The organism is Lentzea sp. NPDC020367 (genome assembly GCF_044387305.1).
Lineage (GTDB): Bacteria > Actinomycetota > Actinomycetes > Mycobacteriales > Pseudonocardiaceae > Lentzea.
Window position 1 is genome coordinate 1 of the sequence record NZ_JBIRVV010000006.1, and the last position, 57671, is coordinate 57671.

The window sequence follows — 57671 nt, forward strand, 5'->3', positions numbered from 1 at the left end:
CTGAGACGTGATGCGTAGCCGATTGAGGCGAAGTAGAGTGATCCCATGCTGCCGAGAAAAGCCTCTAGCGAGCTTTCACGCGGCCCGTACCCCAAACCGACACAGGTGGTCAGGTAGAGAATACCAAGGCGATCGGGCGAACTGTGGTTAAGGAACTCGGCAAAATGCCCCCGTAACTTCGGGAGAAGGGGGGCCGTAGCGCTTGAAGCCTCTTGCAGGCTAGGGCGAGACGGCCGCAGAGACCAGCGAGAAGCGACTGTTTACTAAAAACACAGGTCCATGCGAAGTCGCAAGACGATGTATATGGACTGACGCCTGCCCGGTGCTGGAACGTTAAGGGGACCGGTTAGTCCGCAAGGGCGAAGCTGAGAACTTAAGCGCCAGTAAACGGCGGTGGTAACTATAACCATCCTAAGGTAGCGAAATTCCTTGTCGGGTAAGTTCCGACCTGCACGAATGGCGTAACGACTTCTCGACTGTCTCAACCGCAGGCCCGGCGAAATTGCATTACGAGTAAAGATGCTCGTTACGCGCGGCAGGACGGAAAGACCCCGGGACCTTTACTATAGCTTGGTATTGGTGTTCGATTCGGCTTGTGTAGGATAGGTGGGAGACTGTGAAGCGGCCACGCCAGTGGTTGTGGAGTCATCGTTGAAATACCACTCTGGTCGTATTGGATGTCTAACCTCGGTCCGTGATCCGGATCAGGGACAGTGCCTGGTGGGTAGTTTAACTGGGGCGGTTGCCTCCCAAAGAGTAACGGAGGCGCTCAAAGGTTCCCTCAGCCTGGTTGGCAATCAGGTGTTGAGTGCAAGTGCACAAGGGAGCTTGACTGTGAGACTGACGGGTCGAGCAGGGACGAAAGTCGGAACTAGTGATCCGGCCATGGCTTGTGGAAGCGTGGTCGCTCAACGGATAAAAGGTACCCCGGGGATAACAGGCTGATCTTCCCCAAGAGTCCATATCGACGGGATGGTTTGGCACCTCGATGTCGGCTCGTCGCATCCTGGGGCTGGAGTAGGTCCCAAGGGTTGGGCTGTTCGCCCATTAAAGCGGTACGCGAGCTGGGTTTAGAACGTCGTGAGACAGTTCGGTCCCTATCCGCCGCGCGCGTAGGATACTTGAGGAAGGCTGTCCCTAGTACGAGAGGACCGGGACGGACGGACCGCTGGTGTGCCAGTTGTTCTGCCAAGAGCATTGCTGGTTGGCTACGTTCGGAAGGGATAACCGCTGAAGGCATCTAAGCGGGAAGCTCGTTCCAAGATGAGGTATCCCACCCTTTGTGGGTTAAGGCCCCCAGCTAGACCACTGGGTTGATAGGCCAGAGGTGGAAGACCGGTAACGGTTGGAGCTGACTGGTACTAATAGGCCGAGGACTTGTTACAAAGACGCTACGCATCCACTGTGCGGTTCTGGAAGAACAACCAGAAACCGATCGCGACCCCGCGGGGTTGCTGGTTGTAATTTCATAGTGTTTCGGTGGTTATAGCGTTGGGGAAACACCCGGTCCCATTCCGAACCCGGTAGTTAAGCCCTTCTGCGCCGATGGTACTGCACTGGTTACGGTGTGGGAGAGTAGGTCGCCGCCGAACTTTACTTCCCTGAAGGGGCTTGTGATCGCGGGGCACAATTACAGTGCTTCGCTCACAGGCCCCTTTCAGCGTGTCCATAGTAGGAGGATTTGGTGTCCAGGTTCGGGGATCGTCCCGGCGACCGTCAGCGTGGCCAGGGAGACCGACCGCGCCATTCCGACGGTGGCCGTCCATCAGGCGACCGCAAGTTCAGCAGCAGCAACAACTCCAGCAACAGCTCCAAGCGCGGTGAAGGCTCCGGCGACCGCACCAGCGGCGGCGACCGTCGAGACAACCGCGCCGGCTCCAGTGACCGCGGCGGTTACCGCGGTCAGGGTTCCAGCGACCGCGGCAGCTACCGCAAGGACGACTCCGGCGACCGCGGTGGCTACCGCGGTGACCGTTCGAGCGACCGCGGCGGCTCCAGCGACCGCGGTGGCTACCGCAAGAGCGACTCGAACGACCGCGGCGGCTATCGCGGGCAGGGTTCCGGTTCCGGCGAGCGCAGCGGTTTCCGCAGCGACCGGCCCGGTTTCCGCAAGGACGATTCAGGCGACCGCGGTGGTTACCGCGGCCAGGGTTCCAGCGATCGCGGTGGGTACCGCAAGAGCGAGTCCAGCGACCGCGGTGGCTATCGCGGGCAGGGTTCGAGCGACCGGCCCGGCTACCACAAGGACGACTCGGGCGATCGCGGTGGCTACCGCGGCCAGGGTTCGAGTGACCGTGGCGGTTACCGCAAGAGTGAGTCCAGCGACCGTCCCGGCTACCGCAAGGACGAGTCCGGCGGCTACCGCAAGAGCGAGTCGGGCGACCGTGGCGGCTTCCGCTCCGGCGACCGGGCCGGCTCGGGCGAGCGCGGCGGATTCCGCAAGAGCGACTCCGGTGACCGTGGCGGCTACCGGGGTTCCAGCGACCGTGGCGGTTACCGCAAGAGCGAGTCCAGCGATCGACCCAGCTTCCGCAGGGACGACTCCGGCGATCGCGGTGGCTACCGCAAGAGCGAGTCCGGTGACCGTCCCGGCTACCGCAAGAGCGACTCGAACGATCGCGGTGGCTACCGCGGCCAGGGTTCGAGTGACCGCGGCGGCGATCGTGGTGGCTACCGGGGCGAGCGCTCTGGCGACCGTCCTGGCTTCCGCAAGGACGACTCCGGTGACCGCGGTGGCTACCGCAAGAGCGAGTCGGGCGAGCGCGGCGGGTTCCGCAAGAGCGACTCCGGTGACCGCGGCGGGTTCCGCAAGAGCGAGTCCAGTGACCGCGGTGGCTACCGCAAGAGCGACTCCGGCGACCGTCCTGGCTTCCGCAGGGACGACTCCGGTGACCGTGGCGGTTACCGCAAGAGCGAGTCCGGCGACCGCCCCAGCTTCCGCAAGAGCGACTCGGGCGACCGTGGCGGCTACCGGAAGAGCGAGTCCAGCGATCGTGGCGGCTCGCGTTCGAGCGACCGTCCCGGCTTCCGCAAGGACGACTCCGGTGACCGCGGTGGTTACCGCGGCCAGGGCTCCAGCGACCGTGGCGGCTTCCGCAAGGACGACCGGGGTTCCAGCGACCGTGGCGGGTACCGCAAGAGCGACTCGAACGACCGTGGCGGCTACCGGGGTTCCAATGACCGGGGTGGCTACCGCAAGGACGACTCGAACGACCGCGGCGGCTACCGGAAGAGCGATTCCGGCGACCGTCGCAACGACGAGCGTTCCGCCCCGCCGCGCGACGACCGTCGTGACGAGCGCAGCCGTGAGCGTGCGGCGCGCTTCCAGGAGCGTCAGTCGGAGCCGGAGACCACGGACAAGGCCTCTGCCGAGGTGACTCCGGCCGCCGAGCGCGCCGGGTACCGCCTGGGCGACGGCGCCGCGGCCACCCGTGCCGCCGCCGGTCGTGAGCCGGCCGCCGAGGCCGAGGTCGCCGCTGAGGGCGACGCGGCCGAGGTCGTCGAGACCAAGACCGAGACCAGGACGGACAGCGAGGCCGGCGTCGACGCGGACAAGCGTGACGACGAGCCGAAGGCCGAGTCGGACGACGCCGACAGCGCGGAGCAGAGCGACGAGGCGCCCGCGCCCCGTGGCGGACGGCCCGAACTGCCGGAGGAAGCCGACCTGTCGCTGCTCGACCCGGAGATCAAGGCCGAGCTGCGCAGCCTGCCCAAGGGCCTCGCGGAGATCATCGGACGGCACCTGGCCGCGGCCGGGCTGCTGATCGACGAGGACCCTGAGCTGGCCCTGGAGCACGCGCGGTACGCGCGGAGCAAGGCTGCTCGCGTCGGTGTCGTGCGGGAAGCGGCGGGTCTCACCGCCTACTTCGCGGACGAGTGGGCCGAGGCTCTCAGCGAGCTGCGGGCCGCGCGCAGGATGATGACCGGACCGGGCCACCTGGCGATCATGGCCGACTGCGAGCGGGCCCTGGGCCGGCCGGAGCGGGCGATCGACCTCGCCAAGGACCCGGCGGTCAAGGACCTCAGCCAGGAGGACGAGATCGAGCTGCGCATCGTCGCGGCCGGTGCTCGTCGCGACATGGGTCAGCTCGACGCGGCCGTCGTCGCCCTGCAGGGTCCGGACCTCGATCCGGGGCAGCGCAATCCCTACTCCGCGCGGCTCTTCTACGCTTACGCCGACAACCTGGCCGCGGCCGGTCGCATCGAGGAGTCCGTCAAGTGGTTCCTCAACGCCGCCGAGGCTGACGACGAGGGGGAGACGGACGCCGCCGAGCGCGCGTTCGAGCTGACCCAGGAGGAGACCCCGCAGCAGTGAGCGAGACGTTGGTCGACAGGTACGACGCGTTGCTGATCGATCTCGACGGCACCGTCTACCGGGGATCCGAGGCCGTGCCGGGTGCCGCCGAAGCAATCGCGGCGGCCAGAAGCAAGGGCGTCGGGATCCGTTATGTCACCAACAACGCCTCCCGCTCACCGCAGATGGTGGCCGATCACCTCGTCGAGCTCGGGTTCGAGACGAACGTCGACGAGGTGAGCACCTCCTCGCAGGCAGGCGCGGCCATGCTGGCCGAACGACTGCCGAAGCGATCCACTGTGCTCGTGCTCGGCACCAAGGCCCTGGAGGCCGAGGTGTTCAAGCGCGGACTCATCCCGACCGACACCGCGGAAGGCGCGGTGGCGGTCCTGCAAGGGCTGTCCATGGACCTCGGCTGGCGTGAGCTGGCCGAGGCCGCGGTGGCCATCCGCAACGGCGCGCTGTGGGTGGCGTGCAACGTCGACGCCACCCTGCCCACCGAACGCGGCCTCCTGCCCGGCAACGGCAGCCTCGTCGCGGCGCTGAAGACCGCGACCGACCAGGAACCGCTCGTCGCCGGCAAGCCCGCCACCCCGCTGCTCCAGCAGGCCGCGAAGGACCTCGGCGCGAACCGCCCGCTGGTGATCGGCGACCGGCTCGACACGGACATCCTCGGCGCGGTCAACGCGGGCATGGACTCGCTGCTCGTGCTCACAGGTGTGTCGACGGAGCAAGAGGCGCAAGCGCTTCCGGCTGAGCAAAGGCCCACGTATGTCGGCGCGGACCTGTCGATACTCCATCGGCTACCGTAAGACCGTGAGCTACCCCCTGCCCGGACCTCCGCCCAACCCGGCTGACGCCATCGACGGCGCGCTGGAGAGGCTCGACGGGCTCGAGAACGTTCCCCTCGACGAGCACGTGGCTCGGTTCGACGCCGTGCACTCGACGCTCACCGACGCACTGTCGAGCATCGACAAGGTGTGATGCACAGTGCCTCGCAGAGTGCGGCTCGACGCCGAACTCGTGCGCAGGGGGCTCGCCAGGTCCCGTGAGCACGCCAGCCAACTCGTCGCCGACGGACGCGTGAAGGTCCGCGGCACCGTCGCGACGAAACCCGCGACCGCCGTGGAGACCTCCGACCCGGTCGTCGTCAAGGACATCGGCAACGACCCGAACTGGGCCTCCAGAGGCGCGCACAAGCTCATCGGCGCGCTCGACGGCTTCAAGATCGATCCCACCGGCAGGCGTTGTCTCGACGCCGGCGCGTCCACTGGCGGTTTCACCGACGTGCTGCTGCGCAAAGGCGCGCGTCAGGTGGTCGCGGCCGACGTCGGCAGGGGTCTGCTCGACTGGAAGCTGCAGACCGACGACCGGGTCGTGGTGAAGGACAAGACCAACGTCCGCACCCTCACGCCCGAGGACATCGGCGGCAAAGTTGAACTCGTGGTGGCCGATCTTTCGTTTATCTCGTTGAGGCTTGTGCTTCCCGCACTGGCCGCGTGCCTCGACGAGGAGGGCGACCTGCTGCCCATGGTCAAGCCGCAGTTCGAGGTGGGCAAGGAACGCCTCGGCTCCGGTGGTGTCGTGCGCGAGCCCGAGCTTCGTGCCGAAGCCGTGCTCGACGTGACCAGGGCGGCAGCAGAACTCGGTCTGGCCGTGCACGGGGTCGTCGCGAGCCCGTTGCCCGGCCCGTCCGGGAATGTCGAGTACTTCCTCTGGCTTCGCAAGGGTGAACCCGTCCCTGCGGAGGAGATGGTGCGCACCGCCGTCGAAGAAGGGCCCCAATGAGGGAAGTCCTGCTGGTCGTCCACACCGGTCACCAGAGCAACATCGATCTCGCCCGTCAGGTGGCAGGCCGTCTCGCGGTCGGGGGCGTCACGACGAGGGTGCTCGACGACGAGGCGCGTGACCTCGGCCCGTCGTGCTGCACCAAGGTCGTGCCCGCCGACGACCACGCGGCCGAGGGCACCGAACTGGTGCTCGTTCTCGGCGGTGACGGCACGCTGCTGCGCGGCGCCGAGCTCGCCCGCCCGGCGCGGGTGCCGGTGCTGGGTGTCAACCTGGGCCGGGTCGGGTTCCTCGCGGAGGCCGACTCGGACGCGTTGCACGAGGCCGTCGGTCACGTGCTGGAGCGCGACTACTTCGTGGAAGAGCGCATGACGCTCGACCTCGTCGCGAAGGTCAACGGCGACGTGGTCGCGCAGACCTGGGCGCTCAACGAGATCACCGTCGAGAAGCTGATCCGCGAACGCATCCTCGACGTCGTCGTCGAGGTCGACGGCCGGCCGGTGTCGGCGTTCGGCTGCGACGGCGTGATCTGTGCGACGCCGACGGGCTCGACCGCCTACGCGTTCTCGGCGGGCGGACCGGTCGTGTGGCCGGACGTGCAGGCGATCCTGGTGGTGCCGAGCAACGCACACGCGCTGTTCTCACGGCCGCTGGTCGTCTCGCCGAAGTCGCACGTGGCGTTCGAGATCGACTCGTCGGGCCACCCGGCGGCGCTGTCCGCGGACGGGCGGCGCACGTTCGAGCTGCCCGCGGGCGCGCGGATCGAGATCGTGGAAGGCGCAGTGCCGCTCAAGGTCGTGCGGTTGCGCCAGGCACCGTTCACGGACCGGCTGGTCGAGAAGTTCGCCCTGCCGGTGAAGGGATGGCGGGGACCATCGGCAGGCTGACCGCGCCGCTCGGCGCGTCGGCACTCGCTGGCTATGGTGCCCCCAGAGCAAGGACCCATCCGGAAATGTCGGACCCGACAAGTAAGGTTCGCCCTGTGCTGGCCGAGATGCGCATCAATGGCCTTGGCGTGATCGACGAGGCCACCCTTGAACTGGACCCCGGATTCACCGTAGTGACTGGTGAGACGGGTGCGGGCAAGACCATGGTCGTGACCGGGTTGCACCTGCTCGGCGGTGGCCGTGCGGAGGCGTCGCGGGTGCGTACCGGGGCCGACAAAGCGGTGGTCGAAGGCCGCTTCCAGGCTCCGGCGGGCAGCCCTGCCGCGAAGGTGGCGGAGGAGGTCGGCGGCGAGGCCGACGAGGACGGGTCGCTGATCGCGATCCGCACGGTCGGAGCCGACGGCCGCTCGCGAGCCCACGTCGGTGGCCGCTCCGTGCCGGTCGGCGTCCTGTCCGAACTGGCGGAGCAGCTCATCGCCGTCCACGGCCAGAACGACCAGCTGCGGCTCATGCGTCCCACTGAGCAGCGTGCCGTGCTGGACCGCTTCGCGAGCGACGACGTGAGCGAGCCGCTGCGCGCGTACCAGGCCGTCCGCGAGGAGTGGCTGCGCGTCTCCACCGAACTGAAGGAGCGCACCGAGCGCTCGCGTGAGCTCGCCCGTGAGGCCGACCTGCTGCGGCACGGCCTGGGCGAGATCGACGCCGTCGACCCGAAGCCGGGCGAGGACGTCGAGCTGCACGACGAGGCCCGGCGGCTCGCCGACGCGGACCAGCTTCGTGAGGCCGCTCAGGGCGCGCAGTTCGCGGTGTCCGGGTCTCTCGAGGGAGATCCCGACAACCCCGGCGCGCTCGGGTTGATCTCCGAGGCCGCTCGCCGGTTGTCGGCTTCCGAGGACCCGAAGCTGCGGGAGATGGAGCCGCGGCTCGTCGAGGCGGCGACGTTGCTGGCCGACGTCGGTGCCGAGATCTCCGGCTACCTGGACCACCTCGAGGCCGACCCCGGCCGGCTCGAGTCGGTGCTGCAGCGGCAGGCCGAGCTGAAGGCGCTGACGCGGAAGTACGCGGCCGACATCGACGGCGTGATCGCGTGGGCCGCTGACGCCAGGGCTCGGCTGGGCGGGCTGGACACGTCCGAAGAGGCCCTGAGCTCACTGGCCACTCGGCGGGACGAACTCGCCGTCGAGCTGGCCGCGCTGGCCGAGCGGGTCACCGCCGCTCGGGTCGAGGCCGCGCTGGAGCTCGGGAAGGCCGTCAGCGAGGAGCTCGACGGGCTCGCCATGCCGCACGCGACGGTGGAACTGGCCGTCCGGCCCCGGCACGCCGAGGCCGGAGATGCCCAGGCGCTGGCCGTGGGGCGGTCGATCCTGCACGCCGGGTCGTCCGGAGTGGACGACGTCGAGCTGCGGTTGATCTCGCATCCGGGGGCCCCGGCGTTGCCCGTGCACAAGGGCGCTTCCGGTGGTGAGCTGTCCCGGGTGATGCTGGCGCTGGAGGTCGTGCTGTCGCACTCCGATCCGGTGCCCACCCTGGTCTTCGACGAGGTCGACGCCGGCGTCGGCGGGCGGGCCGCCGTCGAGGTCGGGCGGCGACTGGCTCGGCTCGCGCGGTCCCACCAGGTGATCGTCGTGACCCACCTGCCCCAGGTCGCCGCGTTCGCTGATCGGCACCTCGTGGTGGACAAGTCCGCCGACGGGACGTTCACGCGGTCCGCCGTGCGGAAGCTGGACGAGACGCAGCGGGTCGTCGAGCTGGCGCGAATGCTGGCCGGCATGGACTCGACCGACACGGGCCGGGCCCACGCCGAGGAGTTGCTGGCCGCGGCGAAGGCGGACAAGTCCTCCGCGGCCGTGGTGCGGCGGCGGAAGAAGAAGGGCTGACCTCGGGTTCGCCCTCGTCATCGCGGTTGAGCTGGGCGGTCGCGTCGTGGCCTTGTTCGGCATGATGGGGGTGTGACCGTTACCGGATCTTTGACCACGCGCCGGGTGTTCGGGGCCGTGCTGGTGGTCGTGGCCGCTGGGCTGGCTGTGGCGGCCACCTTCTTGACCACCTACACGGTGGAGGTCGCGGCCAACGGTCGCACCCTGCGGTTCGAGGCCACCTCCTGGGCGGTCGAGCGCGACGACTTCCACGAGGTGCTGATTCTGGAGCCCCTCGAGTTCGGGGAGCCCGCTCTGGGCGCCGCGCTGGTCATGGCCCTGGCCGCGGTGCTGGCCTTCCGGGTTCCCGCCGCCAGGGTCGGGTCGTTGCTCGGCGCCGGACTGCTGGTCGGCGTGGCCTGGTCCGCTGTCACCCGGCTGCAGGGGCTGGTCGACAGACTGTCCGACCTCGAGTCGCCGTTCACCATCGAGGTGGCGCAGGGAGACGGGGTCACCACGCTGATCGTCGCGGCCGGGGTGGGCGTGGTGGCGGCCGTGTTGCACCAGGAGCTGCCTCGGGCGGTTCGGGCCGAGGGCGCTGAAGAAGGGGTGGTCATCCACCAGATCGACGAGGCGGACGACACCGACACGCCGCCGTACGGATACCCGGTGATCGTGGAGCCCAAGAGTGATTGACCGTCGCAAGATCTCGTGGGTGCTGCTGGCGCTCGGTGCCGTGCTGGCGGTGATCGGGTCGCTCCAGGACGTCTTCAGCACCGTCTACAAGGGCTTCGGGACCGATCTGCGCTCCACCTCGACCCTGTGGATCACCACGTCGAACCCGCAGGACGGGGCTGTCGAACAGCCGGCGCTCTTCGCCGCCGGGTGGCCCGTGGTGGTCTCGGCGATCATGATGGCGGTCGCCGTGGTGCTGCTGGCGCGTCAGGAGACCGCTTTCGCCGGGCGGCCGCTGGCCATGGGTGGGGCCGGCGCGCTGGCCGGAGTGCTGTTCCTCTACACGTTCCAGTTGCGGGAGCTGAAGGAGCTCATCGACTCCGAGCCGCAGCGCGGATCGAGCAAGGACGAGCTGCTATACCACGACGGCTTCTACCTCCTGATGATCGCGGCCGCCCTCGGGCTCGTGGGTGCGGTGCTCGCCCAGCGCAGGAGTTCCGAGCCGGTGGTGGAGGACGAGGACGAAGGGGACGGTGTGGTCGTGCATCAGCTCGACAACGACGACGACACGCCTCCCTTCGGGATTGCGATTCCTGACGACGACGAGCGGGAGACCCGGTGATCGGGAGACCTACGGCGATCGCGTTGATCGCGGCCGGAGTGGTGCTGAGCGCCACGGCGATGGTGTTGCCGTGGTACTCGACGGCGTACGCCGGTGGCGTTGAGGTCGTCGTTCGCGCTTGGGGGACCGAGGTTCTCAACAAGCCCGGCGACTGGCCCGCGGGAGAACTCTCGCCCTGGTACGGGGTTCCCGTCGTGGTGACGGTCCTGTTGCTCGTGGCCGGGATCTGGATCAACCGCGCGGCGTTGGCCGGGGCTGCCGGGCAGCTCGGCGCGGTGGGGATCGTCTCGGCGCTCGTCGTGTCGGAACGCGGGCACGCGATCGAGCAGCAGGGCGACTTCGCGGTCGGGTTCGGACTGGTGTTCCTCGTCGTGGGAACGGTGGTCGGGCTCGTCGGAGCTGTTGCCGCGCAACGGGAGGCGGCGTGAGGAAGATCCTCGGCGTCGTGCTGCTCGGGCTCGCCGCGGTGGCCGCGGTCGGGGCCACGTTCCTGCCGTTCTCGGAGTTGCTGATCAGGCTTGCTCCCGGGCAGCCGCAGACCGCCTACGTCACCAGTGGGTGGAGCACGCACTTCGGTGGTGCCCAAGATGAACACGGACCGTTGTTCGGCATCCCGATCGTGGTGATGGCCGCAGTGGTGCTGATGGGCGTTCGGTGGCGGAAAGTCGCCTTTGCCGGGGCGGCCGGGTTGGCGGGCGTCACCGGAATGTTGTTCGTGTATTTGCTGAACGCCATCAGCTTTCACCAGGAGGGCAACATCGCCATCGATCCGGCGCTGCAAGCCGGGTTCGGCAACGGTATTTGGGTGCTCATAAGTGCAGTGGTTCTCGCGTTTGGAGCCGTAGTAGTTCACCCCGACGACTGACCAGCGAGAAATGCCCGGCGTGCCTCACCTGTCGCGTGCGCACCGTGAGTCACTATCGGCTCATGAAGCTTTCCGGGCTGCTGAGCCGCACCAACCACGAACTTCCCGGTGTCACGGGCGTCGCGCGGGTTGATCGGCGCGCGAGCGACCTGGTGCGGCGCGTCAGTGCCGGTGACATCGCTGTGATGGACCTCGTCGACCTCGATCGGCGGACCGTCGAAGCGCTCGTCTCGGCCGAGGTCGTCGGTGTCGTGAACGCGTCACCGTCGATTTCCGGGCGGTTTCCCAACCTCGGGCCGGAACTGCTGATCGAGGCCGGCATTCCGCTGATCGACAACGTCGGCGCCGTCGCGCTGCGGGAGATCAAGGAAGGCACGAAGATCCGGCTGCACGAAGGTGTCGTGTACGCCGGGGAACGTGAGCTCGCCAAGGGGATCGAGCAGAACGCCGAAAGCATCGCCGACGCGATGATCGAGGCGAAGGCCGGCATGTCGGCTCAGCTGGAAGCGTTCTCCGCCAACACCATCGAGTTCCTCCGCCGCGAACGCGCGCTGGTGCTCGACGGCGTCGGCGTGCCCGAGGTGTACGTGCCGATGCGCGACCGGCAGGTGCTCGTCGTCGCGGGCGGCCCGTCGCACGCCGAGGAACTGCGCAAGCTTCGCAAGTACATCCGCGAGTACCGGCCGGTGCTGATCGGCGTCGACACCGGCGCGGACACGCTGCACGACGCCGGACTCAAGCCGGACATCATCGTCGGCGACCCCGACGGCATCGGCACCGCGTCGTTGCGCGCGGCGTCCGAGGTGGTCGTGCCCGCGCAGACCGACGGCCACGCGCCCGGCCTGCAACGGATCCAGGACCTCGGCATCGGCGCGGTGACGTTCCCGGCGTCGGGCAACGCGGAGGACCTCGCGTTGCTGCTCGCCGAGGCGCACGGGGCGTCCCTCGTGGTGACGGTGGGGCTGCGCGCGACGTTGCGCGAGTTCCTCGACCGCGGGCACTCCGGTTCCAACCCCTCCACGTTCCTCACCAGGCTCAAGCTCGGCAGCAAGCTCGTCGACGGGGAGGCCGTCGCGACGTTGCACCGCAGCAGGGTCTCGCTGGGCGTGATCGTCCTGCTGGTGACCGCCGCGATCGTCGCCATGGCGGCGGCCCTCGCGGTGTCCGGCGTCGGTCACGTCTACGTCGACATCGTGGTCGACGGCTGGCAATCCGTCGTCAACTGGTTCAAGGGGTTCTTCTCGTGATCACGCTGCGCTACCACATAGTTTCGATCACCGCGGTGTTCCTCGCGCTGGCGGTCGGTGTCGTGCTGGGGTCGACCGCGATCAGCGGGCGGCTGCTCTCCGGGCTGAGCGACGAGAAGAACTCGTTGGCACAGCAGGTGAACGACCTGCAGAACGACCGCAACGCGTTGAACGCCAAGCTGACCGAGGCGGACAAGTTCGCCGCGTCCGTCGGCCCGCTGGCGGTCAAGGACCGGCTCACCGAACGCACGGTCGTCATCGTGACCACGTCGGACGCCCGTCCGTCCGATCGGGACGCTCTCGCCGGGCTGCTGAAGTCCGCGAGCGCCACCGTGACCGGCGAGATCCAGCTGACCGACGCGTTCGCCGACCCGTCGCGCGGCGACCAGTTGCGCGATCTCGTGGCACGGCTGCAGCCCGCCGGCTCCCAGCTGCCCACGGCCGCGGACCCCGGTACCCGCGCCGGCGGTCTGTTCGGGACGTTGCTGCTGCTCAACCCGTCCAACAACGAGCCGCAGGCCACGGCCGACGAGACGGCGTCCGCGCTCGCCGGGCTGACCAACGCGGGCTTCGTGAAGGCGACCTCGGGCGTGAAGCCCGCGCAGCTCGCGATCGTGCTGGCCGGTGGTGCCGCGATCGGTGACTCGGCCGCGGACAGGGCCTCGACCGTCGCGCGCTTCGCCACCCAGCTCGACCGGTCCGGCGCGGGCGTCGTGCTGGCCGGTGCGAACGGTTCCGCGAACGGCACGGGTGCGATCGGCGTCGTCCGCGCGGACACCGCCGCGACCTCGATCCTGTCCACGGTGGACAACTCCGACACCCCGGCGGGTCAGGTCGTCGTGGTGATGGCGTTGCGCGAACAGCTGGAGGGCCGCTCCGGCCGTTACGGCGTCGCGGGCAACGCAGAGGCCTCGTCGCCGGGCACGGCCGGCTAGTGCTCGGTCGTCCACTCGCCGGGTAGGGCCTTCAGGAGCTGGTCCAGCGCGTCCGGCGTGCGGGCGCGGGCCCACAGCCACTGGCGGTCGTCCTCGCGGACGATCAGGTCGTCCGCGGCGAACCAGCGGGTGCCGGGACTGTGCAGCGGCAGCAGTGCGAAGTGATCTTCGAGCAGGGAGACGTCCGCCTCGGACGTCTCCCTGTCCGCTGTCTCGGCCCCGTCGCGGTACAGCGCCTCGGACAGCACCATCTCCACGCACGCCAGGGAGAACCGGGGCAGCCACGCGTCCCAGCGCTCCTCGGTCCTGTCCACGAGGTCGAGCTTGATCCGGACCTCCGGGTCGTCGCCGTCCAGCGCGGTGCCCCAGGCCGCGACCCACTGGTTCTCGTCGCGGAACACCAGGACGTCGTCGACCACGCGCAGTTCGGACGGCGTCAGCAGGCGGTCCTGGTTGCTGGTCAGGTCGGGACGCTTGCCGAACAGGGCCAGCGCCTCCTTCACCGCCTCGGGCAGCCGGACGAGCAGCTGCTCCTCGGTGGCGGCGAGATCCGCCCGGTTCCAGCCGTCCTGCGGTTCCAGCGGCTCGGCCCACGCGGCCGCGAAACCCTCGATGAAACGCCACGCCGCCGAGCGGTCGTGCATGGCTCGTGCGGCGCTCCCTGCCACGTCGAAGGTCACGTGACAACGATTCCTGATCCCGGCGCGTGCCGTGGGAGTTCGGGAAAACCCCTCGCTGCGCCGATCGGGTGATGTGATCTGCCGGGTCGTGGTGCGCTGAGTGACCGGCGGCGTGTTAGCGTTATGGCCCGTGGATAGGGGGATTCGGCCCCCACGATTTTCACGGGAGCCCCGTTGGTGCAGCAGGCACGTACGACCAAGCACGTCTTCGTCACAGGGGGCGTCGCCTCCTCCCTGGGCAAGGGGCTCACGGCCTCCAGTCTCGGCCAGTTGCTCACCTCGCGCGGCCTGCGGGTAACGATGCAGAAGCTCGACCCGTACCTGAACGTGGACCCCGGCACGATGAACCCGTTCCAGCACGGCGAGGTCTTCGTGACCGACGACGGTGCGGAGACGGACCTCGACATCGGCCACTACGAGCGGTTCCTGTCGCGCGATCTGAGCGGCGAGGCCAACGTCACCACCGGTCAGGTGTACTCCGAGGTGATCGCCAAGGAGCGGCGGGGTGAGTACCTGGGCGACACGGTCCAGGTGATCCCGCACATCACCGACGAGATCAAGCGCCGCATCCGGGCGATGGCCGAGCCGGACGCCGACGGCGTCACTCCGGACGTGGTCATCACCGAGGTCGGCGGCACGGTCGGCGACATCGAGTCGCTGCCGTTCCTCGAGGCGGCCCGTCAGGTCCGCCACGACGTCGGCCGCGACAACGTCTTCTTCCTACACGTCAGCCTGGTGCCGTACCTGGCGCCCAGCGGCGAGCTGAAGACCAAGCCGACGCAGCACTCCGTCGCGGCGCTGCGGAACATCGGCATCCAGCCCGACGCGATCGTGTGCCGGGCGGACCGGGAGATCCCGGACGCGCTGAAGCGCAAGATCGGCCTGATGTGCGACGTCGACACCGACGCCGTCGTCGCGGCCGTGGACGCGCCGTCGATCTACGACATCCCCAAGGTGCTGCACTCCGAGGGCCTCGACGCCTACGTCGTGCGCCGCCTCGGCCTGCCGTTCCGCGACGTCGACTGGACGGTGTGGGGCGACCTGCTGGAGCGGGTGCACAACCCGTCCGAGACGGTGAAGATCGCGCTCGTCGGCAAGTACGTCGACCTGCCCGACGCCTACCTCTCGGTCACCGAGGCGCTGCGGGCCGGCGGTTTCGCGCACCACGCCAAGGTCGAGATCAAGTGGGTGCCGTCGGACGAGTGCCAGACGCCCGAGGGCGCGGCACGGGCGTTGTCCGGCATGGACGCGGTGCTGATCCCCGGCGGGTTCGGCGTGCGCGGCATCGAGGGCAAGGTCGGCGCGCTGAAGTACACCCGCACGCGCGGTGTGCCGACGCTGGGCCTGTGCCTCGGCCTGCAGTGCATGGTGATCGAGGCCGCGCGGAACCTCGCGGGCATCGAGGACGCGAACTCCAGCGAGTTCGAAGAGGGCGGCACGCCGGTCATCTCCACGATGGCCGACCAGCAGGACGTCGTGGCCGGTCAGCGCGACATGGGCGGCACGATGCGCCTCGGCGCGTACGTCGCCAAGCTCACGCCGGGTTCGGTCGTCGCTCAGGCGTACGGCGCGACCGAGGTGTCCGAGCGGCACCGTCACCGCTACGAGGTCAACAACGCGTACCGGGGCAAGCTCGCCGACGCCGGCCTGGTGTTCTCCGGTGTCTCGCCGGACGGCCGCCTGGTCGAGTTCGTCGAACTGCCGACGGACGTGCACCCGTTCTACGCCGCCACCCAGGCGCACCCGGAGCTCAAGTCGCGTCCCACGAAGCCGCACCCGCTGTTCGCGGCGTTCGTGAAGGCCGCGATCGACTACCGGGTCGCCGACCGGTTGCCGCTGAAGGCCGGGGCTTCCAAGTGACGCGTCACGACTTCCGGACGGTCTCCAGCGAGGACCTGCACGTCGGACGTGTGGTCGCGCTGCGGGTCGACGACGTCGAGATGCCCGGTGGCGGCACGGCCAAGCGCGAGGTCGTCGAGCACATGGGCGCCGTCGCGGTCGTGGCCGTGGACGACGCGGGCCAGGTCGTGCTGATCCACCAGTACCGCCACCCGCTGGGCAGGCACCTCTGGGAACTGCCTGCCGGGCTGCTCGACCACGACGGCGAGGAGCCGGTCGTCGGCGCCCGCCGCGAGCTGGCCGAAGAGGTCGGGCTCGACGGCGGACGCTGGGACACGCTGGTCGACACGGCCGCGTCTCCCGGGTTCACCGACGAGGTCGTGCGGGTGTTCCTGGCGCGCGAGCTGTCCGAAGTGGAGCGCGAGGTGCAGGGCGAGGAGGAGGCGGATCTGGAGATCCACCGCTTCCCGCTCGACGAGGCCGTGCGGATGGTGCTCTCGGGCGAGATCGTGAACTCGTCCGCGGTCGCCGGGCTGCTCGCGGCGCGTGAGGTGCTGGCGGGACGGGCGGAGCCGCGTCCCGCCGACGCACCGTTTCGCGACAAGCCGACCCGGTTCGCGGCGCGCAAGAAGTAAGTTGGGCTGATGCAGACGCTGAAGGGTTCTCTCTCTCGGATGAGGGGACCCCTCAGCGTGCTCGCGGCCGGCGCCGCGGGTTCCGTGCTTTTGCTGTTCGTCGACCCGAACCAGCCGGGCAACCTGTTGCCCAAGTGCCCCTTCAAGGCGCTCACCGGGCTCGACTGCCCGGGCTGCGGGATCACGCGCATGGTGCACGCACTGCTGCACGGCGACGTGGTGGCCGCATGGCATTTCAACGCCGTGCTGCTCGTGCTCGGTGTACCGCTGATGGCCTGGCTCTTCACGCGCTGGACGCTGAGCCGATGGAAGGGAGAACGGCGACCGGTGCCGCCATCGGTCGGGTTCGCCGCTCTCGCCGTCATGCTCGTGTGGGGCGTGGGCCGCAACATCGCCGGCGTCTAGCCCGTGTCCTGCAAGTTCATTGGGCGGCACCGCCTCCGAGTCTCTCGCCCGCGCCTCTCACCGAACGAACTTGCAGGACACGACCTAACCCTTCAGCGGGCGTCCTTCCGCGTCGGTGCCGCCGTTGATCAGGATGAGCACGCCGTCGATCAGCGACCAGATGCCGCAGCCACCGCACGTCAGCAGCTGGGCGACCGCGATTCCGGTGTCCCCCATGTAGAACCGGCCGATGCCGAAGTTGCCGAGGAACAGCTGGAGCAGGCCCGCGGCGATCTTCGACTTGTCCGAGTACGGCACGCCCGTGTACGGGTCGCGGCCCCACGGAGCGCCGGGGTCGTAACCCACGCCGTGGGGAACCATGCCGGGCGGCGGGACCGCGTACTGCGGGCCGGTGGGCGGCGGAACCGCGTACTGCGGCTGCGGGCCGGTGGGCGGCGGGTAGTACGGCTGGGTGGGCTGCGGCGCGTAGCCGGGCGGCGGCGGGGGCACGGCGGTGAACGGCACCGAGGGCGGCGCGAGGAACGGCGGGTGGGGCTGCGGCAGGTCGCGGAACAGCTCCGCGAGCTCGACGTAGCTCTGCGCGCCGGACGCGCGGTTCACGCGTTCCTGGTACTCGCCGATGTCGAGCCGCGCCATCGCGAAGTGGTCGTTGAGCGCGGTGATCGCCTCTTCGCGCTGCTGGTTGCCGATGCGCTGCTGCTCAGGCCCGAATGCTTCTGACACGGCTGGCCACGTTATCCGATGCAGCAGATCGATATCGGGAATACGCTGCGACGATGCTGGTCGGTGTCCCAAAGGAGATCAAGAACCACGAGTACCGCGTCGCGATGACACCGGCAGGAGTGGTCGAGCTGGTGCGTCGCGGGCACTCCGTCGTCGTCGAGCGCGACGCCGGTGCGGGCTCGTCGTTCCCCGACCAGGAGTACGTGGCCGCCGGTGCGCGGATCGTCGCCACGGCGGACGAGGTGTGGGGGTCCGCGGACCTGGTCCTGAAGGTCAAGGAACCGATCGAGCCCGAGTACCACCGCATGCGCCGCGATCAGGTGCTGTTCACCTACCTGCACCTGGCGGCGTCGCCGTCGTGCACTGACGCGATCGCTTCGTCCGGGATCACGGCCATCGCCTACGAGACCGTGCAGCTGGCGGACGGGTCGCTGCCGTTGCTGGCGCCGATGAGCGAGATCGCCGGGCGGATGGCCGCCCAGGTGGGCGCGCACTGCCTGGAACGGGCCCAGGGCGGCCGTGGCGTGCTGCTGGGCGGTGCTCCCGGCGTCGCGGCGGGCAAGGTCGCGGTGATCGGCGCGGGTGTGGCGGGGATGAACGCGGCGACGATGGCCGTCGGCATGCAGGCCGAGGTGATCGTGCTGGACAACAACGTCAACCGGTTGCGGCAGATCGACTTCACCTACCGCGGGCACCTCCAGACGATCGCGTCGAACGCCTACGAGGTCGAGAAGGCCTGCCGCTGGGCGGATCTCGTCGTCGGGGCCGTGCTGGTGCCCGGTGCGAAGGCGCCGAAGCTCGTCAGCAACGACCTGGTGTCGCGGATGCGGTCCGGCAGCGTGCTCGTGGACATCGCGGTCGACCAGGGCGGGTGTTTCGAGGACACGCGGCCGACCACTCACGACGCACCGACGTACCGTGTGCACGATTCCGTGTTCTACTGCGTCGCGAACATGCCCGGTGCCGTGCCGAACACGTCGACGTACGCGCTCACGAACGTGACGCTGCCGTACGTCATCGCGTTGGCGGACAAGGGTTTTGAGGCTGCGGTGGCGTCGGATCCGGCTTTGGCCAAGGGCGTCAACGCGCGTGACGGGAAGATCCTGTTGGAAGGGCTCGCGTGATTGCAGAGTTGGTGGCGACCTATCTCGACCACCTCGCCGTGGAACGCGGCACCGCCCGCAACACGCTCGACTCCTACACCCGCGACCTGCGCCGCTACTCCGAACACCTGGAGTCCTTGGGTGTCACGGATTTGGGTGCGGTGACGGAGCTTCAGGTGAGTGAGTTCCTGGCCGTGTTGCGCGAGAGCGGGCTTGCGGCGTCTTCTGCCGCACGGACGTTGGTCGCCGTGCGCGGGTTGCACCGCTTTGCGCACCGTGAAGGCGTTGTGCCGCAAGACGTCGCACGTGCCGTGCATCCGCCTTCGCCGCCGAAGAGGCTGCCGAAGGCCTTACCGATCAATGAGGTTCTCACCCTCCTGGAAACTGTGGGAAACCTCAGGGACAAAGCGCTGCTGGAGTTGCTGTACTCGACGGGAGCGCGAATTTCCGAGGTGGTCGGGCTGGACGTGGATGACATCGACGCTTCCGAGCGGACGGTGTTGCTGGACGGGAAAGGAGGGAAGCAACGGCTGGTTCCGGTCGGGCGGCCGGCGTTGGCGGCGGTCGACGCCTATCTGGTGCGGACGCGTCCCGCGTTGGCGGCGAAGGGGCGTGGCACACCTGCATTGTTCTTGAATACAAGGGGTGGAAGGCTCTCCCGGCAGAGCGCGTGGACCGTTCTGAAGACCGCCGCGGAGCAGGCTGGAATCACCGCGGTCGTGTCTCCTCACACGTTGCGGCATTCGTTTGCCACCCATCTGCTGGAAGGGGGTGCTGACGTTCGGGTGGTGCAAGAACTCCTCGGGCACGCATCCGTTACGACCACTCAGGTGTACACACTGGTAACCGTTACGACTTTGAGGGAGGTCTACGCAACTGCTCACCCTCGAGCCACTGGAACATGAGGCTTCCACGGGTACGGTGGGCAGGTGCCGAACTTGGACGAGCCGTCCCCACAGGCCATTGATCTAGCCGCTGTGCTGCACGCGCTGAGTGACCCGACAAGGCTCGCGGTCGTGCGCCAGATCCAGTTGAGCGGTGAGAGGCTGTGCGGGGCTTTCGAGGTCGACGTCGCGAAGTCGACCCTTTCCCAGCATCTGCGGGTATTACGCGAAGCGGGCATCACACGAACACGCTGCCGAGGCAATCAACGGTGGGTGTCACTGCGCCGCGATGACCTGGACCACCTCTTTCCGGGCCTGCTGGACGTGGTGCTTTCCGCCGCCGATCGGCGAACACGAACGGATGTCGCTGTCTGAGCAACTCTTGACAAGCCCGGCGAGGCGCGTTGCCGCTCGCACGGGTGCGGCCTAGGCTGCGCCCGGAGAGACGACTACGACCAGTGAGGGAACGCCAGCCATGTCGACACCGGAGCACGCTTTCGCGCCCCGTGCCGATCTGAGCCTGGCTCCGCACGCCGCGCCGGTGGACGACGTCGCCACGGAGCAGGTCGACGGCATCGGCCCGACGGGCAGACCGCGTCGTCACATCCCAGACCCGCCGCCGTTGCTGCACCACGGCCCGGCGAAGATCCTGGCTGTCTGCAACCAGAAGGGTGGCGTCGGCAAGACCACGACGACCATCAACCTGGGCGCGGCGCTGGCCGAGTACGGCCGCCGCGTGCTGCTCGTCGACTTCGACCCGCAGGGCGCGTTGTCGGTGGGCCTCGGCGTGCACCCGCACCAGCTGGAAACCACGATCTACAACGTCATCATGGAGAACGACACCGCCGTTCCCGACGTCATCCGCAAGACCATGGTCGAGGACATGGACCTGCTGCCGAGCAACATCGACCTGTCGGCAGCAGAGATCCAGCTCGTGTCGGAGGTGGGCCGCGAGCACACGCTCGTGCGCACCCTTCGCCCCGTCATCGACCACTACGACTACGTGCTGGTCGACTGCCAGCCCTCGCTCGGCCTGCTCACGGTGAACGCCCTCGCGGCCGCGGACGGTGTGCTGATCCCGCTGGAGTGCGAGTTCTTCTCGCTGCGCGGGGTGGCGCTGCTCATCGACACCATCGAGAAGGTCAAGGAACGCTTGAACCCGAAGCTCAACATCACCGGCATCCTCGCCACGATGTACGACCCGCGCACGCTGCACTCGCGTGAGGTCATGGCACGCGTCGTGGAGGCGTTCGGCGAGATCGTGTTCGACTCGGTCATCAACCGCACGGTGCGCTTCCCGGAGACCACCGTGGCCGGTGAGCCGATCACCCGCTGGGCACCGCGCTCGGCCGGCGCCAACGCGTACCGCGGCCTGGCTCGCGAGGTGATCGCCCGGTGAACCGTCGCCCTTCACTGCCTGGGGCGGCGGAACTGTTCCGGCTGACCTCTGCCGCGCCCGCGCCCGAGGTCTCCTCGGACGAGGTCACCCCGCAGCAGCGCCGTGGTTCCGGCCGCACCAAGCACACCACGAAGATCACGGTCTACGTGTCCGACGAGGAACTGCTGGCCCTGGAGCAGGCGCGGCTCGTGCTGCGCGGCTCGCACTCGCTCGCCGTCGACCGAGGTCGTGTCGTGCGTGAGGCGATCGCCATCGTGCTGGACGACCTCGAGACGCACGGTGACGCGTCGTTGCTGGTACGCAGGTTGCGCGAGCAGTGACCGAGGAAGCCCCTGCTGAGGTTGCTGCTCCGGACGATGGCAAGTTCAAGGTCAGGCTCACGAACTTCGAGGGTCCGTTCGACCTGCTGCTGCAGTTGATCTCCCAGCACACGCTCGACGTGACCGAGGTGGCCCTGCACACGGTCACCGACGACTTCATCGCGCACCTGCGCGGCATGGGCGACAAGTGGGACCTCGACGAGACCACCGAGTTCCTGGTCATCGCGGCCACGCTGCTGGACCTGAAGGCCGCCCGGCTGCTGCCCACCGGTGACGTCGAGGACGAGGACGACCTGGCCCTGCTGGAAGCGCGCGACCTGCTGTTCGCCCGCCTTCTGCAGTACCGGGCCTACAAGCAGGTGGCGGCCCTCTTCGCCGAGCTGGAACAGGGCGCGTTCCGGCGCTACCCGCGCTCGGTGTCGCTGGAACCGCGCTTCGAGGGCCTGCTGCCCGAGGTGATGCTCGGCGTCACGCCCGGCAAGTTCGCCCTGATCGCGGCCGCCGCCTTCCGTCCGAAGCAGAAGCGCACGCTGTCGGTCGACCACATCCACCAGCACCGCGTGTCGATCCGCGAGACCGCGGACGTGCTGCGCGCGATGCTGATCGAGAAGGGCACCGCGTCGTTCTCGGAGATCGTCGCCGACTGCACCGAGACCATGGAGGTCGTGGCGCGGTTCCTCGCGCTGCTGGAGCTGTACCGGGAGAAGTCGCTGGCCTTCGAGCAGGAGGACGCGCTCGGGCCGCTGCAGGTGACGTGGGTGGGCGGGACGTTGCAGGACGCGCAGGCGCAGGTGCACGCCGGCGACGAGGATGAGGACTACGGCGGATGAGCGAGCCACTGGTGGGACCGGACGCGGCGGAGATCGAGAAGCCGGGGCCGGCGTTCGACGGGGGCGAGCCCGAGGCCACGGAGGCCGCCGAGCCGGACGCCGCTCTCGACGACGCCGCTCCCGCCCCCGTCGTGCTGGAAGAGCCCGCCGAACCCGAGCCTGAACCCGAGCCTGAACCCGAGCCTGAAGCCGACCCGGCCGACGCCGAAGACGCCGCCGACCTCGAAGCCCAGCTCCTCGCCGCCGCCCCCGAGGAGGCGATCGAGGACAGCGGCCTCCCGGACCTCACCGACGACGCGGTCTTCGAGGCCGCGCTCGAGTCGGTGCTGCTCGTGGTGGACAGCCCGATCCCGGAAGACCAGCTCAGCAGCGCCCTTGAGCAGCCGGTTAAGCGAATCAAGGCGGCACTCCGTAGACTGGCTGCTCGGTACACCGAGTCCGGCAGTGGCATCGACCTGCGCAGGGCGGGGGACGGCTGGCGGTTCTACACGCGGGACCGGTTCGCCCCGTTCGTGGAGAAGCTGCTGCTCGACGGTCAGCGCGCGAAACTCACCCGCGCGGCCCTCGAGACGCTCGCGGTGATCGCCTACCGGCAGCCTGTCACGCGGGCGCGGATCGCGGCGGTTCGCGGCGTCAACGTGGACGGCGTGATCCGGACCCTGGTCGCACGGGGGCTCATCGAGGAGACGGGCACCGACAGCGACACGGGTGGGATCCTGTACCGCACGACCGAACTGTTCCTGGAGCGGTTGGGGCTGTCGTCGCTTGCCGACCTGCCGCCAATCGCCCCGCTCCTGCCCGAAGTGGATGCGATCGACGATGTCTGACAACGAGGGCGTGCGCCTGCAGAAGGTGCTCGCGCAGGCGGGTATCGCCTCGCGCCGCGCTTCCGAAGAGCTGATCGAGCAGGGACGGGTGCAGGTCGACGGCCAGGTCGTGCGCGAGCAGGGCCGCCGGATCGACCCCGAGACGGCCGTGGTGCACGTGGACGGGCTGCGGGTGCAGATCCGCGAGGACGTCGTCACGATCGCGCTCAACAAGCCGTACGGGATGCTCTCCACGATGGAGGACGACCTGGGCCGCCCGTGCGTCGGCGACCTGGTGCGCAACCGCAAGGAGCGGTTGTTCCACGTCGGCCGCCTCGACGCCGAGACCGAGGGCCTGCTGCTGCTCACGAATGACGGCGAGCTCGCGCACCGGCTGATGCACCCGAGCTACAACGTCAAGAAGACCTACCTCGCCGAGGTCCCCGGCCCGGTCGAGAAGGGTCTCAACAAGAAGCTCAAGGCGGGCATCGAGCTGGAGGACGGGCCGGCCAAGGTCGACTCCTTCAAGCTCATCAGCGCCGTGCCCGGCAAGGCGCTGGTCGAGATCGTGCTGCACGAGGGCCGCAAGCACATCGTCCGCCGCCTCATGGAGACCGCCGGTTACCCGGTGCAGTCGCTGGTCCGCGTCGCCGTCGGTGAGGTGTCGCTCGGCAACCAGCGTCCCGGTTCGATGCGGGTGCTGAACCGCCAGGAAGTCGGCGGCCTCTACAAGCTCGTCGGGCTCTGACCAGACCCTGAAATCCCGCTCGTCCCTCCGGCCCCAGAGCCGGGGGGACGAACCGCGGTGAGCCCGGTCCACCGGGCCGATCTGCCAGGGCGGTTCACCGGCACCTCGCGCGGGACTTCTGCGAGGACTGCGCGGAACTGCGTGAGCCGTGGGTGGCTCGTGCGCGGGCCACCCACGGCCACTCCGGCGCCGGTTCGGGGCGCGAGCACCGGGTCTTCCCCGTGGTAGTTCGTCTACCTCGACACTAGGGCGAACGGGTTGTTCACGGTCATGTGTTCGCCGCTGAACAAAGTTCTCTGAACAATGACGGGATGCCGAGACGGGAACGCCCTCTCGAGGAGGGCGAGAGCGGTGTCCTGCGGTTCGCGGCGGAACTGCGCCGGCTGCGGGAGCGGGCGGGCAGCCCCACCTACCGGGAGCTGAGCCGGCGGGCGCACTACTCGGCCGCGGCGTTGTCGGAGGCGGCGGGCGGGCGGAAGTTGCCGAGTCTCGCGGTGACCAAGGCGTACGCCAAGGCCTGCGACGCCGATCCGGAGGAATGGGCGCGGCGGTGGCGGGCCGTGGTCGAGTCCGAACCGCATGCGGCGCACGACAGTCCGTACGTCGGGCTCGCGATGTTCCAGCCAGACGACGCGCCGAAGTTCTTCGGGCGGGAGCGGTTGACGGCCGAGCTGCTCGCCACCAGGAAGCGGTTCACCGGCGTGTTCGGGCCGTCCGGGGTGGGGAAGTCGTCGTTGCTGCGGGCCGGTCTCATCGCCCGCACCCGTGAACCCGTCCTGCTCTTCACACCTGGCGCGAATCCCGTGGAGGAGTGCGCGCTCGCGCTCGCCCGGCTCACCGGCGGGGAGGCGGTCGAACTCGCCGACGAACTCGAAGACCCTCGGCAACTCCAGCACCGCCACGGGCACCTCGTGGTCGTCGACCAGTTCGAAGAGCTGTTCACGTTGTGCCGCAACGAAGAGCTCCGCCAGTGGCTGATCACGGCGCTCACCGGCTGCCGGAAAGTGGTGATCGGCATCCGGGCCGACTACTACGGCCACTGCGCGCAGTACCCCGAGCTGGTCGAGGCGCTCGAAGGCTCCCAGCTCCTGCTCGGCCCGATGACGCCGGACGAGCTCCGCCTCGCGATCACCGAACCCGCCGCGGTCGTGGGAGCCAAGGTCGAAACGGCGTTGCTGGCGAGGCTCATGGCCGATGCGGTCGGGCAGGCGGCCGTGCTGCCGTTGTTGTCGCACGCGCTCGCGCAAACCTGGCAGCACCGGCGCGGCATGACGCTGACGCTCGCCGGTTACGAGGAGGTCGGCGGCCTCGAGCACGCCGTCGCCCGCACCGCGCAGGAGGTCTTCGACGAGCTCTCCCCGGCGGGGCGGGAGCAGGCGAAACGGATCCTGCTGCGGCTCGTCACCGCGGAGAACACGAAACGCCGCGCGCACCAGGCCGAGCTCGAAGCCGACGACGAGGTGCTCTTCGCGCTGGCGGCGGCGCGGCTCGTGGTGATCGACCGCGACGGCGTCGAACTGGCGCACGAGGCGTTGATCCGCGGCTGGCCCACGTTCCAGGGCTGGGTGGAGGAAGATCGCGAGAACATCAAGGCACAGCGCGAACTCACGCTCGCCACGCAGACCTGGGAGTCGCTCGACCGCGACGCGGGCGCGCTGTTGCGGGGACGACGCCTGGCGAACGTTCCCGAGGGACTTTCCCTCAACGCCGGGGAACGCGCCTTCCTCGCCGCGAGCCTGGCCGCGGAACAGGAGGTCTCGGCGAGTGCCCGAAGACGCACCCGCCGCCAACGCCAGCTGCTCGCCGCGCTCGCGGCACTCGTGGTCGTCGCCGCCAGTTCGACCGTTTTCGCCCTGCAGGCAGGCAAAGCCGCCGACGAACAACGTGCCAACGCCGCCGTGCTGAGAGCGGTGGGCGAGGCCGCCGCGCTGCGCTCCACGAACCCCGCCCTGGCCCAGCAGGTCGCGCTCGCCGCCTATCAGCTCGTGCCGTTACCCCAGGCGCGCAACGGTTTGCGGCAGGAGGACGTGCCCTCCCAGGTGCTGCGCGAGGCCCAGTCCGAGGTCACCGCGCTCGTGGTCGGGCCGACCCTGCAGCAGATCGCGACCGGGCACCGCGACGGCACGGTCGTGCTGACGGGCCTGGCCGACCTGCCGGCACCGCGTGCCTCCTATGACGCCACCAGGCATTCCGGTGCCGTCACCGCTCTCGCGATGGACTCGACCGGCGGCCTGGTCGCCTCCGCCGGCGACGACGGCACCGTGCACGTCGTCGACGTCTCGCTCGGCAAACCACGCGAACTGGCCGTGCTTCCCGTGCGCGCCATCGCGATCGCCTGGCAGGGCACCACTCTCGTCACCACCGACGACGCCGGCACCTTGAGCTTCTGGACGGACCTGCGCGGCGAACGCCCGAGGCTCCTGACCACCGCCCAGCTCGGCCTGGGGCCGCTGGCGGGGCTGTCGTTCCGCCCGGACGGCCAGGTCCTGGCCGCCGTCACCACCGGCCGCGCCGTGCACCTGGTCGACGTCACCGACCCGCGCGACGTCAAGCTCCTGTCGCTGACCAGGGAGTTCGCCGGCACCGCCCAGTTCGCCGGTGCCGGGGACCTGATGACCGCCGCCCGCACGGCCGTGCACCTCTGGGACACCACCGACCCGCGCGCCCCGGTCCTGCGCGCCAGGATCCCCTCCGGCGGCGGCGAGGTCACCTCGGCCTGGCTCGGCGCGGGTCACGTCGCGATCGCCACCGACGACGGGCTGGTGCGGCTCTGGCGGCTCGGTGCCGGCGAACCCGTGGAGCAGGCCCTGCTGCGCGGGCACGCCGGACCGGTCACCGCGGTCGGCCTGACGCCCCAGGGCGACGAGGTCGTGACGGGCGGTGCGGACCGGGCGGTGCGGCTGTGGAACGCGGACCCGCGTGACCCGGCGGTCAGGATCTGCGAGCAGGCCATTCCGCGGATGAGCCGCGAGGAGTGGCGGCAGTACTTCGGCGATCTCGACTTCACCCCGCCGTGCCGCGACTGAAAGTCCCAGCACCGGGCGGGTGGAACGATCACGAAGCGCACGTCAGGACGATGAGCGGTTAGCAGGCCGTTAGACGGAGGACGAACCTCTGGTGGACAATCCCGCCAGGAGGCGGCATGCCAAGAGGGGAACGTCCGCTGGGGCCGGAGGACACCGCGTTGCTGCGGTTCGCCGGTGACCTGCGCAGACTGCGTGACCAGGCAGGCAAACCGAGCTACCGCGAGCTGGCCCGGCGAGCGAACTACTCGCCGACCGCGTTGTCCGACGCGGCCGGTGGGCGCAAGCTGCCGTCGCTCGCGCTGACGCTCGCGTTCGTGCGTGCCTGTGAGGCCGATCCCGCCTCCTGGACCAGGCGCTGGCGTGAGCTGGCCGCCGAGCACACGCAGCCGTTGCACCCGAACACGCCGTACCCCGGCCTCGCCCCGTTCACCGAGGACGACGCGAAGCGGTACTTCGGGCGTGAGTGCCTCGTGGAGCAGGTCGTCGAGTCGGTCAAGGCCAAGCCCCTCACCGTCGTCTTCGGCGCCTCCGGATCCGGCAGGACGTCGCTGCTGCGGGCCGGTCTGCACCCCGCTCTGGACGACGCCGTGGTGATCACGCCGGGACAGGACCCGATCCAGGACCTGGCCGCCGCCCTCGCCGACGTCTTCGAGAACACCACCGCGGACCGCCTGGCCGAGGAGTTCCGGGAGGACCCCGACCACCTGCGGCTGCGGATCCGCCAGCACCGCCCCGGCCTCGTGCTGCTCGTCGACGACTTCGAGAAGGCACTGGACGCCGAGGACTTCGTCGCCGCCGTCACCCGCTGCCCCCACGTCGTGCTCTCCGTGCGCGCCGACCACGAGCAGCGCTGGCGCGAGAAGGGCATCAGCGGCACCGAGATCGTCATCGAGCCGATGAGCGCGGACCAGTTGCGCCGAGCCATCACCGAACCCGCCGCCAAGATCGGCGCCACCGTCGAGACCGCGGTCATCGCACGGCTGGTGGCCGACGCCGCGAACCAGCACGCGCTGCCGCTGGTGCAGCAGGCGTTGCTCGAGACGTGGCGGCGCAAGCGCGGCATGACGTTGTCGCTCGCGGGCTTCGAGGAGTCCGGCGGCATCGAACACGTCGCCGCGCAGGCCGCCGAGACGTTCTTCACCGGCCTCGCCGAGGACGACCAGCGAGCGGCCAGGCAGATCTTCCTGAGACTCGTCTCCGTGCAGCGCAACGGGGTCGCGCACCGCCGCGCCCGCAGGCTGGACATCGGCACGCGCCTGCTGGACCTCCTCGCGAAGGCCAGGCTCGTGACGCTCACCGAGGACGGCGTCGAGCTGACCCACGACGCCGTGCTGCGCTGGCCCAGGCTCGCCGGGTGGATCGACGAGGACCGCGAGAACCTCAGGACGCACCAGCAGCTCGTCACCGCGATCGAGCTGTGGGAGGCGAGCGACCGCGATCCACTGGCGCTCTACCGAGGTCCGCGGCTGCGCAAGGCCAAGGAGCTCGGCGAGTTCTTGACGGTGCAGGAGCGCCAGTTCGTCGACAGGAGCATCAAGCGGGAAACACGCCGTTCGACGGCGTTGATCGCGGTCGTGGCGGTGCTGCTCGCGCTGGTGCCCGGCACCGTCGTCTACGCGCTCGCGAACGAACGCAAGATCACCGAGATGAACGACCGCGAACTCGGCGGCAAGGCGCTGTCGCAGTCCGAGGCGTTGCTGGAGCAGCGTCGGCCGTACGCGGACAAGTTCGCGCTGGTCGGCTACGAGGTCAGCCCGTCGGCCGAGGCCGAGAAGGTGCTGCGGCTCGCGAGCGCCGTCGCGCGCGGCATCCCGTTCACCGGCACGCCCAAGGACGACGCGGACGTGGTCGTCGCCCCGCGCGGGGAGATGGCCGCGGTGACCGACGAGGACGGCACCGACCGGATGTGGAGCATCGACGAGGACAAGGCGGTGCCGGGCAAGAAGTTCGCCGACCGCCACCGGGTCGTCAAGCTCGCCGAACGCCGTGCCGTCACGAAGGACTTCACCGGCCAGGAACACCTGTGGGCCGTCAACGACGCGGGCGAGATCACCTATCTCACGGCGCTGCCCAGGCGGTTCCGCACGCTCGACCTGAGCCCGGACGGCTCGCGGATCGTCGGCAAGGTCGGCGACGCGGTCGAGGTCGGGCTCCCGACACCGGACGAGTCCGAGCACGCGGAGCTCTACGACCTGAGCGACCCGCGCAACCCCCGCAAGCTGCCGATGCCGGTGCGCGATCCCGAGACCGTGGCGCTGAGCCAGGACGGCCGTGAGCTCGCGACCGGCCTCTGGGACCCGGCCACCGGCACCACGACCATCGAGTTCTGGAGCATCGGCGGCACCGTCGAGTCCGCGGGACCGCCGTTGTCCCAGCACGTCTACGTCCGCGGCATCACCTACAGCGGCGACGGGCGCTGGCTCGCCGTCGAGCACTCGTCACCCGAGTCGGTCGTCGAGGTGTGGCAGCGCGTGCCGAGCGGAACGCCCGTGCTGCGCGCACGGCTCGACACCGCGTTGCGTGCCGGAGCCCGTGTCACGTTCTCCGATGACGGTCGCGTGGCCGTCGTGCGCGACAACATCTTCGAGGTGCACCAGCTCTACCCGAACGACCGTGCGGCGGACCGGCTCGCCTACGTCGTCGGGCACGGCAGCTCGACGCGCGCGGTGTACCGGCCGCAGAACCGCGACTTCCTCGTCCGCAGCGGAGGTCAGGATCCCGAGCTGCTGCCGTACGACCTCGACACCGGTTCGATCATCAAGCGGATGTGTGAAAAAGACGGCGCACGGCTCACGGACTCCGAATGGGTTAAGAGCTTCGGCGAAGTGGAGCGCGTAGAGGTCTGCTGAACCGCCGCGATGTGTGGGAAACAACCCGGAGTTGAGCAACCACGCATTGTGAAGCAGAGATCCACTCTCTAGGGTGACCGAGTGCGTGCGTTCACAAGGGGACTACTCGGCATTGCCGGGTTCCTCGCGCTCTGGGAGCTCTTAGGACGCTCTCCCCTTCTACCTGCGGACGCGCTTCCGCCACCGTCCGTCGTGTTCGGTGAGCTCGTCACGCAGTTGACCTCGCCTGCGTTCATCAGTCATGTCGTGGCAACGGTCTTGGCGGTGCTGATCGCGATCGTGATCGCCATCGCCATCGCGGTGCCGAGTGGACTGGTGCTCGGCAGCGTCCCCGCGGTGCGTCACGCGACTCGGGCGATCATCGAGTTCCTGCGCCCGATCCCTTCTGTGGCACTGATTCCGCTCGCTCTGGTGATGCTGGGGTTCGGCCCGGAAACGAAGATCACGCTCGCGGTCTACGCCGCGCTGTGGCCGATCTTGTTCAACACCATCTACGCGCTCGACGAACTGGACCCGTTGCTCGTTGAGACGTCACGGGTTTTCGGCACCGGACGTGTCGGCGTGCTGTTCCGCGTGGCTTTGCCGAGCGCGCTGCCCTTCGTCCTCACCGGAATCAGGCTCGCGGCCACCACGGCACTGATCGTGATGGTGAGCGTCGAGCTCATGGCAGGCAGCCAGGTCGGCCTGGGCTACTTCATCATGGAGGCCCGCAGCGGACCCGGCCGAATGGACCAGGTGCTGGTCGGCACCGTGGTCGCGGGCACGATCGGTGTCCTGCTGAACAGCGGTCTCGAGCGCGTCCGCCGGCGTTGGGTGGCCTGGTGAACAAGTTTCTTCAACGGTGGACCGTTTTCGCCGGTCTCATCGTCGTGTGGCAGTTGCTCGGCATGCTCGCCGAGGACCCGTTCTTCCCCCCGCCCTCCGACATCGTGACGGCGGCGTGGGAGTGGTGGGTGCTGGAGCCGCAGAACGTCACCGAGCACGTCCTGCCGTCGATCGGCAGGCTGCTGTCGGGCTGGGCGATCGCCTCGGTGATCGGTGTGGCGCTGGGGCTGCTGCTCGGCCGTTCCGACCGGGCGATGGAGTACGCGGGACCGCTGCTGGTGTTCCTGCGCTCGATCCCGCCGCCCGCGCTGGTGCCGGTGTTCCTGCTGCTGTTCCGCGGCGACACGACGATGCAGCTCGCGACGATCGTGTTCGGCGTCATCTGGCCGGTGCTGCTCAACAGCGTCGACGGTGCCCGTTCCGTCGACGTGACCAAAGTGGACACTTCCGCGGTTTTCCAGATCCCGCGCCATCAATGGATTCTGGGCGTCGTGCTGCCCGCCGCCTCCCCGAAGATCTTCGCGGGGCTGCGGGTGTCGCTCTCCTTGTCACTGGTGCTGATGGTCATCTCCGAGCTCGTGGGCACGGACAACGGCATCGGTTCGCAACTCATGCAGGCACAGCGCGAGTTCGACTACACGCGCATGTGGGCCGGCATCGTCCTGTTGGGCGTGCTGGGCTACGGACTCAACACCGCACTTTTGGCGGTAGAACGCAGGGCTTTGGCGTGGCAACCGAGGAGTCGGGATGAGCAACATGCTTGAGGTGGCGGACCTAGGCCACACCTACGGCGACTACGAGGCCATCGGCGGCCTTACGTTCACCGTGCGCGCCGGCGAACTGGTGTGCGTGGTCGGGCCATCCGGCTGCGGCAAGTCCACACTGCTGCGCACGATCTCGGGACTCATCACACCCTCCCGCGGTGACGTGTCCCTGAAGGGTTCCCACCTCGCGGTGGTGTTCCAGGACTACCAGCGCTCGCTGTTCCCCTGGCTTTCGGTGCAGGGCAACGTCGAGTTCCCGCTGCGCTCCCTGCCGCGTGCCGAGCGCCGCAAACGAGCGGCGGAAGCCCTGGAGTGGGTGGGTCTCGGCGCGGCCGCGAAGAAGCGGCCGTGGCAGCTTTCCGGTGGTATGCAACAACGTGTGGCGATCGCGCGCGCTCTGGCGTACCGGCCGGCGTTGTTGTTGATGGACGAGCCGTTCGCCTCGGTGGACGCGCAGACCCGGTTCGAACTGGAGGACCTGTTGCTTCGAGTGCGCCGTGAGCACGACACGACCGTTCTCGTGGTCACGCACGACATCGACGAGTCGGTGTACCTGGGAGACCGCATCCTGGTGCTGTCCGGCTCGCCCGCGAAGCTGGTGGCCGACCTGGAGGTGCCGCTTCCCGCGGAGCGCGACCAGGTGACCACGCGCACCGACGAGGCCTTCGTGGCGTTGCGCTCCAAGGTGGCGCGGCTGCTGAACGTCGGTGGCAAGCAGACCCTGGACGTCGAGAAGTGGGCTGCGGCGGAACGGGAATCGCTGAGCGAGACCGTGTCTTCCTGACAGACGTTCCAAAACAGCTTCAAGACAGCAGAGCCCCGGACCACCGCGGTCCGGGGCTCTGCTGCGTTCTCAGTGCCCACTGGAGGCTGTGAGCACTGTTGTGGCGAGACGGACGCCCGCGCTCGGGGGCAGAGCGCTGAGCGCCCGTCGTGAGGTTCCCCTTGCCCCGCAGGGCCAATCAGAAGACCTGAAGATCAGAAGTGGATGTCGAGGTCGGCGCCGTTGCCGATGCCGCCGTCGAGCACGTTGATGTCGCCGACGTGCACGTCACCGACGACCTGGCCGAGGTCGCTGTGGAGGTCGCCGACCTGGGCGACGTCCTGCACCACGTTGCCGGTGACGTCGCCGCTGATGTGGTCGGTCACGTCCAGGACGTCCTTGACGTCGACGTCCACCGCGCCGACGGTGTTCTTGACCAGCACGTCGGTGTCCACGACGTCCTTCACGAGCACGTCGGCGTCGAGGTCCTTGACGACCACGTCGGTCACACCGTGCACGGCGGAGACGTCGGCGACGTCGGTCACCGTGGTGACGACCTCGTTGGCGTGCACCAGGTCCAGCGTGTTCGTCACGTCGCTGACGCCACCGAAGTCGGTGACCAGCGCGGTGATCGCGGAGGGGGCGGCCACGTCGGCGATGCCCGTGACGCCCTCGAGGTTGCCGGTGATCAGCTTGAGGCTGTCCACGGCGGTCAGGTCGCCCGCCTCGACCAGGACCTTGTCGATCGCGTCGACCTGCACGACGGACGCGCTGTCGAGCACCAGCGGGAGGATCTCGTGGACGTCGACCGGGGAGATGTCGCCCAGACCCGCGGCCTCGAGGGTGCCTTCCGGGTCGAGCTGGAACGCCTCACGGGCGTCCAGGTCGCCGAGGAGGGTGAGGGTGAAGTCGTGCAGCGTGGTCTGGGTGGCCATGGAACTCGAGCTCCCTGTGGGGTGGATCGGGGGATGTCGTGTTGAACCGTATGGATGAACGACATCCCCCGGCATCGGGAGTTGGCCCCAGATTGTGACGTACTGAGATCCCTAGGGGGAGGGTGTCACCCGTTAGGGGGCCGGGGATTTCACCCTTGAGGGTCGACTTTTCGCCATCAGGGTCCGACGTAGTTCTCCGCGAAGGTGGCGCGGTAGGCGGGGGACTCGGCCAGGTGCTCCAGCCGTGCCTGCGCCAACCGTCCGAAGAACGGGGAGCTGACGTCGGTGTGGATCATGTTGACCATCCACTGTGAAAATTCCTGTGCCCGCCAGACGCGGCGCAGGCAGTCCTCCGAGTAGGTCTTGAGACCGGTCTCGGATCCGGTGCCGTAGAAGTCGATAAGCGCACGTCCGAGCGTTGCGGCGTCGTTCATGGCGAGGTTCATGCCCTTGGCGCCGACCGGGGTGATGATGTGTGCTGCGTCACCCAGCAGGAAGAGCCGGCCGTACGACATCGGCTCCACCACGTGGCTGCGCATGTCGAGAACGCGCTTCTCGATGATCTTTCCCTCGGTCAGTCCCCACGACGAGTCGTGCAGTGCGAAACGTTTGTGCAACGCTTCCCAGACCTGTTCGTCGGACCAATCAGAGGCCTTTGTTCCGACCGGCACCTGCAAATAGAATCGGGATATCGACGGCGACCGCAACATATGCCCGGCGAATCCATCTTCGTGCAGCGCGTAAATGATGGCTTTAGTCGACGGAGGGGCTTCCGCGAGAATGGCCAGCCACTCGATCCCGTGCTGATGCGTGAACTCCGTCAGCACCCCTTCGGGAATGGACGGCCGGCTCACGCCATGAAATCCGTCACAGCCTGCCACAAAATCGCTCGTGATGGTCTCGCGGGTGCCGTCTTCGCTGGTGAAGGCCACTGAGGGGGACGAGGACGTCAGGTCGTGCAACTCCACGTCGCTGACCGAGAACCGGATGTCCCCACCCGTGTCCAGAAATCCCCCGATGAGGTCCTTGACGACTTCCTGCTGGGGGTAGACGTAGTGTTCGCGGCCACCGTAGAGGTCGCTGTAGGACACCTGGAACGCCTGGCCGCTCACGCGGAATTCACACGTACCGTGACGGTCTGCTTCCATCAGCAAACGATCTGCCAGTCCGAGTGACTCCAACATGGTTACAGAGCGGTGCTCCAAGACTCCCGCGCGTGCCCGGGTTTCCACATGGGTTCGACTAGCTTTTTCGAGCACCACGCAGTCGATACCTGACTGCTGGATCAAGTTTGCCAAGGTCAGACCGGCCGGCCCTGCGCCGACAACGGTCACGGAGCGCTTCAACTGGGGTTCTCCTAGCCCTAGACCTGCTGTGCTTAGATGCTCACCGCAGGTAGTTGACTGGAACCTGCTCGTGTCGGTCAACTGGGGTCTTTTGGAGCAGCGTCATTACTCTGAGTGGTTGACCGTCGCGATCCTTCCCCGCAACGACGACACCGCTCCGACAGGAGAGTGCTCCCGATGACTCGAAGAGTCCGCCGTATGGCCGTCCGTGGCATCGCCCTTGCCACGCTGCTCGCCACCGTGGCGAGCTGTGGACTGCTCGGCGGCAAAGAGCAGGCGCCCGCGTCCAGTGCGAACAGCAGTGGTCCGGTCGAGAAGCCCAAGATCACCCTGGGGTTGATCCCGGTTCTCGACGTGGCGTCTGTCCACGTAGCGATCAAGAAGGGCTACTTCAAGGCTGAAGGCCTCGAGGTCGAGGTCAAGACCATCCAGGGTGGTGCTCAGGCGATCCCCGGCCTGATCAACAAAGAGCTCGACATGACGTTCGGCAACTGGGTCTCGTTCTTCGCCGCCCAGTCGAAGGACGCGGCCAAGGCGGTCGACGGCATCAAGCTCATCGCCGACGGCTACCAGGCGAAACCCGACATGTTCCTGATCTTGGCGGCCGGTGACTCGGCCATCAAGACTCCGGCCGACCTCGCGGGCAAGACCATCGCGATCAACACGTTCAAGAACATCGCGGAGCTCACCGCGAAGGCCACGCTCGAGGCCGCGAACGTGGACGTGAACTCGGTCAAGTTCAAGGAGATGCCGTTCCCGGACATGCAGGCGGCTGTCCAGAACAAGACCGTCGACGCGGCCTTCATGGTCGAGCCGTTCATCACCCGCGCTCAGCGCGCCGCCGGTCAGATCAAGGTGCTGGACGCCGCGTCCGGCCCGACGGACAACATCCCGATCGCGGGCTACGCGACCAGTGGTGAGTTCGCCAAGAACAACCCCAAGACCATCGCCGCCTTCCAGCGCGCCATGGCCAAGGGTCAGGCCGACGCGACCGACCGTCCCACGGTCGAGCCGCTGCTGGTCGAGTACGCCAAGGTCGACAAGGAAACCGCGGGTCTCGTGCACTTCGGCGCCTTCCCGACCACGCTCGACGCGACGCGCCTGCAGCGGGTCGTCCAGCTGATGCAGCGGTACCAGATGCTGGACAAGGAGCTCGACGTCAAGCCGATGCTCATCCAGCCCTCCGGTAGTTGACGAACAGCGCGGGTGGCTGTGATCAGGCCGTGATCACGGTCACCCGCGCGAACGTTTCCACCAGATGAATTATCGCTTAGGGGCCGTTTAGTCGCCCAGTTCAAGTTGTTGATTCTCGAACCAGCTGTTTTGTCGTCCGAACGGCGGTATGAGAACAGCGTGTTTTACTCCAAGATCCACCAGGTTTGCTGCTATTAAACGGGGCGGGGAGTGTTGACGGTGCGCGGTCGTGAGGACCAGCGAGGCATCGACCGGTTCCGCCTACGCAACTGGCGGTTGCGGAGCAAGCTCGCGGTGGTGTTGCTAGTTCCAGCCCTGACTACCGCGACTCTCGCGGGTCTGAGGCTCAACACCCAGCTCGACGACGTCGAACTCTTCGGCAGCGTCCAGCGCGAGCTAGCCGTGAGCCACCAGGCCGCGAAGGTGGAAAACGCTCTACAGGTCGAACGTGACTGGGCAGTGCAGTGTGTGGCCGCAGGCAGGCAGAACGCGTGTCCCGAACACGCCGCCCGCACCGGTCTCACCGATGTGGAATTGAGCAAGTACAAGGATTCAGGCGCGACGGCCACGGCCTTGAGCGCGCCCCTGCAGGAGTCGTTCACCAAGTCGGTGCAGTCCCTCGAGGGACTGGGCAGCCTGCGCGTGACGTTGCTGAGCACCAAGTACCCCGACGTCGCCGTGATCAGCGCGTACAACCAGATCATCGCCTCGCTGAGCCAGGTGCACCGTGCCGCGGTGTCGAGCCTCAGCGAGCCGGAGATCGTTCCGCTGGTCACCGCCGCTCAGGCGCTCTACACGGCGCAGGAGCAGCTCGGCCAGCAGAACTCGTTGCTGACGTCCACCGCGCTGCGCAAGGGTTTCGCGCCCGGCGCCGCGGACGAACTGCGGTCCGCGCAGTCCCGGCTGGACGCGGCGTTCAACGAGTTCAACAACGTGGCGTCGGCCGGCAACCAGCAGAAGTTCCAGGACGTCGTCTCCGGTTCGGCCGTGGACGGTCGCAACCGGCTGGTGCGGCTCGCGCTCGCGCAGGACGCCGAAGGCAAGCCCGTGTCCATCACGGACGCCGAGGTGCTCAAGATCGGCCAGGACACCGCGAACCTGGTTCGCGAGGTCGCGACCGAGCTGGAGAGCCAGGCCGACGCGACGACCACGCGCCTTGCCGACGAGGCACGGGGTTCCGCGTGGCGTGACGCCGGACTGGTCGCCATCTCGCTGCTGATCGCGTTCGGTTTGATGGCGATGGTCGCGCAGTCGATGCTGCGGCCACTGCGAGTGCTGCGTCGCAGCGCGCTGGATGTGGCACGCAACCAGCTGCCCGACGCGATTCGCCGCATTCGTTCGCACCGCGACCCCGAACGGGCCGCGGAAGAGGCGATCGTCCCGGTGCCGCTCAACACGACCGAAGAGGTCGGCCAGGTGGCACGGGCGTTCGACCTAGTGCAGCGCGAAGCCGTCCGCCTCGCCGTCGAGCAGGTGGCACTGCGCGCGAACGTCAACGACATGTTCATCAACCTGTCGCGGCGCTCGCAGGCGTTGGTGGAACGGCAGATCAGCGTGATCGACCGGCTCGAGCAGGACGAGCAGGACCCGGACCACCTGGCGTCGCTGTTCGAGCTCGACCACCTCGCGACGCAGATGCGGCGCAACAGCGAGAACCTGCTGGTGCTCTCCGGCACGACGGTCAACCGCCGCGTCACCCGCCCGGTCGCGATCGCCGAGGTGCTCGGCGCCGCGGTGTCCGAGGTGGAGAAGTACGCGCGCGTCCAGATCGCGCCGACGCCGGAGCTCATGGTGCAGGGCCGCGTGGTCAACGACCTCGCGCACCTCGTGGCAGAGCTGCTCGACAACGCGACGGCGTTCTCCAAGCCCACCACCAAGGTGACGGTGCGGACGATAGAGACCCGCAAGGGCGAGGTCGCCATCCGCATCCACGACCGCGGTGTCGGCATGCAGGAGAGCGACGTCGTCGAGTTCAACGCGAAGCTCGCCGATCCGCCGGAGGTCGACGTCTCGGTCGCCCGGGAGATGGGCCTGTACGTGGTCGGCCAGCTCGCGAAGCGCCACGAGATCCGCGTGACGCTCGGGAACAACGACGACATAGAGGGTGGCGTCACCGCCCAGGTGATCCTGCCGATCTCGTTGCTGCACAAGGGAGCCGCGCCGGCGCTGCCGTTGCCGGCCGCACCGCAGATGGCCGCGATCGAGTCCACCTCCGCCGGCGAGGGCCTGTCCGGTGTGCCGAAGTGGACGCCGGAGCACCCGGTCGTCGTGCCGGGGTCCGCCGTCGAGGACGAGAACTCCGGCCGGCACCGCATCGAGCAGACGTCCGCGGACGGCCTGTTCACCGCGCGGATCGAGGCGGACGAAGAGGCGGCAGAGGCCGGGTACTCCTACGAGCCGCCGGTCGAACGTCCGGCAGAGCCCGCCACGGAGATCTTCCCCGCGATCGTCGACGAGCCGTTGATCTCGCACGACGACCTGTCGAGGTGGTTCCAGACCCCCTCTGCGCCCGAACCCTCTACAAAGGACGTTCCGTCAGCGGAGCCGGAACGTGCCGAGCTCGTCGAAGCTGAGCACGACGCGGAGCCCTCCACCGTGAACGGCCTGCCCAAGCGGCAGCGTGCGGCGGCGGACACCGTGAAGATCGAGGCACCTACGGCGGTGCCGCGCGCGGTCGCCGACTACGCCGACTCCGACTGGGGCGCGGCGGACGAAGGCTGGAAGGCCGCGGGCGCGCTCGGCAACGGTGGTACGGCGCAGACGACGGAGAACGGTCTGCCCAAGCGCGTCCCCCAGGCGCGCCTGGTCCCCGGTTCGCTGCCGAAGCCGTCGTCCCCGGCACCCCAGCTGGCGGGCGCCGCCGCCATCCCCGGCCGGTCCGCCGACCGGTTGCGTCAGCGGTTCGCCACGTACCAGAAGGGTGTCCAGATGGGCCGTGAGTCGCTCTTCGACTCGGCCGTCGGAGGCATCCCCGTGATCGCAGAAAGGGAACGCCAGTGACCACCGCGACTGAGGAACTGGACAACTTCAGCTGGCTGGTCGAGGACTTCGTCAGCAGGGTGGCCGGTGTCGCACACGCGATCGTCGTCTCCGCCGACGGTCTGTTGCTCGCTTCGTCCGACCGTCTGCCGCACGACCGCGCGGAGCAGCTCGCCGCCGTCTCGTCCGGACTGGTCTCGCTGAACCTCGGCGCGGCGCGCTGCTTCGAGGCCGGTGAGGTCAAACAGACCGTCGTCGAGATGGAACGGGGCTATCTTTTCCTGATGTCCATCAGCGACGGGTCGTGCCTCGCCGTGCTCGCCGCACCCAACTGCGACATCGGCCTCATCGGTTACGCGATGACCCGGCTGGTGGAGCGGGTCGGTCTCCAGCTCACGCCGGAGATCCGCGCCCAGCTGCACGTTTCCATGAGAGCCTGAGTAGAGAGAAGTTCCCATGAGCAACGGTGCTCCGGGTCGTCCGGGGTCACCTGGGGCCGACCTGAACGTGGTGTCGTCGAAGATCGTCGTCGCGGGTGGGTTCGGTGTCGGCAAGACGACGTTCGTCGGGTCGGTCTCCGAGATCACCCCGCTGACGACCGAGGCCGTGATGACCCAGGCATCGGTAGGAGTCGACGATCTGTCGATGGTGCCGGACAAGGTGACCACCACGGTGGCCATGGACTTCGGCCGGGTGTCGCTGGACAAGGATCTGATCCTGTACCTGTTCGGCACGCCCGGTCAGCACCGGTTCTGGTTCATGTGGGACGACCTGGTCCGCGGCGCCATCGGTGCCGTGGTCATGGTCGACACCCGCAGGATCGACGAGGCGTTCGCGCCCATCGACTTCTTCGAGGACCGCGACCTGCCCTACGTGATCGCGGTGAACTGCTTCGACGGTCTGATGCACCACCGTGCGGAGGAGATCCGGGACGCGCTGACGATTCCGTCGTCGGTGCCGATAATTCCGTGCGACGCCCGCAATCGGCAGTCCACGAAGCAGATCCTGATCGCGCTGGTGGAGCACGCGCTGCGTCAGCCTTCGTTCGCTTAGACCCGCTTCCCGCGGTAACGGGGCCGGTGCCACGCGCACCGGCCCCGTTCGCGTTGCGCCTTCTGGTCCATCAGAGCCAGACGCGTGTGAACAGTTATTCGCCCGTTCGGCGGCGGCCGGTCCGGTGTGGAAGTTCGCGCGAAGTCCGGTCGTAGGGCCTGTTTCCCCTTGCCGTGCGGTAGTTTCGCGATCCGGGTCGTCCGATCACCTACGAACGCTCTTGACCGTGCCAGCGTCGGTTCACACTTGACTCTTCTTGTGCCCCAACGGCGCAGCGATACAGTCGGGGTGCAATTACCCTGCATTGCGAGGAGATTCCTGTGTCCCTGCGCAAAACAATTGCTGTGGTCGCCAGTGCTGCCGCCCTCTCGGTCGGTCTCATCGGCACCGCGGAAGCCGCGCCCCGTGAGATCACGTACAACTCGTCCGGCGCCGCCGAGTTCGTGGCGGCCGTCGACGCGGGCGCGAACGTGTGGAACACGCAGCTCCCGAACACCCTCAAGCTGAAGAAGGTCACCGGGGCCGCGAACATCACCATCGTCGCGGACAACGGCTGGCCCCGCGCCCAGACGACGAGCCTGGGCCGCGGCAAGGTGTGGATGGGCCGCCAGGCGGTCACCGAAGGCCACGACAAGGTCCGGATCGCCGCGCACGAGCTCGGCCACATCCTGGGTCTGCCGGACCGCCGGACGGGTCTGTGCACCGACCTGATGTCCGGTGCCAGCGCCGGCACGTCGTGCAAGAACCCCAACCCGAACGCCGCGGAGAAGGCGGAGGTCGTCCGGAACTTCGGCGGGTCCGCGACGGTTCAGGCGACGACGTTCGAGGACGCTGCCTAAGACGCACGTGGGTGGTTGTGGTCTCCCTGACGGCCACAACCACTCACAGCGAGACCACCAGATCCACGCCCAACGCCCGAAGCTCGTCCGGGTCGCCCGGCCCGCCGATCACGTGCACGCCGGCCGACCGCAACAACGGCACCATGAGCGCGAGCCCTTGCCGCGCAAGCCGTTCCGAGGGCGGCTTGGCCAGCCGGACGCCCCAGACCGGACTGCGGTCCACAGTGGACAGCCCGGCGAACCCGCCGCCGAACTCGTGCAGCAGCACGTGCACGCCCATGTCGTGCAGCACCTCGAGGTTCTCCTCGCCGTCCGGCATCGACCGGACGTCCAGCGCCAGGAACAGCGACGACGCCGGGAACGAGTTGCCCCGCAACGTGGACCGCACGTGCGCCGCGAGGTCCGGGTCCCTGGACTGGTCGCGGGACAACCGGATCAGCACCGGCTCGCCGCGCGAACACGCGTCCTGCAACACCATCCGCGCGAGTCGCGAGGCCAGGCCGAGAGCGTCCGCGTGGGCGACGACGTCGTCGTGCCGGGTGGCGCCCCACCGCAGCGTGGCCTCCACGAAGGCGAGTGGTCCCGAGACCCACGACACCGGCGCGTACTCCACGGAGATCTCGCCGTTCTCGAAGGCACCGGGCATCGCCGCGATCCGCGCGAACCGGGTGCGGTCGGCGGCGTCGGCCTCGTGGTCGTAGATCGCCCACTGCCTCTTGCCGCCGGCTTCCGCTCTGCGCAACGTCGAATGCGCGCGCCGCAGCACCGCCGTGGGATCCACGCCGGGGCCGGCGGTGTGCACGAAACCGATCGACGTCGACACCGCGACGCCGGCGCCCTGCAGGTACACCGGCTCGGACAGCTCCTCGTCGATCATCGCCGCCAGCGCCGCGACGTCGGGGGAGCCCTGGATCAGCACGACGAACTCGTCGCCGCCGACCCGCGCCACCACCGCGTCCGGCAGCACCACCCGCAACCGCCGCGCCACCTCGACCAGCACGGCGTCGCCCGCCACGTACCCCAGGCCGTCGTTGACGATCGTCAGGCTGTCGACGTCCAGGTAGCCCAGGGTGTGCGGCTCGCCGGTCGCGAGCGCGGACTCCAGCTTGTCGGTGAACGACGCCCGGTTCGGCAGTCCGGTCAACAGGTCCGTCAGCGACTGGTGCCGCAGCCATTCCTGGAGCATCCGCTGCTCGGTGACGTCCTCGATCAACGCCACGTGGAACTTCGGCAGCCCGTCCGACCCGCGCAGCACGGACAGCACGACGTTCGCCCACACCGTGTCGCCGTTGCCGCGGGCGAGTTCCCACTCCCGCCGGTCGGTGTCCACAGAGGACGCGAGCAGGCGCAGGCAGGCCGCAGCCAGTGCGGCCGCGTCCGGCTCGGCGAACAGTTCCTTGGGCATCTCCTCGTGCCCGAGGATGGCGGCCAGCGCCTCGTTCGCCTCCACGACCGCGCCGTCCAGGTCGAAGATCGCGATGCCCACCGCCGTCGTCGCGAAGACCTGCGCGAAACGGGCCTCGCTGTCGTGCAGGTCGCGCTGCGCGTCCTCGACGGCCTTCAGCAGAGCGTTCTTGACCAGCTCCTGCTCGGCGAACAACTGGTCGCGCGTCGCCCGCACGTATCCCGCCGCCAGTGCGCCGAGCACCTCGGGAGGGAACTCCGGCCCGAGCACCTCGAGCGTGCGGCGCAACGAGTCCGGTCCGGTGAAACGCTTGCGCACCAGCCATTCCCCGATGGCCACCGCCGCCTGCCCAGCACGCAGCCGGGCGGCGTGCTCCTCGAGGTGCTGCGTCAGCTTCCGCCGCGACATCGGCGAATACGCGCTCTCGATCAGAACAGCCGCCCAGCGCTGTGCGACGGGCGTGGTGGTCATCAGGGCTTGCGACCCACCGCGGCGTAGAGGTTGGCCCTGGACGGATCGTCGCCGACGTCCTCGGGCGTCTCCGGCCGCCACTGCGGCGTGAACACGATGCCGGGCTCCACGATCTCGGTGCCCGCCAGCATGTCCGTCACCTGGGTGCGGGTGCGCGGGGTGATCGGCTCCGCGGTCTTCGCGAAGATCTCCGCACCGGCCGCCATGGCCGCCGGCATGCTGTCCGCGGTGAAGTGCGACAGCGCCAGGTACGAACCGGACGAGAGCGATTCGACGTAGCGCGACAACACGCCCCAGGGGTCGTCCGAGTCGGGGATGAACTGCAGGACCCCCACGACCAGCAGACCGATCGGCTGCGAGAAGTCCAGGTGCTGCTGAGCCTGCGCCACGACCTTCTCCGGCTCGCGCAGATCGCCCAGCAGCGCGGTGACGTCCCGCTCGCCCGCCAGCATCAGTTCGGCGTGCGTGATCGCGACCGGTTCGAAGTCGACGTACACGACCTTCGAGTCCGGGGCGACCTCGTGCGCCACCTCGTGCACGTTGCCGACGGTCGGGATGCCCGAACCGAGGTCGAGGAACTGCCGGACGCCGAGTTCCGCGAGTTCCAGCACGACCCGGCGCAGATAGGCGCGGTTGCGCCGGGCCATGTCCCGCACCGGAAGAACCTTGATCAGCGCTTCCGCCGTGGCGCGGTCCGCTTCGAAGTTGTGTCCGCCGCCGAGCAGGTAGTCGTAGATCCGGGCGGAACTCGGAACCTCGACGTTGACGCCTTCCGGAACCCAGCTGACTCGATCGACCACAGCCACACCTCTCGCGATGCGAATTCTGAGCGTCGATAACCCTACTGGCCGCAGACGTAGGCCGAACGAGGGAATTCACCCATCACACGAATGGTGAGTCAGAGGATGAACCAATCGGTGCAGCCACTTGCGAAACGGAACTTCACCGGTCCTCGTGGCGCGACCCCCATGACGAACATCCCCAGTTCGTCGGCCACCGCTGTTTCGTGGTCGCCGTCCGGCGTCACCAGCGTGACCGGTCCGGTGGCCGGCATCAGCTGGCCGGTGATCCCCGCCGCCGACACCTCCACCTGCAGCATCACGCCGTCCGCGTCGAACACGAGTTGCCGCGCCGTCGACGTGGACCGCGCACGGGCGAACAGCGTGTCGTCCAGCACGGAGTCGTACGACGTGATGAGCAGCAGTTCCTCGTCGATGTTCCGCCAGGTGAACGCGGCCTTCGCGGCCTCCACGAACTCCGGCGGCACCTCATCCGAAGGTGTGCTCAACGCGTCGCGCAAGGCGTCGAGCAGTACTTCGTCACTGTCCCAGTCGTGCCGCACCCAGCACACCTCCTCTCTTCGCCGGCGCTCCCAGGAACGCTGAGAGCGCAGGGGTCTTGCGCAACTTCTCCAGGCAACGTATCCGCGTCGGGCCGATGCTGCCGACCGGCATCGCGAGCTCTTCGCTCACGACCTGGTAGCTCGGCGGCGGATCGGTCATCAGCTTCGTCAGCAACCGCTTGCACTGTTCCGTGAGCTCGGCGAACCCGTCGCGCAACGCCTGCCGCCGTTCCACCGCCAGCAGGTCCGACTCGACGTCCGCGTCCACCTGCTCCGACTCCAGCGCGTCGGACTCGGACAGCGGGTCGTAGAGGTGCGTCCGCTGCTGCACGCGCAGCACGCGCAGGCACTCGTTGCGGGTGGTCGTCATGATCCAGCCCGGCAGCGCCTCCGGTTCGCGCAGTCGTCCGATCTGCTCCACGAGCCGAAGCCACAGCGTCTGGTTCACGTCGGCCGCGTCCGAGGGCCGCAGCCGGTGCTTGTAGATCACCGACACCACCAGCGGCGTGTAGCGGTCCACGATCTCGTTCCACGCCGACTGGTCGCCCGCGGCCGCCGCGCTCACGAGCGCGGCGATCGGGGAGGCTGAGGTCACGTCGACTCCTTGCGGTCACAACTGGCGGAGGCCGAGGTTGCCTCGCAGATACAACTATTTGACGAAAATTCCGTAGCCGGGGTGGAAGTCCGGCCCGGTGAGCAGCTTGTCACGTGCCTGACGTGCGTCGATGCCGTCCGCGACCATCGTGGCGGCGATCCGCCCGGTGACCAGGGGAGCGGCGAAGGAGGTGCCGTACCAGTACGCCCACAGCGCGAACGGGGTGGCGGAGCCCTCGCCGGGCAGCTGCCACTCGCCCTTGAGGTAGGTGGACGCGCGGTTGCCGATCGCGCACGCGTCGACCCAGTGGCCCCAGTTCGAGTAGAAGGCCGGGACGATCGAGCCGTCGCGTTCCTGCTGGGCCGCGGCGACGGCGGTGACCCGGCACAGCGCGGCGGGCCAGCTCGGCCGCTGCGTGCCCTGGTTGCCGGCCGAGGCGACGACCACGACGTCCTCTGGCAGCGCCTCGATCGTGCGGCGCAACGGTTCGGAGGCCACGTCGTCCTCGGTGAAGCAACCGAGGGACAGGTTCAGGACGTTGATCTTCTTCTTGCCCAGCTCGGTGATCTTGCGGCAGACCCGCTCCTCGTCGCCGAACCCGTTCGGGTCGAGGCCGGCCTCCGGGTCGAACGTCACGCCCGGCGCCGCGTTCTGGATGACGCCCGCGACGAACGTGCCGTGCCCGCCCTGCAACGCGAAGTTGTCGCCGCTGCTGTACGCGGCGTCGACGTCGTCGGCCTCCTTGGCGTACCGGCCGTCGAACCACTCGGGGTGCTCGCCGCCCGCGTCGGCGGAGATGCCCGTGTCGATGATGCCGACCCGGACGTTCTTCAGACGCTCGTCGTACTTCGGCGCCGAGACCGGGTCCGCGGGGTACGGCCGGTCGCCGGGGCTGCCCATGACGAGGCCGCCGTGGCCGACGAGCACGTGGTGCGGCTGCACGAGCGGGACGCGCTCGCCCGGCCAGGTGCGCTGGTCGCGCAACAAGCGAACAATCCGCGGCACGTCCTCCGGGTTGTTCGGCAACGTCAATCGCGCCAATCCGGCGAATCCTTCGCCCGGGCGGGCGCCAATGTTGTTTTCCCGCAGCTTTTCGATCACACGTTGTTGGTCCTCGGCCCCGACGAGCAACTGGCCGGGTCGATAAAGGAATTCACGCCCGCGTTCGGCGTGGAAGCTGATGGTCTTGTCCTCGGCGATGAGCTGCAGGAAAGCTCTTTGGTAAAGCTCCGCGCTTTCTGGCGACTTCGACACCACGGCCTCACTAAAGCAGCGTTGACGGGCACCCCGACCGAGCTTGATCAAGCTACCACAGCGGATAAAGTGTTGCCGTGACCGACTTTTGTGCGGAGGACGCGCTGGAGGCCAGGCAGCGCAACCCGCGCGCGGCCGTGGAGATGGCCCGCGCCGTCCTGCGCGCGACGGAAGATCGTTCGGAATGGTCCATCGCCGAACGCGCCATCGGCCTGGCGTTGCGGGAGATGCACGACTTCGCCGGCGCCGCCCGGCACCTGCGCCGCTCCATCCGCATCGCCGCCGAGGCCTCGCTGCCCCGCCTGCAGGCGCTGGCCCAGATGAGCCTGGCCTGGGTGCTCGCCTACACGGGCAAGCACCAGGCCGCGCTGAAGCTGCTGGACGACGCCATGCCGTCGCTGACGGGCGCCGACTCGGTGGCGGCGCTGAAGCAACGTGGCATCGTCTTCCACTACCTGACCCGCTACGACGACGCGCAACGCGACTACACCGCGGCCATCGCGGGCGCCCGTCGCGTGGGGGATCAACTGGTCGAGGCGCGCGCTCTCAACAACCGCGGCCTCGTGCGCGCGTACGTGGGGAACATGCGTGAGGCGTCGGCCGACTTCGAGCTGGCGGCCTCCCTGCTGGGCGAGCTCGGCCAGGAGCTCGGCGTCGCCGACGTGCACTGGAACGCCGGCATCATGGCGACCCGCAGCGGTGACGTGCCCGCCGCGCTGACGTTGTTCGACAAGGCCGAAGAGGTGCACCGGCGCCTCGACGTGATGCGGCCCGTGCTGCTGGTCAACCGGCTGGAACTGCTCGTCTCGGTGCCGTTGCTGGACGAGGCCCGCGCCGCGGCCGACCGCGCGATCACCGAGCTGAAAGCTTTGAAGAACCCGCTGGGCGTCTCGGAGGCCCTGTACTTCCGCGCCCGGATCGCCCTGCTGGACGACGATCCCGACGCCGCCAACGGGTTCGCCGCCGAGGCACGCCGCCGGTTCCGGCACGAGCAACGCCTGCTGTGGGCGGCCGGTGCGCGCTATCTGGAACTGCACGCGGCGGTGCTGCGCGGGGACCGTTCCCGTCCGCTGCGGCTGGCGTTGTCGCGGGTCGCCTCCGAGCTGGACGCGATGGACTGGCGGCTGCCCGCCCTGGAGGCCCGCATCGACGCCGGCCTGGTCGCCGCCGACCTGGGTCACCGGGCGCGTGCCGTCGCCGAGTTCTCCGTCGCCGCTGGTGCCCGCCTGCGCGGCCCGGCCGGCCTGCGGGTGCGCGGCTGGTACGCGGAAGCGTTGCGCCGCAAGCTTTCCGGTGACGTGCGGGGGACCTCGTCGGCGTTGCGCCGGGGGATCGGGCTGCTGGACGAGTACCGGGTGTCGCTGGGCGCGGCCGAGCTGCGGGCGTCGATCGGTGTGCAGGGCCAGGCTCTCGCGCTGGAAGGCCTGCGGCTCGCGGTGGCCTCGGGGAACGCGGCGCGTGTGCTGTCGTGGACCGAGAGCTGGCGGGCCGGGGCGTTGCGGATGAAGTCCGTGTCACCGCCGGACGATCCCCGTCTCGAGGACGCTCTGGCGTCGTTGCGCGCGGTGGCGGCGGACGTGGAATCCGCTGTGCTGGCCGGGAAACCCGCCGGTGCCCTGCGCGCCAAGCTGGTCCGCGCCGAGCAGCGCGTCCGCGACCTCACCCGTCAGGTGTCGGGCGAGGTCTCCGTCTTCAAGCCACCGCCGGTCGGCGCGCTCGGGTCCGCACTGGGGTCGTCGGCGCTGATCGAGTTCGTGGAGTACGACGGCGTGCTGATGGCCGTCGTCCTGGCCGGCGGCCGCGCCTCGCTGCACTCCCTGGGCGCCGTGGAGGGCGTGGTCCGCGAGATCCGCCTGCTCCGCTTCGCCCTGCACCGCCTCGTGACGTTGCCACCGCAGCTGCCGAACATGGCCGTGGCCCGCTCGTCGGCGTCGCACGCGGCTTCGCTGCTGGCTCGCCGTTTGCTCGATCCTCTGTCGGCGCGGATCGACGGCCGGCCTCTGGTGGTCGTGCCGACCGGTGCTCTGAACGGGCTGCCGTGGGCCGTCCTGAACCGTCAGGTGACCGTCGCGCCTTCGGCCTCGGTGTGGTTGCGCGCCACTTCGGTGCCCGATGCCTCCGGTGATGCCGTGCTGGCCGCCGGGCCGCGCATGGCCGCCGCTCCTGCCGAGATCAAGGCCATCAGCGCCCATGTCGCCGGACGCGTTCTGGTCGACGCCGAGGCGACCGTGAGCGCCGTGGCGTCCGCAATGGACGGTGCCGCGCTCGCCCACATCGCCGCGCACGGCTCGTTCCGCGTCGACAACCCGTTGTTCTCGGCTTTGGAGCTGGCCGACGGGCCGTTGACCGTCTACGACATCGAACGCCTGCGCACCCCGCCGACGCTGGTGGTGCTGTCGGCCTGCGACACCGGGCAGTCCGCTGTCCGGCCTGGTGACGAGTTGATGGGCTTCACCGCGGCACTGCTCGGCCTGGGCACCCGGACGTTGATCGCGCCGGTCGTTCCGGTGCCGACGGACGGAACGGCGCCCGTCATGGTGGAGCTGCACCAGAAGCTCGCCGCCGGGATGGCTCCGGCGGAGGCTCTGGCTGCGGTGCAACGGGCTTCCGCGGACGACGCTGCTTATGCGGCTGCGGTCGGGTTCGTGTGCTTCGGCGCGGGTTAGTGCGGTGGCGGCGTCGTGTACAGGACCAGCGCGCTCTGGCCTGAGCAGCCGATCTCGCCCGGCTGGGTCTGCACGCGGGGCGGGTGCCAGGCCTCGACCGTGCCGTTGGCGAGCCGGACTCCGTTGAGGCAGTCGCCACCGCCCGTGGCGACGACGCCGACGTTGCCGTCCTTCACGAACGCGTCGAGGCGTGGCTCCTTCCAGGGCAGCTTGCTCTCCGGGTCGACCGGCATCGGCGGAAGTTTCGCGCGCAGCTCCGCGAGCACCTCGTCGGCCGTCGGAGTGGGCGGCAGTGCGGTGAGGATCGTCTTGAGCGCTTCGGGGTAGTTCTCCGGAACGCCGGTGCGCTGGGCGGGCGGCGGGACGATCGGCCTGGCGTCGGCGGGGCAGCGGACGCGGTCGGGGCCTCCGTCGGTGACGCCGTAGTGGTTGAAGTCGGCGCGGTAGCAGGCGGTCACCGGGTCCTCGTCCCAGAGCCGGAAGCCCGTGGACTCGGAGGTGCCGGGATCGAAGACGCGGAAGAGCAGGCTGGCGCGCACCTTCTGCGGGTCGGCGGTCGGGCTGTCGGTGATCTCCAGGACCGCGAAGTACTTCTGGTCGGTGTTGCCGTACAGCGCGGAACGGGCGTAGTCGTTGGCGTCGGTGCCGCGCGGGTAGCCGATGCGTTCGGCGATCTCTCTCGCCTTCTTGTCGGTGGCGCTGTTGCCGTCCGGCTGGCCGGCGAAGAACGCGGTCGCCACGAGCGCCAGCAACAGAAGTGCTATCCCCCAGAACTTCATGACGTGACGGTAGCGCCGCGATCGCCTGGCCCGCGCGTGTACTTCTACTCAGGCATTCCAGAACGACGGCGTTTCGCTTATGGTTGCTCGTCATGACAACGAGGTCGTGGTGGGGCTGGGGCAACGTCGAGGACGCCGTCACCCCGGAAGAACGCCGTGCGCTGGTCGAGCGGGTCCGGGCCGTGCTGCCGGACGCGGACCTGACGTTCCACGAGCCACCGGACCCGTCGTCGCTGGACCTGCCCGAGTCGCGCATCGCGCCGCCGGGCGACATCTGCTCGACCGATCCCGTCGACCGGCTCGCGCACGCCCGCGGCCAGGCCTATCGCGACGTCACCCGCAACCTCGCCGGCGACGTCGGCCCGCTGCCGGACGCCGTCGCCCGGCCGCGCACCGAGCAGGACGTCGTGGACGTGCTCGACTGGTGCGGGTCCAACGATGTGGCGGTGATCCCCTTCGGTGGCGGCACTTCCGTCGTCGGCGGGGTCGAACCCCGTGACCTGGACCGGGTCGTGACACTGGACCTCGGCGGGCTGGACCGGGTGCTGGAGGTCGATCCGACCAGCCGTGCCGCGCGAATCCAGGCGGGGGTGCTGGGGCCGTCGCTGGAAGCGCAGTTGAAGGAACACGGGCTGACGTTGCGGCACTTCCCGCAGTCGTTCGAGTTCTCGACGCTCGGCGGCTGGCTCGCGACGCGCGCCGGTGGTCACTACGCCACGCTCTACACGCACATCGACGACCTGACCGAGTCGCTGCGGGTCGTGACGCCGAGCGGGATCTCCGAGTCGCGCCGGCTGCCGGGGTCGGGCGCGGGGCCGTCGCCGGACCGGCTCTTCCTGGGCTCCGAGGGCACTCTGGGCGTGATCACCGAGGCGTGGATGCGGCTGCAGGAGCCGCCGGTCCACCGTGCGGGCGCCTCGGTGCGGTTCGCGTCGTGGGAACGGGCCGTCGAGGCGACGCGGCTGATCGCGCAGTCCGGGCTGCACCCCGCCAACTGCCGGCTGCTGGACCCGGCGGAGGCGTTCCTCAACGCCGGGTCGCCGTCGTCCGTGCTGGTGCTGGCCTTCGAGTCCGCCGACCACCCCGTCGACGCGCTGCTCGCCCGTGCGCTGGAGCTCTGCGGCGACGGCGAGGTCGTCGAGGGAGCGGCGGGGCGGTGGCGGAAGTCGTTCCTGCGCATGCCCTACCAGCGCGACGCGATGGCCCAGCACGCGATGATCACCGAGACGTTCGAGACGGCCTGCACCTGGGACCGCTTCTCCGAACTGCACGCGGCGGTGACGCAGGCGGCGACCGAGGCGCTCAAGAAGGTGTGCGGCATCGGCATCGTCACGTGCCGCTTCACCCACGTCTACCCGGACGGCCCCGCGCCGTACTACGGCATCTACGCGCCGGGCCGCTGGGGCAGCCTCACCGCGCAATGGGACGAGATCAAGGCCGCGGTCTCGGAGGCGTTGATCGAGTCGGGCGGCACGATCACGCACCACCACTCCGTCGGCCGCGACCACATGCCCTGGTACACGCGCCAACGGCCGGACGTCTTCGGCGCGGCCCTGTCCGGTGCCAAGGCCGCGCTGGACCCTCAGGGCGTGCTCAACCCCGGCGTCCTCACCACACGATCGACCTGAGGATCAGTGCCGCGATGAACACCACCGTGAACGCGAGGTCCAGCCCGAACCCGCCGAACCGCACCGGCGGCAACACCTTGCGCACCGGCGACAGCACGGGCTCCGTGACACCGTGCGTCACCCGCCGCACCTGCCACACCCAGTCACCGCGCGCCTGCAGCGTGACCGCCCAGTCCACGATCATCCGGCCGATCATCACGAGGATGAACAGCGTCAAGATCCAACCGACGATCCATCCGACCAAGCCGAACAAGATGGCCTCCTTATGTCCTGTATGTCCATGAAGCCACACGAAACTGAGAGGCGCCTGGCAACTCGCTGAGACAGTATTCAGCGAATGGCGTACGACGAGGGCCTCGCCCACCGCCTGGGCGAGTCGCTGGGCGACCTCCCAGACCTGAGCACCAGGAAGATGTTCGGCAGCCTGGTGTTCATGTGGCGAGGAAACATGCTGGTAGGAGCGCTGGGCTCGGACCTGATAGCCCGCGTGGGCCCGGACGCGCAGGCCGACGCGCTGGCCCAGCCGGGCGCCCGCGTCTTCGACTTCACCGGCCGGCCGATGAACGGCTGGGTGGTCGTCGACGGCGAGGCGGTGGCGGAGGACGAGGCGCTGGAGGACTGGATCGCGCGGTGCCGCGAGTTCGTGGAAGCGCTGCCGCCGAAGTGATCGAACGGATGCGAGAAGCACTGACCGGCTTCCGCGACATCAGTGAGATCGAGACGTCCGGCGGGGTGTTGTTCGAGTGGGCGGGTGACGCGCTCGCCGGCGTGATGGACGGTGAACTCGTCGTGCGCGCCGAGGGAGGCGGCTGGGCGCCGGTGACGGGCGATCTGGACGAGTGCCTGGGCCGGGCGGCCGAGGTTGTGATCGACGAGTGCTTGGTGCGCTGGCACAGCGAGCTTCGCGCCGGCGGCCTCGACGCGTACCAGGCCATGCTCGCCCTCGTCCGCCACGACCCGGAACGCGAGCAGTTGCAGCGCATCCTGCTCGGCGTGACCCGTGGTGCCGACCGGGATCTCGCCCAGCTCGCCGTCACGTGCCTGGGACACGTCGGCCGCACCGAGCCGTAGCCGCTTGTCCCTTTTCTCCCGACCTTCGGACGTGTCGAGCCGAAAATCCCCTACGTAGCGTGCGCTCGGGATTCCGAGAGGGGAACGACAAGTGCGAAGAGTTCTGGCGGGAGCAGCGGCGCTCGCGCTCATCAGCGCGGGCATGGTCACACCGGCGACCGCGACGCCGCCCGCGCAGCCCGAAGTGCAGGAGACGCGGCAGTCCGACGAGCAGCCGCACGAGCTCGAGATCAAGCGCCGCGCGTTGAAGCAGCAGGCGCTCGCCGACGTGCTGACCGGTCAGAAGTCGACGGAGAAGCGGGGGACCAGCACCGTCGCCAAGGTCGGCAAGAGCAAGAAGCAGGACAAGGACCAGTACGTCGAGCTCAAGCGGGAGAAGACCGACAAGATCTTCGTGATCCTCACGGAGTTCGGCAACGAGCGGCACCCCGACTACCCCGACCGCGACACGAACCCCGCCACGCCGGGGCCGCAGCGGTTCGACGGGCCTGCGCACAACCAGATCCCCGAGCCGAACCGGGCCGTCGACAACACGACGATCTGGCGCAAGGACTTCAGCCAGAAGTACTTCCAGGACCTGTACTTCAGCCGCAAGAAGGACGCCAACTCCGTCGCGAACTTCTACGACAAGCAGTCCAGCGGCCGCTACACGGTCAACGGACTCGTCACGGACTGGGTGAAGGTCAAGTACAACGAGGCGCGCTACGGCCGCAGCAACGGCTACCCGTGCAACGACAACATCTGCAACAACTCGCGTGAGCTCATCAAGGACGCCGTCACGCAGTGGGTCGCGGACCAGAAGGCCGCCGGCAAGACCGACGCGCAGATCAAGGCGTCGCTGGCCGAGTACGACGTGTGGGACCGCTACGACTACGACTCCGACGGCGACTTCAACGAGGCCGACGGCTACATCGACCACTTCCAGATCGTGCACGCCGGTGGCGACCAGGCCGACGGTGACCCGTTGCAGGGTGAGGACGCGCTCTGGAGCCACCGCGGTTACGCGTACAAGAACTACACGTCCGGTCCTGGCAGCAACAAGCTCGGTGGCGCGCAGATCGGTGACACCGGCCTGTGGGTCGGCGACTACACCGTGCAGCCCGAGAACGGCGGCGTGAGCGTCTTCGCGCACGAGTTCGGCCACGACCTCGGCCTGCCGGACCACTACGACACCAACGGCGGCACGAACGGCGTCAACTGGTGGTCGATCATGGCCCAGAACCGGGTGAACGCCCCCGGCGAGGCTCCCGGTGAGCGCGCCAACGAGTTCTCCGCGTGGGACAAGCTGCAGCTCGGCTGGCTCGACTACGAGGTCGCGGTCGCCGGACAGGAACGCGTCTTCGACCTCGGCCCGCACGAGTACAACAGCGCCAAGGCCCAGGGGCTCGTCGTCGTCCTGCCGGACATCTCGAAGAACTTCGACTACGGCGCTCCCTTCGCGGGCAGCAAGATGTGGTGGAGCGAGAAGGGCAACGACCTCGACCACTCCATGACGGCCCCGCTCGACCTGCGCGGCAAGACCAGCGCGTCACTCACCCTCAAGGCCCGCTTCGACATCGAGGCCGACTACGACTACCTCTACGTCGAAGCGTCCAATGAGGACGGCAGCTGGACGCAGCTCGACGGCACGGCCGGCGGTCAGCCGTTCGCGCGCGACTCCGGCGACTCGCCCGCGATCAGCAGCTCGTCGGACAACCAGTGGGTCGACGTGAACGTGTCGCTCGACGCGTACGCCGGCAAGAACACCAAGCTGCGCTTCGCCTACCGCACCGACGGAGCCCTTGCGCTGCAGGGCTTCTTCGCCGACCAGATCACGGTGACCGCGGACGGCGCCCCGGTGCTGACCGACGGCGGCGAGACCGCCGGGCTGTGGACCACGCGTGGCTTCCGCACGACCGAGGGCAAGGAAACGAAGGCGTTCGACCAGTTCTACATCGCCTCGAACCGCACCTACGAGTCGTACGGCAAGTACAACCAGACCGGCCCGTACCGCTACAGCTTCCCGGACAAGCCCGACTTCGTGGAGCACTTCCCGTACCAGGACGGCCTGCTGGTGTCGTTGTGGAACACGAGCTTCCTCGACAACAACGTCAGCGAGCACCCCGGTGAGGGCCTGATCCTGCCGATCGACGCCAACCCGGCGCCGCTCTACAACCTGGAGGGTCAGCGCTGGTCGCCGACCGTCAGCGGCTACGACGCGCCGTTCTCGCTGCAGAAGTCGGACTCCTTCACGTTGCACGTCAACGGCAAGGCGTCCTACGTCCGCGGCGCGGCGGCCCAGCCGACGTTCGACGACACCAAGCAGTTCTGGTACGCCGAGCAGCCGAACGCGGGTGTGAAGCTGCCCGCCGTCGGTGTCGGCCTGAAGGTTCTGCGTCAGAGCGGCACGTCGATGACGGTGAAGTTGTACAAGACGAAGTAGCGTCGAACGCATGACCGCTGCTGAAGACATGCTGGCCGTCGCCGTCGAAGAGGCGCGGATGGGACTCGCCGAAGGCGGGATCCCCATCGGCGCGGCACTCTTCGACGGCGACGGCCGTCTGCTGGGCCGGGGCCACAACCGGCGAGTGCAGGACGGCGACGCCTCGATGCACGCGGAGACCTCGGCCTTCCGCAACGCCGGCCGTCAGCGCAGCTATCGCGGCACGACCATGGTCACGACCCTGTCGCCGTGCTGGTACTGCAGCGGCCTGGTCCGCCAGTTCGGCATCTCGAACGTCCTGATCGGCGAGGCCACGACCTTCCACGGCGGCCACGACTGGCTGGCCGAGCACGGCGTGGGCGTCACCGTCGTCGAGGATCCCGCGCTGGTCGAGCTGATGACGACGTTCATCGCCGAGCGCCCCGAGCTCTGGTACGAGGACATCGGCCAGGATTAACGTGGGACGCATGGCTTCTGTGCTGATCACCTCGGCCGCCACGCCGGACTCGCTCGACGTGCTGGTCAACCACGGCGGAGCGGCGGAGGAGACCTTCGAGGGCGCCCTCGAAGGCGCGGCCCGCGTCCTGCAGGCCTACCTGCCGTTGCTGGAACGGTCCGCCGCCCCGGTCGTGGTGAACGTCAGCGGCCCCCAGGACTCGCCGTCCGCGGCCGCGGTCAACGTGGTCACGGTGCAGTACGCGAAGGCGTTCCCCCGGATGCGGATCAACGCAGCCGAGCAGGACACCGGTGCCGTCGAGCGGCTGACGCGGATCGGACCGGACGGCCCGACCGGCGGTTACTTCGCCGAGTAGCGCTCCAGGGCCTCGTCCATCGATCCCAGGATCGTGAAGACCGCGTCCAGCCCGGTCGCCTCGATCGGGCGCAACGCGGCCCGCGACGACGCCACCACGACGAACTCGACGCCGGCGTTCGAAGCACGCTGCTGGCCGAGGACGAGAGCCTCCAGCCCGGCGGAACCCAGGAACTTCACGCCGCCGAGGTCCACGACGATGGCTCGCTGGCCCTCCGCCACGTTGTCCGCGAGTGGTCCGGTCAACTCGCCACTGGACGTGGTGTCCAGCTCGCCGGACACGTGCAGCACGGGGACGTCCGGTGCGATCCGGTCGGCGACCACGGTGGCCAGAGCGGTGGGGTCAGGCACGCGATCTCCTTCAGTCGGTCAGCACCCCACGTTAACCCGGCTCGAAACCGGCGTTCGACGACCCCTCAGCGAGGTGCGGCCGGCCTGCTGGGAAACGTGGACGTGCTGGGTCAGGCGGGCGTGCAGTTCGTGGCACGCGGTGAAGCCGAGACGGATGTCGTCGGGCGGGCACTGGACGGGCAGCAGCTGCGCGAACGGGTCACCGCCGATGGTGTCGACCGCGGTCAGGAACCCGACCAGGGCGCCGACCAGTCGCCGGTGCAGGCCGAACAACGACAGCGCGTTCGCGAGGGCCAGGGTCGGCGCGGGCATTTCGTCGACGCCGACGGACGGTTCCAGATCGCGCAACGTCACGGTGAACAGCACCGAATGCGTCCGCTCGGAACGCGTGCCGTACGCGTCGCCCTGGATGTCGCGCAGCACCGACCGCATCTCGCGGCGCGGCTGCCAGAACGCGTGGTGCGTGCGGAGTTCCGCCAGTCCCTCCGCCGGCAACGCGGCGGGTGAGGTGACCTCGGTCAGCGACCGCAGCGCCTCTTCCCAGCGCGTCTCCAGGGCGGCGTGGAACTGGGCCAGCGCGGGGTGGTCCTCCCAGCCGGCGGCGACGTCGTCGAAGCCGCGCATCCGCAGCTCGTAGCAGATCCACAGCGACAGCTGCAGGTCGTCGTCGAGCCACGCGTCCCTGGTGCCGCCGCTGACGAGCAGCGCGGGCCGCGGCGGGGGCGGCAGTCGCAGCGCTGCGACCAGGGCGGAGCTCATGTGGCCGCGGGGACCGGGGAGGCGCATCAGGTTTCCTCACGCGTTCGGGCGATCAGCATGTCCACAAGGGACTCGGGGTCCGGGCAGCGTCGTTGTCGAGCGGCACCGCAGCCGTTGTGGCGCAACCAGTCCAACTGGTGCTCCACAGTAGACAGAGTGCCACGATCGCGCAGTGCGACCGCGACGTGCTCGACGAGCGAGATCGCCCGGTCGAACGCGGGGGAGAGTTTTCCGGTGTGTGGATCGGCGGCCAGTCCGTCGACCCCGTCGCGCGACGCCCGCCAATATGCCGCTCGCAGCACGGAATCGTCCACCCGCTGTTCGGAGGGTTCCGTCACGACGAGGGCACGGATCAACTCCGCGAGAACCGCGACTTCCGTTGCCAGCTGCGGAATGTCCGCGACGCGCACCTCAACCGTCGGATGATCGGCGGAGGGGCGGACGTCCCAGTACACCATCGCCCTGTCCATCAACGCTTCCGAGCTGATCAACGCGTCGACGGTCCGGTCGTAGTCGGCGGGCCCGTTCCAGAACGGCGGCGGTCCGCTCACCGGCCAGCGCGACCACACCATCGACCGCCAGCTCGCGTACCCGGTGTCCTCTCCCTGGGAGTACGGGGAGTTCGCGCTCAGTGCGAGCAACGTCGGCAGCCACGCCCGCAGCTTGTTCGACGCCGCCAATGCTTCGGACTTCGATGAAACACCCACGTGCACATGCAATCCGCACGCGCCCGTTCCCGATACAAGTCTTCGGTGGGAGTACTCGATCCGGTGATAGCGGGGGTCATCCGATCCGGGAGGGGGACCGGCCTCACCGATCGGCGGCATGCCCGTCGCCACGAGCCGGCACCCGGCCTCGTCGGCGGCGTCGACGAGCACTCGTCGTCCCTGCCGCACCTGGTCGGTCAGTTCCTCGAAGGACGAGGTGACTCCGGTGGCCACCTCGATCTGGAACGGCGTCAGCTCGCCCTGCACGTCGAGGTCGCCGGGCGCGCTGGAGATCTCCCTGACCCGGGGTGCCAGTGCCACCGGCCGCCGCGAATCGGGATCTACCAGCAGGAACTCCTGTTCCACGCCGACCGTGTAGTGATTCATCGCGGAGCGGGTACCCGCGTTTCATGGTGATCAATCTCGGAGTGGCCAGATGAGACTGAGGCGCAGCAGGACCGCCGGTCCCGGGTGGACCCGCCGCAGGCACGGCCACGGTTTCCGCTACCTGGACGAGTCGGGCTCACCACTGCCCAAAGAGGACGTGGCACGGGTGAAAGCGCTGGTCATCCCACCGGCGTGGCAGGACGTGTGGATCTCGCCGCACCCCAACGGCCACATCCAGGCCGTGGGCGTGGACGACGCCGGCCGCCGCCAGTACCTCTACCACGAGCAATGGCGGACCGACCGCGACACGGAGAAGTTCGTCCGGGTGCTGAAGCTCGCCCCGAAGCTCGGCGGGTTCCGCGAGCAGATCGAGAAGGACATGAGGGCGCGCGGCCCCAGGCGGTTGCTCGCGATCGCGTTGCGGATGCTCGATCTGGGCATCTTCCGCGTCGGCAGCGAGGAGTACGTGGAGGAGAACGGCTCGCACGGCGTCTCGACCCTGCTGTGCGAACACCTGTCGGTGACCGGGGATCGGGTCCGGTTCCGGTTTCCCGCCAAGTCCGGCGTAGCGGTCGACGAGGAGGTCACCGACCCGCGGCTCGCGCGGGCCGTCCGGTCGCTCGTCAAGGACAAGTCACCGGACTGCCGGGTCTTCGACCTCACCGCCGACGACGTCAACGAGCGATTCCGCGAACTGGTCGGCGACGAGTTCAGCGTGAAGGACCTGCGCACCTGGCACGCCACGGTGTTCGCCGCCCAGGCCTTCGCGGCGCAGCCCAAGCCGTCGAAACGAGCGGTCAGCCTGGTCATGAAGGAGGTCGCCGGGAACCTGGGCAACACGCCGTCGGTGGCGCGGAAGTCCTACGTCGACCCGCGCCTGGTCGACGCGTTCGAGCGGGGCGAGGTCAT

General features: G+C 68.8%; 56 protein-coding genes and 2 rRNA genes (1 of these 58 running past the window's edge). 44 read left to right on the forward strand and 14 right to left on the reverse strand.

Features of this window, described 5'->3' with window-relative positions:
• From ACH413_RS25080 to ACH413_RS25145, 14 genes are all read left to right on the forward strand, one after another.
• Positions 1-1385, forward strand: a 23S ribosomal RNA gene (locus ACH413_RS25080); the annotation flags it as partial.
• 90 nt (positions 1386-1475) lie between these two features.
• A 5S ribosomal RNA gene (gene rrf, locus ACH413_RS25085) occupies positions 1476-1592 on the forward strand.
• A gap of 92 nt (positions 1593-1684) precedes the next feature.
• On the forward strand, positions 1685-4315 hold the full coding sequence (locus tag ACH413_RS25090) for a hypothetical protein (RefSeq protein ID WP_360032494.1): 2631 nt from the start codon (positions 1685-1687) through the stop codon (positions 4313-4315).
• Complete coding sequence (locus ACH413_RS25095; RefSeq protein ID WP_360032492.1) at positions 4312-5106, forward strand: HAD-IIA family hydrolase; 795 nt, start codon at positions 4312-4314, stop codon at positions 5104-5106. The genes ACH413_RS25090 and ACH413_RS25095 overlap by 4 nt, the downstream gene beginning before the upstream one ends.
• 4 nt (positions 5107-5110) lie before the next feature.
• Positions 5111-5278, forward strand: coding sequence for a hypothetical protein (locus tag ACH413_RS25100; protein WP_382428719.1), 168 nt, complete (start codon positions 5111-5113; stop codon positions 5276-5278).
• Between the two features lie 6 nt (positions 5279-5284).
• Positions 5285-6082: a TlyA family RNA methyltransferase gene (locus tag ACH413_RS25105; RefSeq protein ID WP_360032489.1), complete on the forward strand. Its 798-nt coding sequence runs from the start codon at positions 5285-5287 to the stop codon at positions 6080-6082.
• On the forward strand, positions 6079-6969 hold the full coding sequence (locus ACH413_RS25110) for an NAD kinase (RefSeq protein WP_093604897.1): 891 nt from the start codon (positions 6079-6081) through the stop codon (positions 6967-6969). Before ACH413_RS25105 ends, ACH413_RS25110 begins: the two co-directional genes overlap by 4 nt.
• A gap of 95 nt (positions 6970-7064) precedes the next feature.
• On the forward strand, positions 7065-8846 hold the full coding sequence (gene recN, locus ACH413_RS25115) for a DNA repair protein RecN (RefSeq protein ID WP_360032486.1): 1782 nt from the start codon (positions 7065-7067) through the stop codon (positions 8844-8846).
• A gap of 72 nt (positions 8847-8918) precedes the next feature.
• Complete coding sequence (locus tag ACH413_RS25120) at positions 8919-9521, forward strand: hypothetical protein (protein ID WP_360032483.1); 603 nt, start codon at positions 8919-8921, stop codon at positions 9519-9521.
• Positions 9514-10122 (forward strand): hypothetical protein, encoded by a 609-nt coding sequence (locus ACH413_RS25125; RefSeq protein ID WP_360032480.1) that lies wholly within the window; start codon positions 9514-9516, stop codon positions 10120-10122. Before ACH413_RS25120 ends, ACH413_RS25125 begins: the two co-directional genes overlap by 8 nt.
• The gene (locus tag ACH413_RS25130; protein ID WP_360032477.1) at positions 10119-10550 is read left to right on the forward strand and encodes a hypothetical protein; all 432 of its coding nucleotides are present in this window, start codon (positions 10119-10121) and stop codon (positions 10548-10550) included. The genes ACH413_RS25125 and ACH413_RS25130 overlap by 4 nt, the downstream gene beginning before the upstream one ends.
• A gap of 17 nt (positions 10551-10567) precedes the next feature.
• Positions 10568-10987, forward strand: coding sequence for a hypothetical protein (locus ACH413_RS25135; protein WP_360032474.1), 420 nt, complete (start codon positions 10568-10570; stop codon positions 10985-10987).
• Positions 10988-11049: 62 nt separating this feature from the next.
• Positions 11050-12234, forward strand: a complete 1185-nt coding sequence (gene steA, locus ACH413_RS25140; RefSeq protein ID WP_360032471.1) for a putative cytokinetic ring protein SteA — start codon at positions 11050-11052, stop codon at positions 12232-12234.
• Complete coding sequence (locus tag ACH413_RS25145; RefSeq protein WP_360032468.1) at positions 12231-13169, forward strand: copper transporter; 939 nt, start codon at positions 12231-12233, stop codon at positions 13167-13169. Before steA ends, ACH413_RS25145 begins: the two co-directional genes overlap by 4 nt.
• On the opposite strand, the gene ACH413_RS25150 is transcribed toward ACH413_RS25145, so the two are convergent.
• Positions 13166-13849 carry a hypothetical protein gene (locus ACH413_RS25150; protein WP_360032465.1) on the reverse strand — a complete coding sequence of 228 codons (684 nt, stop codon included), beginning with the start codon at positions 13847-13849 and terminating at the stop codon, positions 13166-13168. The two genes, ACH413_RS25145 and ACH413_RS25150, sit on opposite strands and share 4 nt — an antisense overlap.
• A gap of 177 nt (positions 13850-14026) precedes the next feature.
• On the opposite strand from ACH413_RS25150, the gene ACH413_RS25155 reads away from it, so the two are divergent.
• Genes ACH413_RS25155 through ACH413_RS25165 form a run of 3 tightly spaced genes read left to right on the forward strand, consistent with a single transcriptional unit; the run spans position 14027 to position 16728 of the window.
• Positions 14027-15709 (forward strand): CTP synthase, encoded by a 1683-nt coding sequence (locus ACH413_RS25155; protein WP_396425159.1) that lies wholly within the window; start codon positions 14027-14029, stop codon positions 15707-15709.
• Positions 15706-16323, forward strand: coding sequence for an NUDIX hydrolase (locus ACH413_RS25160; RefSeq protein WP_360032459.1), 618 nt, complete (start codon positions 15706-15708; stop codon positions 16321-16323). The genes ACH413_RS25155 and ACH413_RS25160 overlap by 4 nt, the downstream gene beginning before the upstream one ends.
• A 39-nt stretch (positions 16324-16362) precedes the next feature.
• Positions 16363-16728 (forward strand): DUF2752 domain-containing protein, encoded by a 366-nt coding sequence (locus ACH413_RS25165; protein ID WP_360032456.1) that lies wholly within the window; start codon positions 16363-16365, stop codon positions 16726-16728.
• Positions 16729-16812: 84 nt separating this feature from the next.
• On the opposite strand, the gene ACH413_RS25170 is transcribed toward ACH413_RS25165, so the two are convergent.
• On the reverse strand, positions 16813-17451 hold the full coding sequence (locus ACH413_RS25170; protein WP_360032453.1) for an NINE protein: 639 nt from the start codon (positions 17449-17451) through the stop codon (positions 16813-16815).
• A gap of 53 nt (positions 17452-17504) precedes the next feature.
• On the opposite strand from ACH413_RS25170, the gene ald reads away from it, so the two are divergent.
• The 13 genes from ald to ACH413_RS25235 all read left to right on the forward strand — a co-directional run bounded on the left by ald (position 17505) and on the right by ACH413_RS25235 (position 31789).
• Positions 17505-18575 carry an alanine dehydrogenase gene (ald, locus tag ACH413_RS25175; RefSeq protein ID WP_360032450.1) on the forward strand — a complete coding sequence of 357 codons (1071 nt, stop codon included), beginning with the start codon at positions 17505-17507 and terminating at the stop codon, positions 18573-18575.
• Positions 18572-19459 (forward strand): site-specific tyrosine recombinase XerD, encoded by an 888-nt coding sequence (gene xerD / locus ACH413_RS25180; protein WP_396425162.1) that lies wholly within the window; start codon positions 18572-18574, stop codon positions 19457-19459. The genes ald and xerD overlap by 4 nt, the downstream gene beginning before the upstream one ends.
• A 24-nt stretch (positions 19460-19483) precedes the next feature.
• Positions 19484-19813 (forward strand): helix-turn-helix transcriptional regulator, encoded by a 330-nt coding sequence (locus ACH413_RS25185; RefSeq protein WP_093604879.1) that lies wholly within the window; start codon positions 19484-19486, stop codon positions 19811-19813.
• A gap of 100 nt (positions 19814-19913) precedes the next feature.
• Positions 19914-20837: a ParA family protein gene (locus ACH413_RS25190; RefSeq protein WP_093604877.1), complete on the forward strand. Its 924-nt coding sequence runs from the start codon at positions 19914-19916 to the stop codon at positions 20835-20837.
• Complete coding sequence (locus tag ACH413_RS25195; protein ID WP_360032446.1) at positions 20834-21157, forward strand: hypothetical protein; 324 nt, start codon at positions 20834-20836, stop codon at positions 21155-21157. The genes ACH413_RS25190 and ACH413_RS25195 overlap by 4 nt, the downstream gene beginning before the upstream one ends.
• Positions 21154-21987: a segregation/condensation protein A gene (locus ACH413_RS25200; RefSeq protein WP_360032443.1), complete on the forward strand. Its 834-nt coding sequence runs from the start codon at positions 21154-21156 to the stop codon at positions 21985-21987. Before ACH413_RS25195 ends, ACH413_RS25200 begins: the two co-directional genes overlap by 4 nt.
• A complete protein-coding gene (gene scpB / locus ACH413_RS25205) occupies positions 21984-22814 on the forward strand; it encodes an SMC-Scp complex subunit ScpB (RefSeq protein ID WP_360032440.1) in 831 nt (276 codons plus the stop codon). The genes ACH413_RS25200 and scpB overlap by 4 nt, the downstream gene beginning before the upstream one ends.
• On the forward strand, positions 22807-23541 hold the full coding sequence (locus tag ACH413_RS25210; RefSeq protein WP_360032437.1) for a pseudouridine synthase: 735 nt from the start codon (positions 22807-22809) through the stop codon (positions 23539-23541). Before scpB ends, ACH413_RS25210 begins: the two co-directional genes overlap by 8 nt.
• A gap of 311 nt (positions 23542-23852) precedes the next feature.
• Positions 23853-26567: a helix-turn-helix domain-containing protein gene (locus ACH413_RS25215; protein WP_360032434.1), complete on the forward strand. Its 2715-nt coding sequence runs from the start codon at positions 23853-23855 to the stop codon at positions 26565-26567.
• Between the two features lie 116 nt (positions 26568-26683).
• Positions 26684-29416 carry a helix-turn-helix domain-containing protein gene (locus tag ACH413_RS25220; RefSeq protein WP_360032431.1) on the forward strand — a complete coding sequence of 911 codons (2733 nt, stop codon included), beginning with the start codon at positions 26684-26686 and terminating at the stop codon, positions 29414-29416.
• An 81-nt stretch (positions 29417-29497) separates the two neighbouring features.
• Positions 29498-30241, forward strand: a complete 744-nt coding sequence (locus ACH413_RS25225; RefSeq protein WP_360032428.1) for an ABC transporter permease — start codon at positions 29498-29500, stop codon at positions 30239-30241.
• On the forward strand, positions 30238-31005 hold the full coding sequence (locus tag ACH413_RS25230; RefSeq protein WP_360032425.1) for an ABC transporter permease: 768 nt from the start codon (positions 30238-30240) through the stop codon (positions 31003-31005). Before ACH413_RS25225 ends, ACH413_RS25230 begins: the two co-directional genes overlap by 4 nt.
• The gene (locus ACH413_RS25235; protein ID WP_360032422.1) at positions 30989-31789 is read left to right on the forward strand and encodes an ABC transporter ATP-binding protein; all 801 of its coding nucleotides are present in this window, start codon (positions 30989-30991) and stop codon (positions 31787-31789) included. Before ACH413_RS25230 ends, ACH413_RS25235 begins: the two co-directional genes overlap by 17 nt.
• Positions 31790-31983: 194 nt before the next feature.
• Here ACH413_RS25235 and ACH413_RS25240 read toward each other — a convergent pair whose 3' ends face one another.
• Positions 31984-32703, reverse strand: coding sequence for an IniB N-terminal domain-containing protein (locus tag ACH413_RS25240; RefSeq protein ID WP_360032419.1), 720 nt, complete (start codon positions 32701-32703; stop codon positions 31984-31986).
• Positions 32704-32879: 176 nt separating this feature from the next.
• Positions 32880-34049 (reverse strand): 4-hydroxybenzoate 3-monooxygenase, encoded by a 1170-nt coding sequence (locus ACH413_RS25245; protein ID WP_360032416.1) that lies wholly within the window; start codon positions 34047-34049, stop codon positions 32880-32882.
• A 198-nt stretch (positions 34050-34247) separates the two neighbouring features.
• Between ACH413_RS25245 and ACH413_RS25250 the strand changes: the two genes are divergently transcribed.
• From ACH413_RS25250 to ACH413_RS25270, 5 genes are all read left to right on the forward strand, one after another.
• Positions 34248-35243 carry an ABC transporter substrate-binding protein gene (locus ACH413_RS25250; protein ID WP_396425168.1) on the forward strand — a complete coding sequence of 332 codons (996 nt, stop codon included), beginning with the start codon at positions 34248-34250 and terminating at the stop codon, positions 35241-35243.
• Positions 35244-35462: 219 nt separating this feature from the next.
• A complete protein-coding gene (locus ACH413_RS25255; RefSeq protein ID WP_360032410.1) occupies positions 35463-38243 on the forward strand; it encodes a nitrate- and nitrite sensing domain-containing protein in 2781 nt (926 codons plus the stop codon).
• Positions 38240-38662: a roadblock/LC7 domain-containing protein gene (locus tag ACH413_RS25260; RefSeq protein ID WP_030468876.1), complete on the forward strand. Its 423-nt coding sequence runs from the start codon at positions 38240-38242 to the stop codon at positions 38660-38662. The genes ACH413_RS25255 and ACH413_RS25260 overlap by 4 nt, the downstream gene beginning before the upstream one ends.
• A gap of 16 nt (positions 38663-38678) precedes the next feature.
• Positions 38679-39275, forward strand: a complete 597-nt coding sequence (locus ACH413_RS25265) for an ATP/GTP-binding protein (RefSeq protein ID WP_360032407.1) — start codon at positions 38679-38681, stop codon at positions 39273-39275.
• A 320-nt stretch (positions 39276-39595) separates the two neighbouring features.
• Positions 39596-40114: a snapalysin family zinc-dependent metalloprotease gene (locus ACH413_RS25270; RefSeq protein WP_360032404.1), complete on the forward strand. Its 519-nt coding sequence runs from the start codon at positions 39596-39598 to the stop codon at positions 40112-40114.
• Positions 40115-40157: 43 nt separating this feature from the next.
• Here ACH413_RS25270 and ACH413_RS25275 read toward each other — a convergent pair whose 3' ends face one another.
• From ACH413_RS25275 to ACH413_RS25295, 5 genes are all read right to left on the reverse strand, one after another.
• Entirely contained in the window at positions 40158-41990 is a 1833-nt protein-coding gene (locus tag ACH413_RS25275) for a diguanylate cyclase domain-containing protein (protein ID WP_360032401.1), read from the reverse strand.
• On the reverse strand, positions 41990-42790 hold the full coding sequence (locus ACH413_RS25280; protein ID WP_360032398.1) for an SAM-dependent methyltransferase: 801 nt from the start codon (positions 42788-42790) through the stop codon (positions 41990-41992). The genes ACH413_RS25275 and ACH413_RS25280 overlap by 1 nt, the downstream gene beginning before the upstream one ends.
• A gap of 98 nt (positions 42791-42888) precedes the next feature.
• A complete protein-coding gene (locus ACH413_RS25285; protein ID WP_360032395.1) occupies positions 42889-43332 on the reverse strand; it encodes a hypothetical protein in 444 nt (147 codons plus the stop codon).
• The gene (locus tag ACH413_RS25290) at positions 43310-43927 is read right to left on the reverse strand and encodes a sigma-70 family RNA polymerase sigma factor (protein WP_360032393.1); all 618 of its coding nucleotides are present in this window, start codon (positions 43925-43927) and stop codon (positions 43310-43312) included. Before ACH413_RS25290 ends, ACH413_RS25285 begins: the two co-directional genes overlap by 23 nt.
• A 54-nt stretch (positions 43928-43981) precedes the next feature.
• On the reverse strand, positions 43982-44869 hold the full coding sequence (locus ACH413_RS25295) for a S8 family serine peptidase (protein ID WP_360032390.1): 888 nt from the start codon (positions 44867-44869) through the stop codon (positions 43982-43984).
• Between ACH413_RS25295 and ACH413_RS25300 the strand changes: the two genes are divergently transcribed.
• Together ACH413_RS25300 and ACH413_RS25305 are read left to right on the forward strand one after the other, a co-directional pair.
• Positions 44840-45262, forward strand: a complete 423-nt coding sequence (locus ACH413_RS25300) for a hypothetical protein (RefSeq protein ID WP_360032387.1) — start codon at positions 44840-44842, stop codon at positions 45260-45262. The two genes, ACH413_RS25295 and ACH413_RS25300, sit on opposite strands and share 30 nt — an antisense overlap.
• Positions 45259-47847, forward strand: a complete 2589-nt coding sequence (locus tag ACH413_RS25305; protein ID WP_360032384.1) for a CHAT domain-containing tetratricopeptide repeat protein — start codon at positions 45259-45261, stop codon at positions 47845-47847. The genes ACH413_RS25300 and ACH413_RS25305 overlap by 4 nt, the downstream gene beginning before the upstream one ends.
• Here ACH413_RS25305 and ACH413_RS25310 read toward each other — a convergent pair.
• Positions 47844-48626, reverse strand: coding sequence for a hypothetical protein (locus ACH413_RS25310; RefSeq protein WP_360032381.1), 783 nt, complete (start codon positions 48624-48626; stop codon positions 47844-47846). The two genes, ACH413_RS25305 and ACH413_RS25310, sit on opposite strands and share 4 nt — an antisense overlap.
• Before the next feature lie 92 nt (positions 48627-48718).
• Here ACH413_RS25310 and ACH413_RS25315 point away from each other — a divergent pair, with 92 nt between their 5' ends.
• Positions 48719-50254: an FAD-binding oxidoreductase gene (locus tag ACH413_RS25315; protein WP_360032378.1), complete on the forward strand. Its 1536-nt coding sequence runs from the start codon at positions 48719-48721 to the stop codon at positions 50252-50254.
• On the opposite strand, the gene ACH413_RS25320 is transcribed toward ACH413_RS25315, so the two are convergent.
• Positions 50235-50507, reverse strand: a complete 273-nt coding sequence (locus ACH413_RS25320; RefSeq protein ID WP_360032375.1) for a YggT family protein — start codon at positions 50505-50507, stop codon at positions 50235-50237. The genes ACH413_RS25315 and ACH413_RS25320 overlap by 20 nt on opposite strands.
• 84 nt (positions 50508-50591) lie before the next feature.
• Between ACH413_RS25320 and ACH413_RS25325 the strand changes: the two genes are divergently transcribed.
• The 5 genes from ACH413_RS25325 (at position 50592) to ACH413_RS25345 (ending at position 54559) form a co-directional block, all read left to right on the forward strand.
• On the forward strand, positions 50592-50921 hold the full coding sequence (locus ACH413_RS25325; protein WP_360032372.1) for a TfoX/Sxy family protein: 330 nt from the start codon (positions 50592-50594) through the stop codon (positions 50919-50921).
• An 8-nt stretch (positions 50922-50929) separates the two neighbouring features.
• On the forward strand, positions 50930-51325 hold the full coding sequence (locus tag ACH413_RS25330) for a hypothetical protein (protein WP_360032369.1): 396 nt from the start codon (positions 50930-50932) through the stop codon (positions 51323-51325).
• A 91-nt stretch (positions 51326-51416) separates the two neighbouring features.
• Entirely contained in the window at positions 51417-53747 is a 2331-nt protein-coding gene (locus ACH413_RS25335) for an immune inhibitor A domain-containing protein (RefSeq protein WP_360032366.1), read from the forward strand.
• 10 nt (positions 53748-53757) lie between these two features.
• Complete coding sequence (locus ACH413_RS25340) at positions 53758-54204, forward strand: nucleoside deaminase (RefSeq protein WP_360032363.1); 447 nt, start codon at positions 53758-53760, stop codon at positions 54202-54204.
• 10 nt (positions 54205-54214) lie between these two features.
• On the forward strand, positions 54215-54559 hold the full coding sequence (locus ACH413_RS25345; RefSeq protein WP_360032360.1) for a hypothetical protein: 345 nt from the start codon (positions 54215-54217) through the stop codon (positions 54557-54559).
• Here ACH413_RS25345 and ACH413_RS25350 read toward each other — a convergent pair.
• The 3 genes from ACH413_RS25350 to ACH413_RS25360 are packed head-to-tail and all read right to left on the reverse strand — an operon-like array spanning position 54544 to position 56762.
• Positions 54544-54909: an STAS domain-containing protein gene (locus ACH413_RS25350; protein ID WP_360032357.1), complete on the reverse strand. Its 366-nt coding sequence runs from the start codon at positions 54907-54909 to the stop codon at positions 54544-54546. The two genes, ACH413_RS25345 and ACH413_RS25350, sit on opposite strands and share 16 nt — an antisense overlap.
• An 18-nt stretch (positions 54910-54927) precedes the next feature.
• Complete coding sequence (locus ACH413_RS25355; protein WP_360032354.1) at positions 54928-55695, reverse strand: iron-containing redox enzyme family protein; 768 nt, start codon at positions 55693-55695, stop codon at positions 54928-54930.
• Complete coding sequence (locus ACH413_RS25360) at positions 55695-56762, reverse strand: glutamate--cysteine ligase (RefSeq protein WP_360032351.1); 1068 nt, start codon at positions 56760-56762, stop codon at positions 55695-55697. Before ACH413_RS25360 ends, ACH413_RS25355 begins: the two co-directional genes overlap by 1 nt.
• A 49-nt stretch (positions 56763-56811) precedes the next feature.
• On the opposite strand from ACH413_RS25360, the gene ACH413_RS25365 reads away from it, so the two are divergent.
• Positions 56812-57671 carry the 5' portion of a DNA topoisomerase IB gene (locus ACH413_RS25365; RefSeq protein WP_360032348.1) on the forward strand. Its footprint extends 52 nt past the window's final position, so only the first 860 of its 912 coding nucleotides appear in the window; the start codon lies at positions 56812-56814; the stop codon falls past the right edge of the window.

Excerpts from the sequence above, each read along its gene's own strand:
- ACH413_RS25210 (WP_360032437.1), top strand. The coding sequence starts at position 22,807 with ATGTCTGACAACGAGGGCGTGCGCCTGCAGAAGGTGCTCGCGCAGGCG.
- ACH413_RS25275 (WP_360032401.1), bottom strand. The coding sequence starts at position 41,990 with ATGACCACCACGCCCGTCGCACAGCGCTGGGCGGCTGTTCTGATCGAG.
- ACH413_RS25110 (WP_093604897.1), top strand. The coding sequence starts at position 6,079 with ATGAGGGAAGTCCTGCTGGTCGTCCACACCGGTCACCAGAGCAACATC.
- ald (WP_360032450.1), top strand. The coding sequence starts at position 17,505 with ATGCTGGTCGGTGTCCCAAAGGAGATCAAGAACCACGAGTACCGCGTC.
- ACH413_RS25190 (WP_093604877.1), top strand. The coding sequence starts at position 19,914 with ATGTCGACACCGGAGCACGCTTTCGCGCCCCGTGCCGATCTGAGCCTG.
- ACH413_RS25165 (WP_360032456.1), top strand. The coding sequence starts at position 16,363 with ATGAGGGGACCCCTCAGCGTGCTCGCGGCCGGCGCCGCGGGTTCCGTG.
- ACH413_RS25330 (WP_360032369.1), top strand. The coding sequence starts at position 50,930 with ATGCGAGAAGCACTGACCGGCTTCCGCGACATCAGTGAGATCGAGACG.
- ACH413_RS25355 (WP_360032354.1), bottom strand. The coding sequence starts at position 55,695 with ATGCGCCTCCCCGGTCCCCGCGGCCACATGAGCTCCGCCCTGGTCGCA.
- ACH413_RS25315 (WP_360032378.1), top strand. The coding sequence starts at position 48,719 with ATGACAACGAGGTCGTGGTGGGGCTGGGGCAACGTCGAGGACGCCGTC.
- scpB (WP_360032440.1), top strand. The coding sequence starts at position 21,984 with ATGAGCGAGCCACTGGTGGGACCGGACGCGGCGGAGATCGAGAAGCCG.
- ACH413_RS25325 (WP_360032372.1), top strand. The coding sequence starts at position 50,592 with ATGGCGTACGACGAGGGCCTCGCCCACCGCCTGGGCGAGTCGCTGGGC.
- ACH413_RS25265 (WP_360032407.1), top strand. The coding sequence starts at position 38,679 with ATGAGCAACGGTGCTCCGGGTCGTCCGGGGTCACCTGGGGCCGACCTG.
- ACH413_RS25360 (WP_360032351.1), bottom strand. The coding sequence starts at position 56,762 with ATGAATCACTACACGGTCGGCGTGGAACAGGAGTTCCTGCTGGTAGAT.
- ACH413_RS25215 (WP_360032434.1), top strand. The coding sequence starts at position 23,853 with ATGCCGAGACGGGAACGCCCTCTCGAGGAGGGCGAGAGCGGTGTCCTG.
- ACH413_RS25310 (WP_360032381.1), bottom strand. The coding sequence starts at position 48,626 with ATGAAGTTCTGGGGGATAGCACTTCTGTTGCTGGCGCTCGTGGCGACC.
- ACH413_RS25250 (WP_396425168.1), top strand. The coding sequence starts at position 34,248 with ATGGCCGTCCGTGGCATCGCCCTTGCCACGCTGCTCGCCACCGTGGCG.
- ACH413_RS25235 (WP_360032422.1), top strand. The coding sequence starts at position 30,989 with ATGAGCAACATGCTTGAGGTGGCGGACCTAGGCCACACCTACGGCGAC.
- ACH413_RS25240 (WP_360032419.1), bottom strand. The coding sequence starts at position 32,703 with ATGGCCACCCAGACCACGCTGCACGACTTCACCCTCACCCTCCTCGGC.
- ACH413_RS25340 (WP_360032363.1), top strand. The coding sequence starts at position 53,758 with ATGACCGCTGCTGAAGACATGCTGGCCGTCGCCGTCGAAGAGGCGCGG.
- steA (WP_360032471.1), top strand. The coding sequence starts at position 11,050 with ATGAAGCTTTCCGGGCTGCTGAGCCGCACCAACCACGAACTTCCCGGT.
- ACH413_RS25345 (WP_360032360.1), top strand. The coding sequence starts at position 54,215 with ATGGCTTCTGTGCTGATCACCTCGGCCGCCACGCCGGACTCGCTCGAC.
- ACH413_RS25220 (WP_360032431.1), top strand. The coding sequence starts at position 26,684 with ATGCCAAGAGGGGAACGTCCGCTGGGGCCGGAGGACACCGCGTTGCTG.